The following is a 42,510-nucleotide window of genomic DNA, read 5'->3' on the forward strand; positions in this document are numbered from 1 at the left end:
TGATGTTTGCGGCGCTGGTGCTGATTGCCGTCATGGGCCTGCTGCTGTATCAGGCCTGCCTTGTTCTGGAGCGCTATTTGCTGCGCTCCCATCACTTTTCAACCTCGCAGTCGGGCGACCGGGCCTGACTGCATCTTCAAACCATTTGTCATGCACTCCAGCAACCAGACTTTGTTCATCTCTCGCCGCAGCCTGCTCGGCGCCTGTGCAGGCCTGAGCGGCCTTGCCATGACCGGCACCAGCATGGCGGTTCCTCTGCAGGGCAAGATTCGCCTGGCCGGCTGGAGCAAGCCCATCAGCGAGATCACCAATATTCTGGTCGAGCCCGAAAAAGGATTCTTCAAGGCGAACGGCGTGGAACTGGCCTATCTGCCCGGAGCGGGCGGCGGCGATGCGATTCGCAACATCCTCAGCGGCCAGGCCGACGTGGCGTTTACTGACCCCGGCTCCTTCTTCATGGCTCTGGACAAGGGCGAGAAGCTGGTGGCGATCTACGACATCTATCCGCAGAACGTGTTCAATGTGGTTTCGCTCAAGTCCTCGGGCATTCGCAAGCCCGCAGACCTCAAGGGCAAGAAGATCGGTGTCTACAGCCTTGCCAGCGGCACGCGCCAGAACCTGTTGGTGATGCTGCATCAGGCCGGCCTCAAGGAGTCGGATGTGAGCATTGTCGTGACCGGCCTGTTGAACTTTGCGCCCCTGATGCAAGGGCAGGTTGACGCCACGGCCGCCACGGATACCGGCCTGGCTGTGGGACTGCGCAAGGGCATCGGCGAAGTCAATGTGATGCAGGTCAGCGACCACCTCAATATGTCCAGCGACATGTTTGTGGTGCGCGAGGAGGTGTTCCAGCAGAAGAAGGACTTGCTCAAGGCATTCGTCAAGGGCTACCGCGAAAGCGCTGCCTGGATGATGGCGAATCCCGAGGAGGCCTCGGTGCTGGCCAGCAAATATGCCATCGACGGCACGCGTCGCGATATCAATCTGGATGTGATCCGCCTGCGTAACGCCTCTTCCATGCCGGCAGTCCAGGGCCAGCCGCTGGGCAGCTTCGATATGGCTGCGCTGCAAAAAGGTGCCGATGCCTATCGTGCGCTGGGCATGGTGCAGCGTCAGATCAAGGTGGCGGATGTGGTTGTGCCGCTGTAAATCTCCCCCTGGAGGCGCGTTGCCTGTGCGGCCCCGCGCCTTGGGGGAGGACAGCATTGCAGTGGGGCGGCGAGGCCGCCAAGGCCCTTGCCTGCTGTCTCTTCCCGGGGATCTGCCAGTGTTTGAACGGAAATCGTGAATATGAGTCAGTCTTCTTCAATGGGCTTGCGCGGCAAGGTGGTGCTGGTGACGGGCGCCAGCCGCGGCATCGGTGCGGCGATTGCCCTGGCGTTTGCGCGCGAGGGGGCGGCGGTGGCCGTCAACTACCTGTCCAATGACGAGGCTGCAGCCTGCACCGTGGATGCCTGCCTGGCCGCGGGCAAGGACTCGGGCGGCGATGCCTGGGCGGTCAAGGCCGATGTGGGCTCGCCCGATGCGGTGCAGAGCATGGTGGACGGCATCGTGCGCGAAGCGGGGGGCATTGATATCGTGGTCAACAATGCCTTCAGGCCCTATGCATTCGATCCGGAACGCCGCAGCCGTTTTGACGATCTGCAATGGGCGGACTATCAGGCACAGTTCGACGGGGCCGTCGGTGCAAGCTTCAATGTCTGTCGTGCGGTGCTACCGCTGATGCGCCAGCGCGCGCGCGGCAGCATTGTCAACATCGTCAGCAATCTGGTGGAGCAGCCTGTTGTCGCCTATCACGACTACACGACATCCAAGGGGGCCTTGCTGGCTTTCAGCCGCAATCTGGCCAGCGAGCTCGGGCCTGTGGGCATCCGCGTCAACTGTGTGGCGCCCGGTCTGGTCTATCCCACGCAGGGTACACAGGGCAGCAAGGAGTCTTTTCGTGAATCGCTGATGGCGGCCACGCCGCTGCGCCGACTGGCACGGCCCGAAGATGTGGCTGGGCCGGTGCTGTTCCTGGCGTCGGAGCTCAGCGGTTTCATGACCGGGCAGCTGCTGCTGGTGGACGGCGGTCTGGTGATGCGCTGAGCTGCCGGGCAGCAAGGCAAAGCCTGTCTGCCTTCTTGACCTTACTGCTTGGCAGTTGCCTGGGCGTGGTCCATCGCGTCGATGATGGCCACGCCGGTCTGCTGTACGCCCGGAGCGTTGAAGCCTGGGCCTGGCGTGACGGCAGGGTGGCTGAGCAGCTTCTCGGCCATGCTGGGCGCTGCGGCAGGAGTGCTGGCCTGTACGGGGGAAGGCGGGTTGGCGGCAGGCTTGGCAGTTGCCTGTTCGGTGGAGTCCAGATAGTCGTTATAGCGCTTGTAGGCCTGACGCTCGCTGCGAGTCTGCTCCTGCTGCTGCTGTGAATGCTTGAAGTATCGATAGGCGACCGTACCCAGAATCAGTGCTGCCACCAGAAATACGGCAATAGCGGTGACGACGAGGTTCTCGTCGGAGCGCTGAGGCGATTGACGGACGGCGGTGGGCATGGGACGGGAAGCTGGCATCTGGGAAGGCATGTCCGAGCAACCGAGACTCGGACCTGATCGGTATCTAACTGTTTTCAGCGTATCAAAAATAGCGGGTTCAGGCCTTCAGATCGGCAGTTTTTTCCAGAACTTCAGTCGGAAATGTCCAAAACCTTGGTCGTGAGCAAGTTTGTTGCGCAAAAAAGCCGGTACGCCCTGGGCGGTACCGGCTTTTGCAGCTTTGCCCGCTATCAGGCAGCGACGGCTTGTGCTTGCTCGATCTGAGCCTTGGCTGCTTCCATGGCGGCAGCCTTGGCGTCGGGGCCCATGGCCACGCCTTCGGCACGAACGATGGTCACGTCGGTCACGCCCATGAAGCCGAAGATCACCTTCAGGTAGCTTTCCTGGTGCTCCATGGCCTGGCCCGCTTCGCTGGTGGAGTATGCGCCGCCGCGAGCGGAAGCGACGATGACCTTCTTGTCGCCGGCCAGACCCACGGGACCGGTGGCGGTGTACTTGAACGTACGGCCAGCCTGGGCGATGCGGTCCAGCCAGGCCTTCAGCTGCGAGGGGATGGTGAAGTTGTAGAAGGGGGCACCCACCACGATAACGTCAGCAGCCAGGAATTGGCTGACCAGCGCTTCGGAGACGGCGTTTTCCTGGCGTTCGACTTCGGTGGCAGCGGCCTGGCCGGTGCGAAAGCCCAGAGATTGCGCGCTCAGGTGGCTGGGGGCGCTCACGGCCAGGTCCAGGTAGTCCACCTTGGCTTCGGGGTTGGCCTGCTTGAGGTTGGCAACGATATCGGCTGTCAGGGAGCGGGTGACGGAACTGGAGCCAGTGATGGAAGAGTCGATGTGCAGGATTTGCATATTGGTACCTATACCTCTAAAAATGAGTAAGAGAGCACTTCTTGCCCAGCTCGGATGCTGCGTTGCGGCAAAACAGTGATTCGTTTTGAATTGCAATGGGATAGATTGTAGATTTGTTTAGATTCGGCAATAAGTCTGCAAAAATGCGATAGATCGTTCCAAATATCAATTCAATCGAGTCCAAGGATATATGCATGGTGGATCTCAACGACATGCTGTACTTCGTCGAAGTGGTCGAGCGCGGCGGCTTTGCCGCTGCGGGGCGGGCACTGGGTATTCCCAAGTCGCGCCTCTCGCGCCGTGTTGCTGAACTTGAGGCCCACCTTGGGGTGCGCTTGCTGCAACGCACCACCCGCAAGCTGTCTCTGACACAAGTGGGGGAGACCTTTCTGCGCCACGGCCAGGCCATGCGCGATGCCGCCCTGGCAGCGTCGGATGCCGTGGCCGAAGTCCAGACCGAGCCGCGCGGCACCATTCGTGTGACCTGCCCGGTGACACTGGCGCAGACCGTCCTGGGCGAGCTGATGCCCGAATTCCTCAAGCGCTGCCCGCTGGTGCAGGTGGAGATGCAGGTCACCAACCGCCCAGTCAATCTGGTCGAGGAGGGGGTTGATGTCGCATTGCGCGTGCGTGCCACGCTGGAGGACAGCGGCTCCATGGTCGTCAAGCGACTCGACAGCTCGCGCCAGATTCTGGTGGCCAGCCCCGATCTGCTGCAGCGCCAGGGCACGCCCAGGTCGCTGGAGGACTTGCAGTTGCTGGACAGCATGGCGATGACGGCAGTCGACGGTCATTCCAGCCTGCTGCTCGTCGGGCCCGAAGGCAAGGAGCATCGGCTGCAGCTGCAGCCGCGCTATGTGGTCGATGACTTGCTGACGCTGAAATTTGCGGCCCTGGCCGGCAGCGGCATGTGCTGGCTGCCTGACTATATGTGTCAGGACGAATTGACCCGGGGCACTCTGGTGCAGTTGCTGCCGCAATGGGCACCTCCGCGCGGCATCGTGCATGCGGTGTTCCCCTCGCGGCGTGGGTTGGCACCGGCGGTGCGGCATTTCCTGGACTTCCTTGGGGAGCGCATGCCGGGCAGCAGCATCTCTGCCGTGCAAAAGGCAGCATTGGCCTCGGCGCAGCATTAGCTTCTGCCCATAAGATAACAACAAAACATTCGTTGGGATTTGGGCAGGCCTTGCCCACAATGACTGCCTTGTTATCAGATCAGGAGCACGCCGGGCTTTTTTCCTCTGGCCCGGCTGGCGCTTCGAGATTACAGGAGGCAGCATGACATCCCCATTTCGTATCGTGATCGTGCCTGGCTGGCGCAACTCCGGTCCCGGCCATTGGCAAAGCCTGTGGGCTGAGCAGCTGGAAGGCGCCGTGCGTGTACAGCAGCAGGACTGGCTGGTGCCGCACCGCGATGCCTGGGTGGAGGAGCTGGAGAGAGTCTTGCTCGCCGATGAGCGACCTGCCGTCATCGTGGCTCACAGCCTGGGCTGCATCACGACCGCGCATCTGGGCGAGGCTGCCGCGGCGCGCGTTCATGGCGCCTTGCTCGTGGCTCCTGCCGACCCCGAGCGTCGCGCCCAGTTGGCGGACTTCGCGCCAGTGCCCTATGCGCCGCTGCCCTATCGCAGCGTGCTGGTGGCCAGCAGCAATGATCCGTTCTGCCCCATTCGCCGTGCGGGCGCTTATGCCAGGGCCTGGGGCAGCGAGCTGGTGCGTTTGCAGAACGCCGGACATATCAATATCGAGTCGGGCTTTGGCGCCTGGCCGCTGGGGCTGGCACTGCTGCAATCGCTGACCGAGCAGGGCGGCTGGAATGCTCAGACCTCGGCCCGGCCCTTGCAGGCAACTGCACTTGCAGCCTGAAATCCAGGGGCTGTTCCTCTTTCATGCTTTTCTTTTGATAGCTGTATGCGCTTTCTGATAGAGCGCTTACGGCTATTTTTACCTTGAACTCGCGTGCTGTTTTATTCTTTATATTGAATTTCAGAAAAACAAAGAAAAATATATTCTTTTGAGTTTTAAGGAGTCGTTCGCACAATGTCTACATCTATACACATTGCTCAAGAAAAGGCAGCGAACCATGCATTCCGTGAAGCTCAAGACATTGTTGGCATCCATCGCACTGGCAGCAGCAGGCGCTGCCTCGGCACAGACTCAGCTGCTCAATGTCTCCTATGACGTGGCCCGCGAGTTCTACAAGGATTACAACGCTGCCTTTATCGCCCATTACAAGAAGACCAAGGGCGTGGACATCAAGGTGGATCAGTCCCATGGCGGCTCCAGTGCCCAGGCCCGCGCCGTCAACGACGGCCTGGCTGCCGATGTGGTGACTTTCAACACGACCACCGATGTGGATTTCCTGGCCCAGAACGGCGTGGTTGCCAAGGACTGGAACAAGAAGTTCCCGCATGACGCATCGCCCACTACATCGACCATGCTGTTCCTGGTGCGCAACGGCAATCCCAAGAACATCAAGGACTGGTCCGATCTGGTGCGCCCAGATGTGAAGGTCGTGGTGGTCAACCCCAAGACCGGCGGCAATGGTCGCTACGCCTATCTGGCAGCCTGGGGTTCGGTGCGTGAAAAGGGCGGCACCGATGCGCAAGCGGCCGAATTCGTGCAGAAGCTCTACAAGAACGTGCCCGTGCTGGGCAAGGGCGGTCGCGATGCGACCAGCATCTTCTTGCAGCGCAATATCGGAGATGTGCTGATCACCTTCGAATCCGAAGTCGTGTCCGTGGACCGTGAATTCGGTCAGGGCAAGGTCGACGCGGTCTACCCTTCGGTGAGCATCGTGGCCGAGAACCCCGTGGCCGTGGTCGAGCGCACCGTGGCCAAGAAGGGAACGACCCAGCTGGCCAACGACTATCTGCAGTGGCTGTACTCTGACGAAGCGCAGGAAATCGCTGCCAAGCATGCGATCCGCCCGCGCTCCGAAGCAGTGCTGAAGAAGCACGCCGACCAGTTCAAGCCCATCAAGCAGTTCACCGTGGCCAAGTACTTCGGTTCGCTGACCGAAGCGCAGAAGGTGCACTTCAACGATGGCGGCCAGTTCGACAAGCTCTACACCCCCGGTAAATAAAGACTCCCCCTGAGCGGCTATGCCGCTTCCCCCTCTCTCGCTGCGCGGGAGGGGGCGACGCCCCAAGCGTAAGGGGCGGCCCTTGCTCGGCGTCCCTGTGGGGCGCCTGCCTGTTCATAGGCCCGGCATGTTGGCTGCAATCACTTTTTCTACATCGCCTTTTGAATATGTCCTCTGCTGCTCTAGCCCCCCGCAAGGCGCGTAGTGCCAAGCGAGTGTTGCCCGGTTTCGGGTTGACGCTGGGCTACACCATTTTTTATCTGAGCATCATCGTGCTTATCCCGCTGGTAGCCCTGCTGTTCAAAAGCTTCTCATTGACCTGGGAACAGTTCTGGACTGCGGTATCGGCGCCGGCCGTGGTCGCTTCCTACGAGCTGTCCTTCACCATGTCCTTTATCGCGGCCTGCGTGAACGTGGTGTTCGGCATGCTGATCGCCTGGGTGCTGGTGCGCTACCAGTTCCCCGGCAAGAAGGTGGTGGATGCGCTGGTCGATCTGCCGTTTGCGCTGCCTACGGCCGTGGCCGGTATCTCGCTGTCGGCGCTGTATGCGGGCAATGGCTGGATCGGACAGTACTTCGAGTCGTTGGGCATTCAGATGGCCTACAACCCCAAGGGCATCGCCATTGCACTGATTTTCATCGGTCTGCCTTTTGTGGTGCGTACCGTTCAGCCGGTGCTTGAAGACTTCGAGAAGGAGCTGGAAGAGGCGGCAACCAGCCTGGGCGCATCGCGCTGGCAGATTTTCTACAAGGTCATACTGCCGCATATCGGTCCGGCGCTGCTGACCGGCTTTGCCATGGCTTTTGCGCGCGCCGTGGGTGAATATGGCTCGGTGATCTTCATTGCCGGCAACATTCCCATGGTCTCGGAAATCACTCCGCTGATCATCATGGCCAAGCTGGATCAACACGATGTAGCCGGTGCCACGGCCGTGGCCGTGGTGATGCTGCTGATCTCTTTTGTATTGCTGCTGCTGATCAACGCACTGCAGGCATGGCAGCGCAAGGCGCAGGGAGGCCGCTGATGTCTTCGATTCACGCAGCGATTCAGGCGCTGTTTCCCAATCTGCTGCCCATCTGGGCGCATCTTTTCACCATCGTCGCCATTGCTCTGCTGGTCCTGGTCGTGCTCTACAAGATCACGGCCCCGCCCAAGAGCGCCAAGCTGGAGAAGATGACCACGACCGAGCCGCGCTGGGTGCGCTGGGTTCTGACCACAGTGGCCCTGCTGTTCATGTTGATCTTCCTGATCCTGCCGCTGCTGTCCGTCTTTGGCGAGGCGCTGCGCAAGGGCTGGGATGTCTATGTCACGTCGCTGGGCGAGCCCGATGCGATCTCGTCCATCAAGCTCACGTTGATCACGGCGCTGATTGCCGTGCCCCTGAATCTGGTCTTCGGCGTGGCCGCCGCCTGGTGCATCGCCAAGTACGAGTTCAAGGGCAAGGCCTTTTTGACCACCTTGATCGATCTGCCATTCTCCATCTCGCCCGTGGTTGCCGGTCTGATGTACGTGCTGGTGTTTGGCGCCAACGGCTGGCTGGGCCCCTGGCTGGCCAAGCATGAGATCCAGATCATCTTTGCCGTGCCCGGCATCGTGCTGGCCACCGTGTTCGTGACCTTTCCCTTCATCGCCCGTGAACTGATCCCGCTGATGCAGGCCCAGGGCAGCGACGAAGAGCAGGCCGCCATCGTGCTTGGCGCTTCGGGCTGGCAGACCTTCTGGAATGTCACCCTGCCCAATATTAAATGGGGTCTGGTCTATGGCGTGATTCTGTGCAACGCCCGTGCCATGGGCGAGTTCGGTGCCGTGTCCGTTGTCTCCGGCCATATCCGGGGCCAGACCAACACCATGCCGCTGCATGTGGAAGTGCTGTATGCCGACTATCAGGCGGCAGCCGCCTTTGCCGTGGCATCGCTGCTGGCGCTGCTGGCGCTGGTGACACTGGTGATCAAGTCCCTCGCCGAATGGCGTGCCGAGCAGCAGGCCAGGGCCGCTGCCGAAGCACCGCCCGAGCGCCCAGGCCAGATCAGCCTCGCAACGAACAAAACCGCCAAGGCAGCCTGAGCTGCCCGGATCAGAACAAGAGATTCATCATGAGTATCGAAATTCGTAATGTCAGCAAGCAGTTCGGCGATTTTCAGGCCCTGCGCGATGTGAGTCTGGATATCAAATCGGGCGAACTGATCGCCTTGCTCGGCCCGTCGGGCTGCGGCAAGACCACGCTGCTGCGCATCATCGCGGGTCTGGAGACTGCCGATGTGGGCAGCATCCACTTCAGCGGTGAAGACACCACCGATGTGCATGTGCGAGACCGCAACGTGGGCTTCGTGTTCCAGCACTACGCGCTGTTCCGCCATATGACGGTGTTCGAGAACGTGGCTTTCGGCCTGCGTGTCAAGCCGCGCAAGGAACGCCCCAGCGAGGCAGTGATCAAGGAAAAGGTCATGAAGCTGCTCAAGCTGGTGCAGCTGGACTGGATTGCCGAGCGCTATCCATCGCAACTCTCGGGCGGCCAGCGTCAGCGTATCGCGCTGGCCCGTGCCCTGGCTGTTGAACCCAAGGTGTTGCTGCTTGACGAGCCCTTTGGTGCCCTGGATGCCAAGGTGCGCAAGGAGCTGCGACGCTGGCTGCGCCAGTTGCACGACGAGTTGCATGTGACCTCCATCTTCGTGACCCACGACCAGGAGGAAGCCCTGGAAGTGGCGGATCGCGTGGTGGTCATCAATCAGGGCAAGATCGAACAGGAAGGCACGCCCCAGCAAGTCTGGGATAACCCCGCCACTCCGTTTGTCTATGGCTTCCTGGGCGATGTGAACCTGTTCAAGGGCCGCGCCAGCGATGGCCGGGTCTATCTGGACGAAGGCATGCAGCTGGACAGCAGCGATGCGCGCGGTGCCCAGGACAGCCAGGCTTTTGCCTATGTGCGACCCCATGATCTGGAAGTGGAGCGCTATTCCCCGGGCCAGAACCTCGACGCCCAGGGGCGCCCCACAGGCATCGTGGCTCAGCTTTCGCGCGCCATTGTGGTCGGCCCCATTGCAAGGCTGGAACTTATTCCCTCCGAGACCACACCAAATGCCAGCCATGCCGGGGAAGACGGGTTGATTGAAGCCCAGATTCCCGCACAGCAGTTCAAGGACATGGGTCTGCGCGAAGGTGAAACCCTGGTGGTGACGCCGCGCCGGGCCAAGGTGTTCCTGGATGAGGCTGCCGGGATTTGATACCCCCTGAGGCGCTATGCGCCTTACCCCTGCCTCTCAGGCGGGGGCGCAGAGTCGCCGAGAGGCGGCTCTGGCTTGCAGTCTCCTGCGAAGGAGTCGTGCAGGCATCAGAGGGCGTTATCCTTGGTGCTGGCATGATTCAGAAATTTCGCAGAAAGAATATTGATGCTTCAATGGTTTGAAACCGCGCCGCGGCGCATCCTGGCGCTGATCAGCGTCGCCTGTGTGGCCATGCTGGCGTTTGGCCTTTACCTGCAGCATGTGGTGGGTCTGGAGCCTTGCCCCATGTGCATCGTACAGCGCTATGCACTGATTTTGGTAGCTATCTTCACAGGGCTGGCAAGCTTTAGAGACCAAAAAGGCTGGTGGATGAGCTTTGGCATTCTGGCCCTGTTGGCCAGCGGTTTCGGTGCGTTTGTGGCGGCACGCCAAAGCTGGCTGCAGTGGTATCCACCCGAGTTTGCGACCTGCGGCCGTGACTTCTACGGCATGATCGAGCACTACTCCTTCAGCCGCTCCATTCCCATGATCTTTCAGGGCTCGGGCGACTGTGCGGCCATTGACTGGACTTTGCTGGGCGGCTCCATTGCCAACTGGTCGTTTGTCTGCTTCGTGGCGTTTTTCGTGATTCTGGCCATGCTGTTGATCAAGGGCGTAAAGCGCTGAATTCCGGCGACATCCAAACTATAAAGCCCCGGCAAGCGTAAGCTGCCGGGGCTTTTTCATGGCTTGGAAACACTGGCCGTAGCTGTCACTCCAGCAGCTGCAGCCATGGTTTCACCATTAGAGGCTTTCCACGCTCTCGCCAACAAATGTCGGCCCCTTGCTGCCGGGCAACCAGCCCGGATAGGTTTCCATGACTTCGGCAAACAGGGCCGAGTCAATCCAGCGCTGCAGCCAATGCTGAAGATGAGGCCAGGGCTGCTCGTTCCACTGCGCTTCGTCGATGCGCGCGTACTGGCGCACAAAGGGGCGCAGTGCCATATCGGCCAGACTGGGGTTCAGACCGAACAGATAGCCGGTTTCCTCGAGCTGATCGTTCAGTGCCGACAACCAGGTCAGCGCGTCGGCCTGGGCCTGGTTCACGGCCTCGGCATCGTGGCGCTCGGGGTATTTGCAGCGATCAAGAGCCTGTTTGAAGAAGCCGTCGTTGCGCTCGATCAGAGCCAGCATGTCCTCCAGGCTGCCATGCGTGGGTTGCAGCCAGCCATCGGGGTCGTTGCCGTGCAGCGCATGCAGCATCACCTCCAGGCTCTGATCAATGACTTTTCCGTCCTGCAGCACCAGCACTGGCACCGTGCCCTTGGGCGATGCGTCGAGCAGTGCCTGTGGCTTGTTGCGCAGATTGATTTCACGCAGTTCGCAAGCCAGGCCCGCATGGGCCAGCGCCAGACGGGCTCGAATGGCATAGGGGCAGCGACGGAAGGAGTACAGGACGGGCAGGGTGGCGGCGGCAGTCAAGGCAGGTATCTGATGAGATGAATGAAACCAAAGCGCCATGGCGCTTGCTGGGCGTGTACTGTACCTCTTGCCCTGAAGCCATGCAGACCTGTGCGGCTTAGATGTTTTGGAGTACTCACGGATTGATAGCTTGAAACGATTGGAGTGAAACGGTTTTAGCCATTAAAGAGCGCTGGTTTCAGTCAGTTTGCAACTGGGTCATCAGCCATTGTCTGAAGGTTTGCAAGGCGGCGCTGGCCTGACGCGATTTGAGATAGGTCAGCCAGTAGGCGCCGGTGTCGACCTCATGGGCAAAAGGGCGCACCAGCCGGCCCTGTTGCAGCATGTGCTCGAACATGCGTGCGGGCAGCAGGGCAATGCCTGCGCCCTGAGCGGCGGCCTCGGCCAGCGTTAGCGAAGAGTCGAACATGGCTCCGCGCGCCAGCGGGGCAGCCTGCTCAAGGCCGGCAAACCAGCCTTCCCATTCCTGCGTGCGGTAGGAGCGCAGCAAGGTTTGCCGGGCCAGGTCGGCAGGCTCGCGCAGCTGTTGTGCCAGCATGGGGGTGCACATGGGCGAGAGCGGTGCGCGCAGCAGCATCTGCGCATGCGTGCCATGCCAGGCACCGTCGCCAAAGCGCACGGCGGCGTCCAGCCCTTCGCCGGCCAGATCCACGCGATTGTTATTGGTCAGCAGCCGAAGATCTATGTAGGGATGCAACTGCTGGAACTGGCTCAGCCTGGGGATCAGCCAGCCTATGGCAAAAGTGCCGACCACGCCCACGGTCAGAATTTCGCGTGGTCGTGGTTCTGCCACCTGCTGCAGCGATTGCTCTATGCGCTCAAAGCTCTGTGCCACCACGGGCCACAAGGCCTGGCCTTCGTCGGTCAGGGCCAGGCCGCGCGGCAGGCGGCGAAACAAAGGCTTGCCAAGGCGCTCTTCGAGATTACGGATGTGCTGGCTGACGGCGGCCTGCGTCACATGCAGCTCCTGTGCGGCGCGAGTCAGGCTCTGGTGACGGGCGGCCGCATCAAACATGCGCAAGGCGTTCAGTGGTAGCTGCATATCTCAATCAAGATAAAAGTTTTTCTAATGGATGGTGTCAATTATTACTGCTGGTTCATACGAATCTACCGATTTATGCTTCAAACCATGACAGTTAACCAAAAGAGGATCTTATGCAGCGACGCAGCATGCTGACAACAGGACTGGCCTTGGGGCTGGGGGCCTGGGGACTGAGCGGCTGTGCTTTTATCTCCAAGCAGCAAGCCGCAGCAGCGAGAACATTGAGCGACGAGTTGGCGGCGTTGGAGATTCAGGCCCAGGGCCGATTCGGCCTGTATGTGCTGGATACCGTCAGTGGCGCCGAGGCGGGCTGGCGCGGCGATGAGCGCTTTCCCATGTGCAGCACCTTCAAGACCTTGTTGGCTGCACGCATGCTGTATCTGGCACAGCGAGATGAAATTCGTCTGTGGCGCAAGCTCTATTACTCTCCTTCCGAAGTCGTGGCCTGGTCGCCGATATCCGAAAAGCGCGCGGGTGCCAATGGAGGCATGACGGTGCAGGAACTGTGTGAAGCGATGGTGCTTGTCAGCGACAACACGGCGGCCAATGTGCTGCTGGAGGCCAGCGGCGGGCCGGCGGCGCTGACGCAATGGCTGCGCGAGCTGGGGGACGGCATCACCCGGCTGGACCGCAACGAGCCTTCGCTGAACACTGCGCTGCCCGGCGATGAACGCGACACAACGACGCCACAAGCCATGGTGCAAAGCCTGCAGAAGCTGCTGCTGGGCGATGTGCTGGAGGGCTATGCCCGCGCCTTGTTGCAGCAGTGGCTGGTGGACAGCCGTACCGGTGACAAGCGCGTGCGCGCCGGCATGCCCGGCGACTGGACAGTGGGCGGCAAGACAGGCAGCGGCGAGAGGGGCACGGCTTGCGACACTCTCATCGTCTGGCCTACCGCACAATCTGCGCCGCTGCTGGTGACGGCGTATCTGACCGGCAGCCCGCTCGATGGGGCGGGGCGCGAAGCCGTGTTGGCCAGGGCTGGCGAAGCGATCAAACGCTGGTATTACACGATCTGAACCAGCGGCGGTCATTTCGATCATAGGCAAGGATCTTGCCTGCCTGCAGGCTTGAGGGAAGCGCTGTTACAGAAGCCTGACCGTCCACTCGAATGCAGTCCGCAGGGCGCTCTGTGGGCTCGCCTTTCAGGCTTGAGGTTTGCTGCCAGGCAGGGTAGGGGGGCTGGCCAATCACAAGTCCTGTCCGAGCCTTGAGCTTGAACTTGGGTAGGCCCGGCAGCAGTTGTTGCGCCTGAATGGCTGATCGCAGGAGATGACCCGGGGCGGAGCTCACCCAGCCGCGCTAGCGGTGCAGACGCAAGTTCAAAGTTTGTCGTGACGCCGGCTCTGCATTGATGCGAAGAGGCGTCGAGATCTGTCATTTAATGAGATTGATTCTCATTTTCTGATAGAGTCTGCGCTTTCCCGCTCCGTAGCTGCATGTTTTGCGGCCGATTCCAGAGCCTGGGCGGCATGCCTCGCAAGAGGTCGAGGTGTACCCGTGGTTGCGCACTATTACGCAGAACTCGTCAGTTTCTTTGCTCGCTCGCTCAATAGCCGGGATGCGGCTGCGGATGTCGTGCAGGAAAGCTATGCCCGCGTCTTTGCCATGCAATCGCGAGAGCTTGCGGTACGGGATTTGCGAGCACTGCTGTTTCGTACCGGCAAGAACATTGTGATCGACGATGCGCGCCGCCGCGCTGCAGAAGCACGCATGCTGGAAACCCTGGCGGTGGTGGGGGCCGATGAGGCGCCCTCGGCCGAGCGTCAGGTGCAAGGGCGACAGCAACTGGTCTTGCTGTCACGGCGCCTGCAAGCCATGCCGCGCAAGCGTCGCGAGGTGTTTGTGCTGGTGCGCATCTATGGCTTCAGCCATGCCGAGGCAGCAGCGCATATGAATATCAGCGAAGCCGCCATCGAAAAACATGTGGTGCGTGCCGTCTGCGATTGCATGGGGCTCAAGTCATGAAGGCCGAGATGCCCGAGCGCAAACGGCTGGAATACGCCTTGTTGCTGATTGCTCGCCAGCATGGCGCAAGTACCGAAGCAGCGCAGGTAGCGGCAGAGACGCTGGAACGCTGGCGTGCCAGTGAGCCCGCGAATGAACTGGCGGCCCAGGCTGCCATGGCGGGCTGGGCGCAGACTGATGGCAGTGCTTTGCAAGGCGATATGCCCATGCCCGCCACCCAGTCGGCGCGTGCGCAGCAGACGCGCCGGCGTGCGCTTTCCGTGCTGGGAGTCGCTGGTGTGGGAGGCCTTGCCGGCATGCTTGGCCGCTGGCACTGGCTGCAGCCACTGGAGCAGATCGCGCTGCATACAGGTCATGGCCAGCAACTGAGCCGCCATCTGGCCGATGGCAGCCAGCTCGATCTGGCGCCTGGCACCGATGCCTCGGTGGTGCTCTACCGCCAGCGCCGCGAGATCCATCTGCGCCAGGGCGAAATTCGGCTCGACGTGGCCCATGATGCACAGAGGCCGTTGGAGGTCCACACGGCCCTGGGCCGGGTGCGTGTGCTGGGTACGGTTTTCTCTGTGGCCTTTCGGCCTACCGGCCTGCAGGTCAGCGTCGCCCAGGGCCGTGTGGCCGTGTGGCAGCAAGCCCGCATGACGGATCAGAATCCCGATGCCATGCTGGGTGCCGGCCAAGGCCTGCGCATCTATGCAGGCGGCGAGATCGCGCACTACTCGCTCAATGCTTCGGATGTGGGCGCCTGGCGCGAAGGCTGGCTGGTGTTCGACCGCACGCCACTGACCGAAGTCGTGGCGCGCTGGAATGACTATCTGGCCCAGCCGATGCTGCTGGACGATGGGGCTTCTTTGCAATCCCTGCGATTGACCGGCAGCTTCAAGCTGCGCGAGCCTGCCATCTTCATTGCCAGCCTGTCGCGCTCCCTTCCGGTGCGCGTGGAGCCACTGGCCGATGGCCGCACCGTCATCCGTCGGCGCTGACGGCCGGCAAGGCCGGATGAAAGTTTTTGTCCGGTACAAGCCATTTCATGCGTCCTCACTGTGAAAGCACTTAGACAAGCACTTCACAGGATGCATTTGATGAAAAGAAATCACTCTCATTTTTCTTCTGTTCAAGAGGAGGGGATGGCTGCGGGTTCGCATTGCGGAGGTCTGCGCGCAGTGACTTTGGCCAGTGCCATGGCCTGTCTGTCTTGGTCAGCTCTGGCGGTATTATCGACAGCTCATGCCCAGGTCGCCAGCAGCCAGACGGCCATGTCCACCTCGCGCAGCCTGAGCCTGCCTGCGCAGCCGCTGGGACAAGCATTGAATGCACTGGCCCGCACCTGGGGGGTGTCGGTCTCGGTTGACGCTGCATTGGTGGAAGGCCGCACGGCGCCGGCGCTGCAGGGCGTGCAGACCTTGAACGAGGCGCTGGCCAAGGCGCTTGCGGGGAGCGGACTGGAGGCCTTTCCTGTCGGGGCGGCCATCACCGTGCGTCGCCACAGCAGCCAGACCGGCATGCTGGGCGAGGTGACGGTGACGGCCCTGGCCCAGCGTGAAGCCACGGAAGGCAGCGGCTCGTATGCCGCCTCGCATGTGTCCCTGGGCAAAGGGCAGGACATCCGCGAGACACCACAGTCGATCTCGGTGGTGACGCGCCAGCGCATTGAAGATCAGGCCATGAGCAATGTGGGGGAAGTGATGCAGCAGACCACCGGCGTGACGGTGGACTATGGCGGCGCGGGAGGGTTGGGCGGTGCGGCCACCAAGTTTCTGTCGCGCGGCTTCGAGATCAGCAATGTGCAGATCGACGGTGCCAGTGTGGACGCTTTCAGCCAGCAACTGTTCGACCCCAATCTGGCCATGTATGACAGCGTGCAGGTGGTACGCGGCGCCAACGGCCTGTTCAGCGGCAATGGGGAGCCTGGCGGTGCCATCAATCTGGTGCGCAAGCGTCCCACGGCGCAAAAGCAGATTCTGGGCTCGGTGGGCGTCGGCAGCTGGAGTCGCAAACAGGCCGAGCTGGATGTTGCGGGTCCATTGAATGAAGCAGGGAGCCTGCGTGGTCGTGCTGTGCTCGCGCATTCTGACAAGGACTTCTTCTATCGCGGAGCGGAGTCGCGCAACAGCTTGCTGTACGGTGTTCTGGAGGCCGATGTGACAAGCTCCACCCGTGTGAGTCTGGGAGCCAGCTACGACAAGCTCAGGGCCACTCCCTGGCGCGAAGGCCTGCCGCGTGCCGCCAATGGCGACGATCTGAAGCTGTCTCGCAAAACTGCGCTGATGGCGGGCTGGAGCCACTATGACAAGAGCGCCAAGGAGGTCTTTGCGCAGCTCGACCAGCAGCTGGCGGGAGACTGGAAGCTCAAGGCCCAGCTCAATTATCAGAAGGTGGACAGCGATGCGCGGCTGGCCAGCCTCAGCGGAGCCGTTGACCCTGCAACAGGTCTTGGCGCCAACTGGACCGGCTTTTCCAACGACTTTCGTTCGGAGAAAAAAAGCCTGGATGTGCATGCCAGCGGCCCGTTCTCGCTGTTCGGTCGCAAACACCGCTTGCTGCTCGGCGCGGACTGGAGCAAGGTCCGTGACGATCAGGACACCTATTACTCCGAGATGGATACGCCGCTGTCTCTGACCAATGTCTATGAGTTCGATCCCGGCAGAATTCCCCCTGCGGTACGCGAACGCATGACGCGCAGCTATCCCGGCTACGGCGCCACTCAAAAAGGCTTTTATGGTCGTGCCAACCTGAGCCTGACGGATCAGCTCACCGCCATTGTCGGAGGACGTTATGCCAGCTACTCCTACGACACGCCATACATCAACTACAACGCCGATGGCAGTGTTCGGGCCAGCGGTCGCGAGTACTACAGCGAAAGCGGCATCTTCACCCCCTATGCGGGCCTGGTGTATGACCTGGGCAACCAGTGGACGGCCTATGGCAGCGTGACCGAGATCCACAAGTCGCAGGCCAATATGCTGGCCGGGCCGGCACCGGGGGCTGCGCTGGACCCGATCAAAGGCCGCAGCTTCGAGCTGGGCATGAAGGGGGAACTCGCCGATGGCAAGCTCAATACAGCGCTGGCCCTTTACCGTATCGAGCGCAAGGGGCAGGCGGTGCGTGATCCGCGTTATCCGGAAACGGATGTGGGGAATCTGGGCCTGAGCTGCTGCTATGTCGCGCAGGGCAAGATCATCAGCCAGGGGCTGGACATGGAAGTGACTGGTCAGCTGGCACAGGGCTGGCAGTTGTTTGCCGGCTATACCTACAACCACAATCGCAACAAGACCGACCCGTCGCAACTGGTCTATAGCTCCATCACACCCAAGCACCTGTTCAAGCTGTGGAGCACGTATCAGTTGCAGGGTCAGCTCTCGCCATGGACGGTGGGCGGTGGCGTGACGCTGCAAAGCGCCACCTATGTCAGCGGCACGGCCAACAGTTACAACCCGGCATCGGGCCAATACGATGGCAATGCCGTTCCCTTCCGCTTCACCCAGGCCGGCTACGCCGTCTGGGGCGCCAGCGTGCAATACCGCATCAATCGCAACTGGTCGGCTGCGCTCAATGTGCACAATCTGTTCGACAAGACTTACTACAAGACGGTTGGGACCTCGGGCAGCGGCAACTGGTATGGCGAGCCGCGTAGCGTGCTGTTGACCTTGCGTGGCGCGTTCTGAGCGGGCTGACATGAGCGGCAAGCCAGCATCCCGGCCCGGACTTCGCCAGACCATGTCATGGCTGCACACCTGGTGCGGCCTGGTGTGCGGCTGGCTGCTCTGCGCCATTTTTCTCACGGGCTCGATCAGCGTGTTCCGTGAGTCCATCACGCTATGGATGCAGGGGCTGCCACTGGAGGGCAGCGGCCAGCCGGCGCTTTCTCCGCAAGAGCGTCTGCAGGCCTTGCGGCTGGCCGAGCAGCATCTGAGCAAGACGGCGCCGGATGCCAGTATCTGGCGCATCGGTCTGCCGCTGCACACAGGCGATGGGGTCAAGGTATTCGCGCGTGCCCAGGACGGCGATCTGCAGGCCAGCCTGCATGTGCAGACTGGCGAAGTCCTGCCAGAGCCTGCCATGCGTCAGACCGAAGGCGGCCGGCATTTCATGTCCTTTCACTATTCCTTGCAGGGCGGTATCGCTGGCTTCTGGGTGGTGGGACTGGTGTCCATGTGCATGCTGGTGGCGCTGGTTTCGGGCGTGATTGTGCACCGGCGCATCTTTCAGGACTTCTTTACCTTCCGGCCCGGCAAGGGCCAGCGTTCCTGGCTGGATGCACACAATGCGTCGGCCGTGCTCACGCTGCCGTTTCTGTTCATGATCGTCTACACGGGACTCGCGCATTTCTACACCAGCTATATGCCCTGGCCGCTGCAATCGCTGTATGGGCAGGACCGTTCGGCCTACAGCCGCTACGAGTCCGAGTTGAACGCCAGATCCGAGGCGAATACACCCTCGAATGCACCAGCCATTGCAGTTGTGGACCTTGTCAGCCTTGCGCGGCAGGCCCAGTCCCTGCTGACGGAGCCTGTCGTGGGCGTGGTGGTGCAACGACCTGAGGGTGCGCCGGCCACGATACGCTTCACGGAAGGCAAGCCGGATACGGCAGTGACGCGCCGAATGGTCAACAGCGCCAATTCAGTGACATTCGATGCCGTCGACGGCGAGCTGCTGCAGCTATCCGCCAGTTCGCCGTCCAGTAGTTTTGCAGGCGATACCTATCCCGTCATCAGCGCGCTGCATCTGGTCACCTTTGGTGGCTGGGCGATGAAGTGGCTGTACTTTGTCCTGGGCCTGGTCGGCACGGCAATGATTGCCAGCGGATCGATCTTGTTTGCGGTCAAGCGCCGTGCAAGAAGCGGTTATGAATGGGGCGCGGCGACGCCCTCCATATACCGCTGCATCGATGCGCTCAATGTGGCGGCACTGGCAGGCTCGGCGCTGGCGTCCATTGCCTATCTGTATGGCAATCGTCTGCTGCCTCTGGTGCTGGAGGCGCGTTCCAGCTGGGAAATCTGTGTGTTCTTTGCGGTCTGGGTCCTGAGCCTGCTGCATGCGCTGCTGCGCACGGCGCGCCAGGCCTGGCGCGAACAGCTATGGATGCTAGCCTTGCTGTGTCTGGGCTTGCCGCTGCTCAATGTCATGACTACAGGCCAGCACCTGCTGCTGTACCTGGCGCAGGGCGATGGTCAGCGGGCAGGGCTGGAGCTGACCTGCATGGCGCTGGGCCTGCTGGTCGCCTGGGGTGCATGGCGGCATGAAAAGTCGCAGCGTAGCAAGAACATGGCGCAGTTGCGTGCGGGCCGTGGCGTTGTCTCAGGAGGTCTCACATGAAAGCGGCGACAATGACCAAGGCTCAGACCAGGCACCATCGCTGGGCCGTGTTGCTGCGCGTGCTGATGATCACGCTGGGCGGCTATGCGCTCACGGCGCTGGCCTGCGCCGTGATGGCCCATGCGCTTGTGGCCGTGGGCGCTATGCAGCGTGCACCTGCCGTGCTGCTTTCCACCTTGCTCAGCTTTGTGCTCTACACCGCAGTGACGCTCTGGGCCTTTCATGTGCGCAGCCTGCTGCGCGTGATGGCATGGATGGCGGGCTCGGCAGCCCTGCTGACAGCTGCGCTGCAGGCGCTGAAAGGTGTGGCATGAGTCTGTGGCAGGTGATGGCCTGCGCCCTGGCGCTGTGCTTGGCAGGCATGCTGGTGCTGAGCCAGGCCATGGACAGGCATTGCGATCAGCTTGTATCGCGTGGCGAGCCCGGGCCGGCGCTGCGGGTCGTGCTGCGCCTGGCGGGGGCGGCGCTGATGCTGCTCGCACTGTGGCTGTGCATGGGCTTGTGGGGTGCTGCGGTGGGAACCATCGTCTGGCTGGGCTGCCTCAGTGTGGCCTCGCTGGCACTCACATGGCTGCTCGCCTATGTGCCTGGGCCCGGTGCAATGCTGGTGGCCATGGGAGGTCTGGTCGCCTTGGCCGGGACGCTTTGGGTGGCATTCACGGGATGAGTTATACGGCATGACCGCATGGACATTCCCTCGGGCTTTAGCCGGGCGATTCGCAATAGATGTGCGACTCGGGCGGTCGTTGTAAAAACCTGTGTGGGCAATCGTTGTGGCTATTGCCGATCTGGCAAGCCCTTGGGCGGGCGCAGAATGTGGGTCTTCGCCCATTTTTGCAGCCGCCCCGAAACGATTGCCCGCCCATGCAGCAAGAGCCAGATTTCTTCCACAACCTCAATGAAGAGATGCGCGATGGAAAGCGCTGGCTGGAGCGGACGGTGGTGCTGGCCTATGCCGCGGCAGCGGGGCTGAGCGTGGTGGCTTTCACGCTGCTGGCCGAGGCGGCTTTCGGCTTTTTCGAGAGCATCTACCACGGCGTCCATGGCTGGCTGGTGCTGATCTGGATGCCGGCCATCACGGCGGCAGCGGTCTGGGCCACGCGCAAATGGGCTCCGGGTGCCAGCGGCTCGGGCATCCCGCAGGTGATTGCCACGCTGGAGCCATCGGTCGATGCCAGTCTGCGCAAGCGCTTTGTGTCGCTGTGGCTGTCGTTTGCCAAGATCGTGCTGTCCAGCGCGGGATTTCTCGCTGGGCTGTCGATAGGGCGCGAAGGGCCGTCGGTGCAGGTGGCTGCAGGTGTCATGCATTCGGCGCGGCGCTGGCTGGGCCCCAAGTCCGTTATCAACACCCATGCCTTGCTGGTGGCTGGTGGGGCGGCAGGTATTGCAGCAGCCTTCAACGCCCCGCTGGCGGGCGTGGTGTTTGCCATCGAGGAGCTCTCGCGCAAGCTGGAGTCGCGCTCCAGCGGACTCATCATCGCAGCCATTGTGCTGGCCGGTCTGATGGGGGTCTCGGTCTTCGGCAATCTGAGCTATTTTGGCCGCATCCGCGTGGCCGAACTCGGCTGGCGTGACCTGCTGCCTTGTCTTGCAGTGGCGCTGACCTGCGGCGTGCTGGGCGGCCTGTTCGCCAAGCTCATGACCCACTCGCTGACCTCGTCCACCGAGCGCCTCAACAAGCTCAGGTCACGCTTTCCGATCCGCTTTGCCGCAGTGCTGGCCCTGCTGATTGCCGTCATTGGCGTGGTCACCGGCGGCGCCACCTTTGGTGCGGGCTCCGAAGCCGTCAAGCATATGTTGCAGGGCGAGGCCGATGTGCCCGAGTTCTATGTCACGCTCAAATTCATCGCCACCTGGCTATCGGCCTGGGTGGGCGTACCCGGCGGTATCTTTGCGCCCTCGCTGTCGATTGGTGCAGGCGTGGGGAATAACGTTGCATCGATTGTTGGAACTACGGATATAGCTCCTGCATTGATAGCGATGGGCATGGCTGCCTTTCTGGCGGCGGTCACCCAGGCGCCACTGACGGCTTTCATCATCGTCATGGAGATGGTGGACGGCCATGCACTGGTGCTGAGCCTCATGGCATCGGCCATGATCGCCAGCATGATCTCGCGCATGATTGCGCGGCCGCTGTATGAATCGCTTGCCCTGCACATGCTCCAAGTGGCAAGGGCCTCTTTGCCCAAGGAGCCGGAGCCAGAAGCCGCTGCGGCTCCGGCGGAGTCCACGCAGCCAGTGGCGCTGGATGAGTCATCCGAGACTGACTCACTGCAAAAATCGCGTCAAGTCTAGGCTGTCAGTTGAATCCATGGGCAGCGTCCACGCGGAATTGAACTAGCTTGGGCCAGCGGTGGTGATGCTTGGGTGAAGTCAGGAGTTCAGTTGATCCTGGGCGCGCGGCGCAACCGGTGAGCCGGGCCTACAGGCTCCTTGAGAGAGTCGCGGCGCATGGCGTTTCAGGCCCTAGCCTGAGCGAAGAGTCGCACGCAGTCTATTGACGCTGGATGCCGGACGGCAGTAGGAGTATTTTCGCCAACTCCTATATAAAGGCGTGAGGCGACCCATAGTGCTTCTCTGAGTGGCAAGTGTTATCGGGCAAGGTCTGGGGTTGATGCCATCCACTTTACCTACGTGGGGGTCGAAGCACAAACATACGCCAAGTCGCTCTTTTTATCGCCATGGCCTGGATTGGCTGTGCTCACGCAATACAGCCTGTCGAGGCGGGACTCCAGCCTTTGCTCGATCGCCAGAAGGGCATGCTGCATGAGCAACCACAACTCAATAAGTTGCTTCAAAGCACGATCACCGAGCCGAAAGTCCGAGCGGATGCTTACCGTGAGTACCTGATGGTCGAGCTTGAGAGGCAAGAGCTGGAATGTGATATCCAGGGAGCGAGAAGTTGGGCGAGTTCGCCATTGGTGACGTATGCGAGGCCTATGACTGAGACCACGTGCGGCGCCGGCCTGGCCTATCGTTCCGGCAAATCATCTCTTTCGACTTCCGACGCTAAGCGTTAAGCAAGCGTTCTGGATACGACTGTCGCTCGCCGCCCCGGCTGAAGCATGAGCGTCACAAGTGTCAGGTCCATGGGCTTGGACAGTCCGGACAGCCAGGAGTACGCCTGCTATATCAAGTGCGACCCGGTTTTCAGGTGTTACGCTTGTTTGCGCACCATCACATGCATGGCTCGTTCGCCCTGTCTCACTTCGGCGACCTCATAGCCAAGAGCCCGCATGTCCAAGCCTTGCCAGAGGTTTTCGCCGGCCCCCATCAACAGAGGACGTACAGCGAGGTGAATCTCATCGACCAGTCGCGCCTGCAGGAACTGTCGCACGGTGGCTACGCCGCCGCCTATGCGAATATCGCGATCACCTGCGGCTGCCTTGGCTTGCGCCAGCGCCGATGCAATGCCATCCGTGACGAAGTGAAAATCAGTGCCTCCCTGCATGCGCAGCGAGGGCCGCGCGTGGTGGGTCAGGACAAATGCGGGCACATGATAGGGCGGCTCATCGCCCCACCAGCCCTTCCAGCTTTCGTCGGGCCAATGGCCGCGTATAGGTCCGAACATATTGCGCCCCAGAATCCACGCGCCGATGTTCTCGAAGGAGCGTTCGGCCATCTGATTGTCGACACCTGTTTCGCCGATCTGAGACCCTCCATGCATGCGCTGAAAGACTTGGGTGGGGAAGAACCACTCAAGGATCTCAGGGCCACCGACGCCGAGCGGGTTCTGCAAATCCTGGTTGGGGCCGGCGGAGTAGCCGTCCAGCGAGATGCCGAAGCAGAGGACTTTGACTTTCATGACGGAACACCTTTCAAATTCGGGAGCGATGATCGATGGCCTCGATATCAACGTCTGTACTTAGCGTTTCCACATGCCTCGGTCACCCGTCGCATTGTTGAGCTCAGGGTGTTGGGTCCGAAGCCGCGTCTGACCGCTGCTTCGGGTATCCGCCTGAATGGATGCTGAGGCGGACTCAGTCATCCATCGCACTGCTCAGCTTGATCGCGACTCAAGCTATCCATTTTTCAACCGCATGACCCCACAAAGCCGCAGGCAGTACAGAACTGACAGCCATCTTTTTTGATCATGGCATGTGCTCCGCAGTCGGGACACTTTTGACCGCTGACTGAGGCATTGTTCTCGGGCGGAGATGTCGGCGTGGCCGCCGTGCTTGGTGCCGGCTGGGGCAGGCCGCGATTGGCGATGATGCTTTGAATCGCATAGGCCAGCAGCGCCACTTCGCTGTCATGCCAGAGCGGGATGCGGCTGCCGTCGTCACGCGTCCTGCTGCCGTAGCGCACCGGGCCGCGATCCCAGGCCACTTTGCGCAGATCGGCCAGGGCCTTGTCGAGAAAGCTGCCACGCGCGGCCAGGCTCAGGCTGCGCATGGTGGCCGTGATCCATTGCTGGCTTTCCCCGGTCTGGCCCACGGGCATGAAGAATTCGATGGGACGCTCCACACCGTCGACCACCATGAAGCTGACGACCAGATAAAGACGCCGTATGCCGTCATGCGTGAAATACTCGATCTTGTCCACCACGGCATTGAGCGGACCCTCGGGGCGGCGCTCGATCACGGCCGTCATGCCGCTGCTGCTAACCGAGTTGATAGCAGCCTGCGATTTATCGGTAGGCGCTTGGGAGGGGGCGGGGGCTGAATCGGTAGACAGAACCGCGCCCAGCGTGTCGTTGGGACGGTAGGTGGCACAGCCTTTGAGGCCGACCTCCCAGCACTCCATATAGAGGTGCTTGAAGTCCTCGAAGGGATAGTCTGCCGGGATGTTGACGGTCTTTGAAATCGATGTGTCGATAAAGGGCTGCACGCAGCGCATCATGGCCACATGCTCGCTGGCGCTCAGCTCCAGCGCACTGACAAAGCACTCGGGCAGCGGGGCATCATCGCCGTGCATGGCTTTGTACAGGCGGTAGGCATGTTCCTGTACGGTGTAGAACTGCTCGCCGCCGTCGGCCGTGCGCTTTTTGCGCGTATAGGTCCAGGAAAAAGCGGGCTCGATGCCGTTGGACGCGTTGTCGGCAAAGGCCAGTGACACGGTGCCCGTGGGGGCGATGGACAGCAGATGGCTGTTGCGCAGCCCATGTTTTTTGATGGCAGCGCGCAACTCCTTGGGCAAGCGTTTGGCAAAGCCGCTTTTCAGATACTGCTTGGCGTTGAACAGCGGGAAGACACCTTTTTCCCGTGCCAGCTCCACCGACGCGGCATAAGCCGCATCGCGCATGGCGCGAGCTATTGATGCGGCCTGCTGCAGGCCTGCATCGCTGGCGTAATGCAGGCCCAGCAGAATCAAGGCGTCGCCCAGCCCAGTGAAGCCCACGCCGATGCGGCGCTTTTGCTGTGCCTCGCGCTGCTGCTCGGGCAGGGGCCAGACGGTGGCGTCCAGCACATTGTCCAGCATGCGCACCTGAACCGCGACGGCGGCGCGAAAGGCCTCCATGTCGAAGAAAGCCTGAGGTGTGAACGCCTCGCGCACAAAGCGCGTGAGTATGACCGGGCCCAGATCGCAGCAGCCATAGGGCGGCAGGGGCTGCTCGCCGCAGGGATTGGTGGCGCCAATCTGCTCGGCATACCAGAGGTTGTTGTCGGCGTTGATGTTGTCGAGAAAAAGAATGCCGGGCTCGGCGAAGTCGTAGGCCGAGCGCATGATGGCATCCCACAGCGCGCGCGCGGGCTGGCTTTTATAGACCCAGAGGCCATCGTCACGGCGATGGGCGCCGGCCTGTATCTGTGCCTCGCTGGGACTGGCGACATGCACCAGCTCCCATTGGGCATCGTCCCTGACCGCCTGCATGAAGGCGCTGCTCACGCCCACAGACACATTGAAATTGTTCCAGCGGCCTTTTTGTCGCTTGGCGGTGATGAATTCCAGCACATCGGGGTGGTCAATGCGCAGCACACCCATCTGGGCGCCGCGGCGCGCACCGGCCGACTCCACCGTGGTACAGGATGCATCGAAGACATCGATGAAGGAGCAGGGGCCCGACGCAAAGGAGTTGGTGCCGCGCACCAGCGCACCGCGTGGTCGCAGATTGGAGAAGTCATAACCCACGCCGCCACCGCGGCGCATGGTCTCGGCTGCCTGAGAAAGCGCTGTGTAGATGCCGGGGTTTCCCTGGGTGTCGAAACCATTGGTGGCGTCGGCGACGGGCTGCACAAAGCAGTTGATCAACGTGGCCTTGGTGTCCAGCCCCGCCGCTGCCATGATGCGGCCAGCACCGATGGCACCGCGCTGCAGATTGACCAGAAATTGCTGCTCCCAATGCGTCTGAAGCTCAGGCTGTTCAACAGCTGCCAGGGCTCGTGCCACGCGGGCAAACAGCTCTTGCTCGGATTGCTCGCCGTCGGCCAGATATTTCTCGGCCAGCACATCCTGGCTGATGGCCTGAGGAGGGAGTGTGTTCATGGCATGCCTCATGCTAATCGGATGTCGACTTTGTAGCGCAGACTGCTTGGTGGTGCTGTGACGCAGCGCAACATCGACGATGCACCAAGTGCCCAGAAGCCTCCATCGGCGCAACGGGCCTGCCCCCAAAATTGTGACAGACCCGCTGAAAATAGACGGAAAAGACCGAGTCGGCGTATGAGGGAGGGCACCGCGCAGGCCGAGCTTCAAACGGTATCGGCCGACAAGAGGGAGACGCGACGATCTATCGAAGGCTACGCGCGGGTCTGAATCATGTCCCCCTCAAAGCGCGCAGCGGCATTCACGACCGCCATCACCGATGCGGTGACGATGTTCGCGTGCATGCCTACGCCAAACCGTGAGCCGGGCACGCCAGGCCATGCGGCTTCGATGATGGCAACGGCACAGGCGTCGGCGCCGTTGCCCAGGCTGCGCTCTTCGTAGCTGTCGATGCGCAGCGGCAACTCCAGTGCAGCGACGGTGGCTGCAATAGGGCCGTTGCCGATGCCTTTGCGCAGCCTGGGTTGCCCGTCGGCATCGTGCCAGTGCAGTTCGATACCCTGGCCTTGCGGGCTGTCGAACAGGCGGTGGCTTTCATAACGCAGTGACCGGGACCCGGCTTGGGCATGCAGGTAGGTGGCTTCGAACAGCTCCCAGATCTGTGCGCTGCTAAGCTCGGTTTCGCTGCTGTCGGCCCAGGCCTGGACGATGGCGCTGAACTCGATCTGCATGCGCCGCGGCATGATGATGCCCCTGTCCTTCTGCAGCAGGAAGGCAATACCGCCCTTTCCGGATTGGCTGTTGACGCGCACGATGCTGTCATAGGTACGTCCCAGGTCCTGCGGGTCTATGGGTAAATAGGGTACGCGCCATGGGGCGTCGGGTTGTTGCGCCGTAAAGCCCTTGGCAATCGCATCCTGGTGCGAGCCCGAAAAAGCCGTGAACACTAGATCGCCCACATAGGGGTGGCGCGGATGTATGGGCAGGGCCGTAGAGGCTTCGGCGATGCGAGCCACGGCAGCGATGTCGGAGAAATCTAGGCCCGGAGCAATGCCCTGGGTGTAGAGGTTCAGAGCCAGCGTCACCAGATCCACATTGCCGCTGCGCTCGCCGTTGCCGAACAAACAGCCTTCCACACGCTGGGCGCCGGCCAGCAGGGCCTGCTCGGCACAGGCCACGCCGGTGCCTCTGTCGTTGTGGGGGTGTACCGAAAGCGTGATGTGCTCGCGCCGTGCCAGACGCCGGTCCATCCATTCGATCTGGTCGGCAAACACATTGGCGGTGGAAACCTCCACCGTGGTCGGCAGGTTGATGATCATGGGGCGCTTAGGATCGGCATCCCAGGCTGCAATGGCGACATTGCACACGTCCAGGGAAACGTCCAGCTCGGCCATGCAAAAGGTTTCCGGGGAGTACTGCAGCACCCATTCGGTTTCGGGGTGCTGCCCGGTCAGTTGCCTGAGGTAGCGTACATGGTGCCCCACCATGGCAATGATCTGCGGCACTTCCATGCCAAAGACGATTTCGCGGAAGGCTGGTGCCACGGCGTTGTACAGATGCACGATCACGCGGCGTGCGCCGGCCACGCTGCGCACCGTGGTGGCAATCAGGTCCTCACGCAGTTGGGTGATGACCATGGGTGTGACGTCGTGCGGAATCAGTTGCGCTTCGATGAGGTGGCGCACGATGTCGAAGTCGGTCTGGGAAGCGGAGGGGAAGCCGATTTCAATTTCCTTGAAACCGATGGCGACCAGTTCCTCGAACAGTCGCAGCTTGCGCTCGCGGTTCATGGGTTCGAACAGCGCCTGGTTGCCGTCGCGCAAATCGGTCGAAAGCCATACGGGCGCTTGCGTCAACGTACGGGCAGGCCATTGGCGGGTGGGCAAGTCCACAACGGGAAATGCGCGGTATTTGGTAGAGGGATCAGCCAGCATAGAGACCTTGGAATGGGTTGCAACAATCACCTGGTCTCCCTGCCCGGATGGAGCTGGCTAAGGCCGGGGTCTGGGAAGACCAGGATGGGACCATGCGCGAACGCGTGCATGCAGACCCCGACCAGATGTCAGAGCCAGTAGGCGTAGCGAAAGCGGGTGGCAGTGTTTCACGGCAAAGTGCGGGTTGATGCAGACAGTGGGGCTACTTTATGTCGTCAACGGTATAGACTTCTATCGATAGATATTCATTTGTTGTAGAGATTTGGACATCTCATGGGTTTTGCCTCCCCCGAACATGGCGCGCATGCGCTGGATTTGCAGCATGCCCAGGCCTCTCCACTGCCTGTCACGGGCGTGGAACAGCGCTATCCGCCCGGTCATGTGGTGCCCCTGCACAGCCACGCGCGTGGCCATCTGATCTATGCCTCGGAAGGCGTGTTGCTGGTCGAGTCCCCCAGCGGCCAATGGCTGGTTCCGCCGACGACGGCAGTGTGGCTGCGCCCGGGCATGCTGCACCGGATCACGGCGACCACGGCGGTGCGGGTCTATGGCCTGTTCGTCGACGAGGCCTGGTCCGCACAGTTGCCGGCCCAGGACGGCGTGCTGCATGTCGCGCCGCTGGTGCGCGAGCTGATGACAGCCCTGGTAGCATTGCCCCACGAGGGGCCGCATAGGCCGCGCGATGCCTTGCTGGGCAGTTTGCTGCTGGAGGAACTCAGCGCCCTGGCCCCGCTGCCGTATTACCTGCCCTGGCCCCAGGATGCGCTGATGCGACGTATCTGCGAGAGCATGCTGAGTGCACCGGCGCAGCGCACCACGGTGGAAGCCCTGGCGCGGCAGCACGCGCTCACGCCCAAGACGCTGCATCGCCGCTTTCTGAAAAGCACCGGAATGAACTGGGGCAGGTGGTATCAGCAGATGCGCCTGATGGCCTCCATCCCCCAGTTGCTGCAGGGCATGGCCATCACGACCGTGGCACTGGAAAGCGGCTATGAAAGCCATAGCGCATACTCGGCTGCATTCCGCAAGCAGTTCGGCCGTTCGCCGTCGGAATTCGCAGCTAGGGCGGACAGAGCAACGTTGCGTTAGCCGGTCCTGCAGCGCCCAGCGCCGTGGCTTGCGTAGCCGATGTCTGTCGCAACAGCATCTTTTGCTCCCCAAAAAAATAGCTTTCAACGCTTGTTCGTCAAGCGTTGAAAGCTATTTTTAATAATGAAGGCGGATTAGAGCTTCTTCACCAGCACCTGGCTCTTGCGGCCCCAGTTGTACTTGGCCTTGCGGGCCTCGGGCAGCCATTCGGGCTCGACAGGCTGAAAGCCGCGCTTGATGAACCAGTGCATGGTGCGCGTGGTCAGCACAAACATGGTTTCGCAGCCCAGGGCGCGTGCGCGCTGTTCGATGCGCTTGAGCAGCTTCTCGCCATCGCCCGTACCCTGGCTCTTGGGAGAGACGGTGACGGCGGCCATCTCGGCGGTCTTGGCTTCCAGATAAGGGTGCAGGGCGGCACAGCCGAAGATCACGCCGTCGTGTTCGATGACGGTGTAGCTGGCGATGTCGCGTTCGATCTCGGTGCGGTCGCGCTTGACCAGCGTGCCGTCGCGCTCGAAGGGCTCGATCAGCTGAATGATGCCGCCCACGTCGTCGATCGTGGCCTCGCGCAGTTCTTCGAGCTTTTCGTCAATGACCATGGTGCCGATGCCGTCGTGCACATAGATCTCCAGCAGCAGCGCTCCGTCGGTGGAGAAGGGCAGGATGTGGCTCCGTTCCACGCCATGCTCGCAGGCGCGCACGCAGTGCTGCAGATAAAAGCCCACATCGGTAGGCTGCTGCGCAGGCGGGAGCTGGGCCAGCAGGCGGCGCGCGGCGTCCAGCGGCAGCTCGGTATCGATGGGGTTGTTCTCGTCGGCCGGGCCGTTGGGGTCCATGCGCACGCCGGGCACTTCGGTGAGGAACAGCAGCTTGTCGGCCTTGAGCTCGATCGCCACGCGGGTGGCCACTTCTTCCATGCTGAGATTGAAGGCCTCGCCCGTGGGCGAGAAGCCGAAGGGCGAGACCAGCACCATGGCTTCGGAGCCCAGTGCGCTGCGAATGCCTTCCACGTCGACCTTGCGCACCAGGCCGGAGTGCATGAAGTCCACGCCGTCGACGATGCCCACGGGACGGGCCGTGAGGAAGTTGCCCGAAATCACGCGCACGCGCGCACCGGCCATGGGCGTGTTGGGCAGTCCCTGGCTGAAGGCGGCTTCGATCTCGTAACGCAGCTGGCCGGCCGCTTCCTGGGCACAGTCCAGCGCAATGGAGTCGGTGACTCGCATGCCGTTGTAATAACGCGGCTCCTGGCCCTTGAGGCGCAATTGCTCGTTGACCTGGGGGCGGAAGCCGTGCACCAGCACGATCTTCACGCCCATGGCCTGGATCATGGCGAGATCCTGGACGATGGAGCTGAGCTTGCCCGCATCAATGGCTTCACCGGTCAGGCCCACCACAAAGGTCTGGTGTCGGAACTTGTGGATATAGGGGGCCACAGACCTGAACCAGGGAACAAAGGTGAAATTGAAGACGGTGGACATGGCAGTGCGCGAAAACCTCGAAAGCGGGAAAAAAGGCCTGCGTCGGGTATTACGCAGGCCTGAGGCGCAAAGTGTAGCGGTTACTCGCTTGCCTTCGCCGGTTGCATCAGGGTTTTGTGCGCGCTGATCGCACAGTTTGTGGCTTTTGTGGCGCGATGTTTTCAAAAAATGACGATTTGTATTTGAGCAGAGCTCCTGAGGGCAGTCAGCGCCGAACCCATGCGAGGCAAAGATAGACACTCGGTCAATCGTCCGGTTGTCGTTTGTGCAGATCTATCCCTACGTTTCATTTCACGGCGCATTCTTTGACCACGTCGAGAGGGGGCTCCGGCTCAAGTTGTCAATCCAAGCGTCATGGAGTGAGCACATGCCCTCTGCAGGCCATTGCCGTCCTTGTGCATTAGATCAAAGAGCTTGAGATTGCTTTCTGGATATCTAGTCCGAGAGGCGAATCCGAACCACTGTTGGAGCCCTCACATGTTGCCGGCCATCATGGGCAGGATCATGCGCACCACTCGAATGATGGCAGGACCCAGAACCACCATGATGATGGCCGGGAAGATGCAGGTCACCAGCGGAAACAGCATCTTGGTGGGGATCTTGGCAGCGAGTTCTTCGGCGCGCATTTGCCGTTTGTGGCGTAGATCGTCCGAGAAAACCCGGAGCGATTCGCCTATGCTGGTACCAAATCGGTCTGCCTGCGTCAGCATGGCCGTAAAAGTGTGAATCTCATCTACACCGGTGCGGGCGGCCAGATTTCGCAAGGCTTTTTCTCGAGTGCTGCCGGCACGCATTTCCAGGTTGGTCCAGTGGAGCTCCTCTGCCAGGGCTTCACTTTTGATGCGAATTTCCTCAGTTACCTTGCCCAGCGCGGCATCCAGGCCCATGCCTGCTTCTACGCAGACCAGCATCAAATCGGCGGCATCGGGAAAGTTTTCAAAGATCTCGCGCTTGCGACGCGAGGCCATCCAGTGCAAAGCCAGATTGGGCAGGTAGCAGGCCACAAGCGCTGCAACCGAGGGGTAGAACAATAGCTGGGTGTTGTCTGCCTTGCTGGCTGCTCGCATGAGCGAGTACACCGCCAGTCCCAAAGCAAGAGGCAGCAGCGTTTTGACTCCAAAGTACAGCAGTGGTGCACTCTCGTGGCGGATGCCGGCATTCAGAAAGCGCAGCCGTAATGGCGTTGCATCAATGTCTTTGGTGGGTGACGACAGGTGTGCAAATGGGCCGACCAGTTTGACGACTGTTTCTGTCCACCCCTTGTCCTGAGAGGTTGGTGTCAGTGCCTGTAAACGCCGCGCGGTAACTGTTGGCGTTGCCCAGAAGAACAAGGCTCCAGCAGCCAGCATGACGGCGGTGAAAGTGAGCAGGGCGACGATCAACATGGAGGACTCCTTGCGTTTCAGATGGGCTCATACCCTGATACGGGCGATGCGGCGCAGCAGCAACAGACCTATGACCATCAGTGCGGCCAACCATTTCAGAATGGTGATGCCAATAGGGTCAGTCCAGAGCGGACGCATGAATTCAGGGTTCATTAGATTGAGCAGAGCGGCCAGTCCAAATGGCATCAAACCCAGGATCCAGGCCGACATTCGCCCGTCAGCGGAGAGTACGCGGACCTTGGCATGGAGCTTGAGCCGCTCGCGGATCAGGCGACTCAGGTTGCTGAGCATCTCGGTGAGGTTGCCGCCAGATTCGCGCTGTATCAGTACGGCGACAATGAAGTAGCGCAAATCTGTAATCGGTACCCGCTCACCCAGATTGGTCAAGGCCTGCTGTAGCGATGTGCCATAGTTGATTTCGTCATGCACCAGGCGGAACTCGTCGGCGATAGGCTCGGTCAGTTCCTCTCCAGCCATTTGCAGGCTTGCGGAAAATGCGTGGCCAGCGCGCAATGCTCGCGCTATAAGGTCCAGCGCTTCTGGGAGTTGGTGCTCCATACGTTTCAGGCGCTGCAGTCTTTTGCGTTGCAGAAACAGCCATGGAAGGGACCCCAACACCAAACTTGAAAGCACGCCCAACTCCATGGGCTGGCGAAGCATGATGGTTGTCAGCATACCTAGCGCAAACAGCATCGCACTGCCGAGCAGCAAGCCCGAAACCGTCCAGTCCAGGCCTGATTGAACAATGAAACGGTCTAGTTGGTGTGCGCGCGGAATGGTTTGCAGCACACGCTGCATACGGGGTATATCGCTTAGGACGCGTTCCTTGACAAGTTTGGTCTGTGTACTGTTGTCATCGGCTGCGGACAATGCCCGCAGGCGGCGTTCCAGCCGCTTTGCCTCGGGACTCTTGTACTGCTTCCAGATCGTGTGCAGTGCTTCCAGCAGCAGGAGCACGGCTACAAACACCAGACCGATGATTACCAGGACCGAGTGCGAAGAGAAAAAGGACAGCATGGCAGCTCCTTTTTACCGAGTTCATTGATAGTGACGCTCTGGAGCGAAGATGCTGTCGGGCAGCGCAATGCCGAAGCCTTTGAGCCGATCGGCGAACTTGGGCCTGACACCCGTGGCGTGAAAATACCCCTGGACTTCACCATTGGCGCCGACGCCGGTCTGGGTAAAGGCAAAGATCTCCTGCATGGTCACTACATCGCCCTCCATGCCAGTGATCTCCTGGATGCTGGTGATCTTGCGTTTGCCATCCGTGAGCCGGAGTGCCTGCACGACTACCGTTATGGCCGATGCAATCTGTTGGCGTGCGGCCTGATGCGGCAGATTGAGGCCTGCCATGCCGACCATGTTCTCTAGTCGTGCCAAAGAGTCGCGTGGCGTATTGGCATGGATGGTCGTCAATGAGCCTTCGTGGCCGGTGTTCATGGCCTGCAGCATATCTACCGCTTCGGCGCCCCGGACTTCGCCGATGATGATGCGATCAGGCCGCATGCGCAGTGCGTTACGCACAAGGGATCGCTGCGTGATTTCGCCACGGCCCTCTATATTGGGTGGGCGCGTTTCCATGCGCACCACATGAGGCTGTTGCAGTTGCAGCTCGGCCGCATCCTCGATGGTGACCACGCGTTCCGTTGTAGGAATATAGCTGGAGAGAATGTTGAGCAGCGTTGTCTTGCCGGCCCCGGTTCCGCCAGAGATGATCATGTTCACCTTGGCCTTGGCCAGAGCCTCAAGAACCAGGGCCATGCCAGGTGTCAGGCTTTTGAGATCGTTGATCAAATTCTCCATGCGCAGCGGGATATGGGCGAAGCGCCGGATCGACATCATTGGGCCATCAAGGGCCACGGGCGGAATGACCGCATTCACGCGCGAGCCATCTGGCAGGCGGGCATCGACCATGGGGCTGGATTCGTCGATGCGTCGGCCTATGCGTGAGACGATCTTGTCAATGATGCGCAGCAAATGCTTTTCATCGGTAAAGACAACGGGCGTCAACTCCAAGCGGCCCCGGCGTTCCACATAGATCCGGTCGTAGCGATTGACGAGGATGTCCGATACCGCTGGGTCGGCCATCAACAGCTCGAGTGGACCGAAACCCAGCATCTCGTGCTGGATATCTCGGATCAGCATTTTTCTTTCAAGATCGTTGATGGCCGCGGAGTCCTCGGACAGTAGTCGCTCGGTCATGGTCGCAATTTCTTGCTGCAGTGTCTGCACGGATACTGCATCCAGGGCAGCAAGATCAAACCGCTCCAGCAGCTTGGCATGAATGCGGCTTCTGAGTGCCAGATAGGCCGCAGAGTGACCATAGATGGGGGTGGATGGCGGAGGAGGCTCTGTTGCGGGCATGGCCGACATATCTGCGGACTCAGACACGACCTGCAGCAGAGGCTTGGGCGTGCGTGTCGATGGCGCGGTCAAGAAATCTCGTAGTGACATGACAGTCTCCTTCTGCAATACGGATGCCTACGCCCGGCGAAAGAGCCGGTTCAAAAAATTACCGTTTTCTTCATGAGCCCGAGGTGACAGTGCATCGGCCCAGGCCGTCAGCTCGCGCACCACGCTGCTGCTGCGAGCGGATTCAGCCAGCGGCGCTCCAGCATTGATGGCTGCTTGTACTTCCTGGGCAGAGTCGGGAATGCTGCGCCATTGCTGTTCCAGGCCCAGGGTCTTGCGCACTTCAGACAGCCCGATTTCGCTGCGCCTGTCCACCCTGTTCAGCACCGGATGCAGGCGGCTTTCCGGGTAGCCCAGATCGTGGAACATGCGCAGCAGCTTTTGCGCATTGCGCACGGCGGGTACGTTGGGCAGCAGCACAGGAACAATGCACTGCGCTTTGTCGAGCACGCGTAGAGCCAATGGGTCCAGCACGCGCCCCATGTCCAGCAGCACGAAGTCGTAGTGCGTGGCAGCCAGTTGCACGATGGCCTCAATATGCCCGGGCTCCACCTCCATGGCATGCATGGCATCTTCGGGGGCCGCCAGCACATGCAGACGCGGTGTGATCTTTACCGTGCTGGCCGTGAGAAAAGAGGCGTCAAGGCGGTGAAGGTCGCGTGCCACATCCGCCAATGTCGAGCTTGGTTTGCCTTCATGCAGGTAGGGCAGCGCATCGCCAAACTGCAGATTCAGGTCGATCAACAGCACGGAGTGCTTTTGCGCCAGCGCCCAGCCCAGATTGGTGGCCAGGAAAGTGGCGCCGGCACCGCCCTTGCAGGGCAGAAAGGCCATGACTTGCCCTTGTGCACGGTTGGGGGAGCTGTCCTGCAATTTGCTGGCAAGGCGCTGAACGGCATCGGCCAGTGCCTGCGGCGGCGGCGGTGATGGCAGAACCTCGCGCACGCCCGCCCGCATGGATTGCAGCAGAAACTCAGGTGTTTGCTGGGCGCACAGCAGGACCACGGCCATGCGTGGGTGATGGGTGGTTACCTGCTCCACCGGGGCCAGGTCTGCGGGGTCGCAGCACATACCATCGACGATCATCAGATCCGGCAGCTCCTGCTCGGCAATCGTGGGCATTCGGGTCTTGCCGCCCTCGAAGGTCTGCACCTGATGCGATTGCTCTTGCAGCACATGGGCCATCTCGCTGAGATGGGCGGTGTTGGGGGAGATGATGGTGATTTTCATACGAGTTCTCGCTGGTCAAGGAGTGCATTCCGAGCGGGCGTTGATGTCCTGGTACATGATTTCACGTGGCAAGGTAGTGCTAAATCCCGGCATGTCGATGACCGTCTGCGCCGCCGATCCCACAATGGGCGCGATCCATTGGAACTTCAGGCCGTCTTTGGGGATGCTTACCGTGACGCTCTGGCAGGTGGCAGTCGTGCAGCTGTCGGGTTTCCATATCACGTCCACAGCGGTGATCTGCGGCAGTCGATTTTTCATATAAGCCCGCACGCTATTTTTCTGATTCAGGTCATCGCACACCACCGCATAGCGAGCACCGGCGCGCGTGGCCTCGTTGGCCGCGGTCCAGGTATAGAGCAGGCGGCTGAAATCCACCACCCCCAGCAGGAACATTAGAAAGATCAGCAGCCCCAGGGCAAATTCAATGAGCGTGGCGCCGCGCTGTGCAAGGCGTTTCATGTTGGCATCCTCATTGTGGCGGCGATAGTGCCGAAGGTGATGCCGCCGCCGGTGAACAGCTGCAGGCCAAACACATTGGAAACCATGGACTGGAAGCGATAGCCGTTCACAGTAACGGTCACGGTGGTGCTGTCCAGTGGATAGGTGCCACTGGTCTGCCAGTTGCAGGTGATAGCCGCGCTGGCCAGGCCGGGGGCCAGTGGAGTGCCTTGAGAAAGGCTGCCATAACGAACCAAATTCGTGGCTGCTTGTGGACAGCTTGTGGGCGCGGGCGGCAACTGCACGGTCAGATAGCGCACGGCATCACGTACTGACTTGGTCACCGTGTTGTATTCATACAGAGCACGGCCAAACTCGATGACGATCATGCTAAGCATGATCATTAGGGGAATGGTCAGCGCCAACTCGATCAGCGCTGCTCCCTGTTGTGAACGGTGTTTGCGCATGGTGCTTACCTCACCAGTATGGGTACTACAGGGCCAGTAGTACCGCCTGCGTATCCGCTGCCTTTGCAGGGACTCTTAGGATCGTTGGCCAGACCCAGGTATTCGAACGCTGATGTCATGCTGGATGGCTGCAGGGGGGCCAAAATCAACATACACGCAAGTTCGTTATTGAATTGGTTAGCATTGCCTTTGATTACGGGGACTGTCACGACGCGGCGGTCAGCACCGTTGGCTTTTAGTACAGGCGCTTGCGATACTGTCTGGTAACCACCGTTGCCTACGCCGCAGTCCTCTGGATGGGTCGCACGGCCACAAGGCATGAAGGCCAGCCGTTTGTTCAAAAAATCCTGATAGACGTCGTGTCCCGGAGAATTGGATGTGGTGTAGGTGTAACTGGAGTAGTCGGGCTGGCCTGTGCTGGAGTAGTTCACACTCCCGTTTTTAATATCTGAATTGCTATAGATACCAAAGCGGTAATTCCAAACTGCGGCGATTTTGTTGGCCTGTGTGCCAGGTGTGAAGATGGCTCCGGGTTTGGGCGTAACGCAATAGCCGTTGAGCATATCGGCCTCGGTTGTGCTGGCATTCGTGCTGCCATTCAAGTTGCCCCAGGTCATGTTCTTGTCTTTGGACTTGCTGCCTGGGTCAAAAGGAATCCATTCGCCCACACTGGGCAGGCCAATATCCCAGCGAATTGCCACTGGAATGATGCAGGCAGACTGCGAAGAGACACGCGTCGCCACAGCCCGCACGCCCACGGCGCCGGTATTGGGCCAGGTGGTGCTATCGCCGGTAAATGCGCCCATGGCCTGCAACAGCCAAAGCTTGATGCTGCTCATGGTGTATTTGCATTCGGCATAGTGCGCTTTTTGGGCATCGGTGGTTCTTAGATATTCTTTGTCGCGAAAAATATCGATATCGCTGGCAGTGATCTTGCCTGCACCGTTCCAGCTTGTGGATTGCAGATTGGCGTTATTGGCATTGCCGGCAGCCATGCCTGCGCTCTGGGCGCGTGTAATGGCATCGGCCTGGCCATTGAGCTCGCGCGCCGCGGCCAGTGCGCAGCTGTCCACGGCGGTCTGCAGTTCGGTCTTGACGACAAATAGCCGGCCAAAATCCAGCGCGATGCCCATAAAGCCCAATAGAAACAGCATGAACAGGGCAAAGGTAATCAAAAAGGCACCATGCTGCCGCCGCAACGCGGCGGCAGAACCACGCAGGGGTCGGGCTGTGGGCCAGAAATGTGGGTGGTTTTTCATGGCGGATAGCGTGTTGATGGGTTTTATATGGAGAGCCACGGCAGCCCAGGCGGCCGCCATGGCTTCTTAAAAATTATGGAGCGGGAGCCGCACACGCCCCTGCGCCGTTCAAACACTGGGTGATCCGGGTGAGCCATTGGCTAAAGAAGGTGTCGGCGATAGATGACCTGATTAGGGTAATGAGGGCAATTGAAACTACTGCGACAACCAGCGCGTATTCAATGACCTGAGCGCCTTCTTCGTCGCGGACAAAGGACTGCAGGGATTGGGCAAATTGTTGAGCGATCTTGTTCATGGTGATATCTCCAAAGTAAGTAGGGAACCGAAAACGAACGGAAAACATCTACACGGATTGGATGCCGGTTTGCAGGGCCGGCGGTGATTGGCGTGCAAGGCCGCTATGCGATCTGCTCTCCTTTCAAATTCAATGGGGTGGAGCTGGTGAATCGGTCTCTGGAAATTACTAGGGCTAGGGTGTGCCGCCACCCCCGCCACCGCTGGAATTGCTGCTTAGCGCGCCACCAATATTGATGACATTGACTGCGCGCGGCGGGGTCTTGTAGCTCTGCTCGTAGCGGTCCATGGTGTGCGCCGTTGCGCGACCATCCATGCCGGTGGCGCTATCCACACCGACGCCAGGAGTCTTGCCGGCTTCAGGGTTGAGGGTCATCTGCATGCGTGCGGTGCGCACAGCCTCGCCAAAACGAGCGTCATAGTGGGGGGTTGTGCTGCCGCAGCCCGCCAGCAGGGCGGCGAGGGCCACGGGAAATAGAATGCTGCGTTCGATCATGGCTTGCCTCCGGTTCAGGTGGGCGGATTCAGGGGAGCGGGACGGTCGACAGAAGGTTCGACCGGTGCTTGGGGTTGCAGCTCTTGTGGCGTTGCAGCCGGAACAGGTGCTTGCACTGGTGTCGCGGTGGTGGCTGGCATGGTTGCAGCGGGTGCTGTTTTCGCGGCAGGTGCGGGCTCGGAACTCTCCAGTGCACCGTTCAAGTAGCGCTCGGCGCGTGAGGGCGGGACATGGTTGTCGGTGGGCACTCTGGGCACTTCTGCCAGAGCCTGTACCAGGCGCGGAGTGATGATGAACATCAACTCGGTCTGATCGGTCTGGAACTCGGTGCTGCGGGCCAGTGCGCCGAGAACCGGTATTTCCCCCAGCCCCGGAAAGCGTTTGACGGCCTCGGTGATGTTGTTTTTGATAAGACCGGCAATGACCAGACTTTGCCCGTCATTGAGCTGCACCGTGGTATCTGCGCGTCGCACCGAAAGCGAGGGAATGACGGAGGTGACGCCATTGATGGCGGTGAAGGGCGAGCCTGTCTGAGACAGGTCGGACACTTCTGAGACCAGCTTGAGATTGACGCGCGAGCTACCCAGTACGGTGGGCGTGAACTTGACGCCGATGCCGAACTCTTTTTCCTCCAGTGTCATCACTGGCACGCCGTTGGTATTGCTCTGCGACACGGGAATAAAGATCTTGCCGCCCGAGAGAAAGCTGGCCTGCTGGCCGCTGATGGCCATGATGTTGGGTTCGGCCAGGATGCGGACCAGGCCGTCGTCCTTCTGGCCGTCGATGTTGAGCGAGGCCTTGCCGATGCGCAGGGCACTCAACAGCGCGCTGCCGCCACTGAGGAAGTTGGAGGCAATGGTGTAGGTGTTCTGACCATTGATGGTCTGTTTGGCGAAGCTGGCGCCGAGCTTGTCGAGCAAGGTCTTGCTGACCTCGGCAATCTTGACTTCCAGCATCACCTGATGCGGTGAGGTGGTGCGCAGCAGGTTGACGATCTTCTTGCTGTCGCTGTAGGCGCCGGCGAGCGTCACCACATCGTCCAGGCGCAGCGGATTGCTGATTTCTCCGCTGAGCACCAGGGCATTGTCGGCGCCCTGGACGCGGATGCTGCGTTCCTCTGGCATGAGCTCGCTGAGCTTGGCCTGCAGCGGTCCTGGGTCCATGGTAACGATCACGTCCTTGATAAAGCAGGCACCCTGGGCGTTTTGCAGGATGACGTTCATGGAGCCGGACTTGCGGCCGCGAAAGAACAGGTCTCGCGGGCTGAGCAATTGCACCTCGATATCACCCATGCCGTTCTGCATTTGCGGCTGGCTATTCGCGGCCATGGGTGCTGCTGCCTGGCCCGCTCCGGGCGTCTGGCCGCTGACCAGGATGCGCGCCATGGGCGAGCTCAGCGGAATGACCACGGACTTTCCCAGCGTGACGGTGGTCGGATCCTCCGTGCGGATGGCCGTGCAATTCCTGGCGGGCAGGGTGTTGCGGGGCGCTGCGGGAGCAGCCGTAGCTACAGGGCCGGGGGGCTGGGCAGGTGTGCCCGCAGATTGGGCCAGCACAGGCGTGGAGCTGGCGAGCAGCATGCTGGCTGCTATATATAAGTGATGATGTTGCACGGCCGACCTCTCTTAGTTGTTGCGAGTAGAAGATCAGAAGCAGTTGAGAGTGCGAGCACCGCCCTGGATGACCTCGACACAGGTGGCCGTCGAGGGCTGAGGTGCAGGCCTGGCTCGCTGCATTGCGGGTTTGGCAGTCGCTGCGACCTTGACGGGTGCAGGGGTTGGCTCGGGTGTTCCAAACAGCTGGTGCTTGGTGATGCCCGCAGTGCTGGTGGGATCTTTGTCAATCTGGTTGCGCAGCACCAGTGAGAGATTGCCCACGCTGCGTGCAAGATCGAGTTTTAATCTCGAACCTTTTCAAAAACGTAAACAGTGCTGGCCGACGAAGGGTTCAAGCTCCACTCTCTCCTCTGGAGCGCTGCTTTTTGAGATGCCTAGGCCTTGTTTACTTTTTTTTTGTGAGAAGCTACGGAGAGAAATTTATCGTCCAAGCTTTGAAAAGAGTAAACAGATTGAGCACTTATCAACTTCGCACTTTGGAGATGGAGTCAGGCGAGCGTTTGCGGCTGCTTTTTTCTGCTACATCATCCGAGCCTCTGTACGACGCACTGATGTTCAATTTATTCATGCTGCGAGCGAGAGGCCTTGCTCACAGAACGGTGGATCAGGCACTTAGGAGCGTGATGCTCTTGCTGACCGTTTTCGACAAGTGTGAGGTCGACTTGGAGCGCTGTCTTAGAGAGCGTGTGTCGCTGAAGGACTATGAGCTGGAAGCTGTATTTGATGCCTGTTCCTATGAACTATCAGAGATTCAAAAGTGGCAATCTTTGAAATTAGTTGCTGGTGCAAAAAGCATAGTCAGAATAAGCGAGCATGCGCGTATGCGGTCAGGAATCAAGCCGTTGAAGCAAGTTCAAGAGCAGACGAGAACAATTCGACTTCTGTACATACGTAAGTATCTCGAGTGGTTGGTAGAAACAAAGCAATTTGAATTCCCAATTGATAGCGTTGAGTACCACCATCTACTTACTCAGAAAAATGTAATCAAGAAGTTTTTCAGCGAAAGGACTCCCTCCACCAGGAGCCGTAACACCTTAGACCAGCGCAGTGGCCTCGAGCCCAGCGTCAGGGCTCGTTTGTTGGAGGTCATTGAAATTGACCATCCTGAGAACCCGTGGGGTCGCTGTGTTCGTGAACGCAACAGGCTTATTGTGCTTTGGTTCTACCACACTGGCGTACGCAGAGCTGAGCTTCTGGGCGTGAAGGTTGCGGACATCAATTTTCAGCAGGCTGAGGTCCTGATAGCCAGGCGCCCAATTGACGTTGAAGACTCTCGACGCGATAAGCCTGATGCCAAGACTAGGGATCGTGTATTGCCGATTGCGAGAACGCTAGCGAAGGATACGCACGACTACGTTGTGAAGGCTCGGCGCCGAACGGGCCGAGCTCGCAGTCATCCATTCCTGCTTGTCGCAACCGGCTCAGGGAGTCCGTTGACGCTCTCAGCAGTGAATGCGGTTTTCGCAGCCCTGAGACGAAAGGTACCGGGAATCCCCGATGACTTCTGCCCACATGTACTTCGGCACACCTGGAACGACCGATTCTCTGAACTTTCGGACAAGGAGCGTTTTGAACCTGCTGAGGAGAAAAAAATACGCTCGAATTTGATGGGGTGGTCAGAGACCTCAAGCACTGCCGAAACCTACACACGCCGTCACGTGAGGCGCAAGGCACGCAAGGCTAGCTTGGCAATGCAAGATGGTGCTTTTGGTGATATCGAGATTTGAGCTAACGCTCCCATTCAGCTTAGTTTGAATTCGTGCCGTAGTCCCATGTCAGTTACACCATGACTGCACGGGTGGAGCATATGACAAGCGGTTATCACATCCAGGCTTTGGCTCTCCGCAGGCTCTATGGAGCTTTGATTGGGGTTCAAGCTTGATGATCTGCGTATTGACCATCTGTGCAGGTTGCGGCTGATGAAGCTGCTGGTCGTGACCGGCTGAGTTCGGCCAGAAGCAGCTGTGCACCGTGCGATCACGAACGGATGGTACAGGCTGGGCACGGGCGTTCGCCGTTCTAAAGCGAATGTCAGCAGCAGCTGGAACCGGTCTTTGACCTTTCTCGTGCGAAGTGATTCCTCTCGTCACCGACAACTCTCAGTCGGAATCTGTAGCCGGCCCGGTCGGCTAAAGAGGGAATGACCTTGGTCTTCGTGCAAAACTCCGTCACCAATCGTCCTTCATCATAACGCCACGCGCCAGTCCGACTGACGAGGAGTTTTCATTAGAGCTTGTGCCCCTTGAGCAGGGGGCATTGCGGCCAAAGCGGATCGAGGATGAGCGTGTGGACTTTTGCTCGCGTGATGCCGACGCGAAGCACACGTCGGCTTTTGGGATACGGAGCCGCGTCGCCTCGCCAAACGAAAGATGACTCGACGGCGGGGCCGGTCCGACGAGCTTCGCGGACGAGGATTACTCCGTCGAACTGCTTGCCTGTTGATTTCCACCCAGAAGTGACCCACTAGCCCCCGGTTTTTCCATCTCAATCTGACCCACGCATTAACCCTAGCC

General features: G+C 60.4%; 39 protein-coding genes (1 of these 39 only partly in view). 20 read left to right on the plus strand and 19 right to left on the minus strand.

The annotated features are described in order from the left end of the window. The 3 genes from ACWGXF_RS10935 to ACWGXF_RS10945 all read left to right on the plus strand — a co-directional run. Window positions 1-128 carry the 3' portion of an ABC transporter permease gene (locus ACWGXF_RS10935; protein WP_256630325.1) on the plus strand. The gene continues 661 nt to the left of window position 1, outside the view, so only the last 128 of its 789 coding nucleotides appear in the window; its start codon lies off the left edge, out of view; it ends in the stop codon at window positions 126-128. A 22-nt stretch (window positions 129-150) separates the two neighbouring features. Further along, entirely contained in the window at window positions 151-1,149 is a 999-nt protein-coding gene (locus tag ACWGXF_RS10940; RefSeq protein WP_452101902.1) for an ABC transporter substrate-binding protein, read from the plus strand. Window positions 1,150-1,308: 159 nt separating this feature from the next. After that, window positions 1,309-2,088, plus strand: coding sequence for an SDR family oxidoreductase (locus tag ACWGXF_RS10945; RefSeq protein ID WP_440588477.1), 780 nt, complete (start codon window positions 1,309-1,311; stop codon window positions 2,086-2,088). Between the two features lie 41 nt (window positions 2,089-2,129). On the opposite strand, the gene ACWGXF_RS10950 is transcribed toward ACWGXF_RS10945, so the two are convergent. After that, window positions 2,130-2,531, minus strand: coding sequence for a hypothetical protein (locus ACWGXF_RS10950; protein WP_054075271.1), 402 nt, complete (start codon window positions 2,529-2,531; stop codon window positions 2,130-2,132). Window positions 2,532-2,761: 230 nt separating this feature from the next. Then, entirely contained in the window at window positions 2,762-3,379 is a 618-nt protein-coding gene (locus ACWGXF_RS10955; RefSeq protein WP_003067966.1) for an FMN-dependent NADH-azoreductase, read from the minus strand. 194 nt (window positions 3,380-3,573) lie between these two features. Here ACWGXF_RS10955 and ACWGXF_RS10960 point away from each other — a divergent pair, with 194 nt between their 5' ends. From ACWGXF_RS10960 to ACWGXF_RS10990, 7 genes are all read left to right on the plus strand, one after another. Further along, a complete protein-coding gene (locus tag ACWGXF_RS10960) occupies window positions 3,574-4,515 on the plus strand; it encodes a LysR family transcriptional regulator (protein ID WP_012838156.1) in 942 nt (313 codons plus the stop codon). Between the two features lie 142 nt (window positions 4,516-4,657). Continuing rightward, window positions 4,658-5,245 (plus strand): RBBP9/YdeN family alpha/beta hydrolase, encoded by a 588-nt coding sequence (locus ACWGXF_RS10965; protein WP_012838157.1) that lies wholly within the window; start codon window positions 4,658-4,660, stop codon window positions 5,243-5,245. A gap of 217 nt (window positions 5,246-5,462) precedes the next feature. Continuing rightward, window positions 5,463-6,464, plus strand: coding sequence for a sulfate ABC transporter substrate-binding protein (locus ACWGXF_RS10970; protein ID WP_003067963.1), 1,002 nt, complete (start codon window positions 5,463-5,465; stop codon window positions 6,462-6,464). A 167-nt stretch (window positions 6,465-6,631) separates the two neighbouring features. After that, complete coding sequence (gene cysT / locus ACWGXF_RS10975) at window positions 6,632-7,489, plus strand: sulfate ABC transporter permease subunit CysT (protein ID WP_034352054.1); 858 nt, start codon at window positions 6,632-6,634, stop codon at window positions 7,487-7,489. After that, the gene (gene cysW, locus ACWGXF_RS10980) at window positions 7,489-8,529 is read left to right on the plus strand and encodes a sulfate ABC transporter permease subunit CysW (RefSeq protein WP_034352057.1); all 1,041 of its coding nucleotides are present in this window, start codon (window positions 7,489-7,491) and stop codon (window positions 8,527-8,529) included. Before cysT ends, cysW begins: the two co-directional genes overlap by 1 nt. A 29-nt stretch (window positions 8,530-8,558) precedes the next feature. Next, window positions 8,559-9,686, plus strand: a complete 1,128-nt coding sequence (locus tag ACWGXF_RS10985; RefSeq protein WP_003055644.1) for a sulfate/molybdate ABC transporter ATP-binding protein — start codon at window positions 8,559-8,561, stop codon at window positions 9,684-9,686. Window positions 9,687-9,851: 165 nt separating this feature from the next. After that, on the plus strand, window positions 9,852-10,352 hold the full coding sequence (locus tag ACWGXF_RS10990) for a disulfide bond formation protein B (RefSeq protein WP_039048628.1): 501 nt from the start codon (window positions 9,852-9,854) through the stop codon (window positions 10,350-10,352). Between the two features lie 117 nt (window positions 10,353-10,469). Here ACWGXF_RS10990 and ACWGXF_RS10995 read toward each other — a convergent pair whose 3' ends face one another. Both ACWGXF_RS10995 and ACWGXF_RS11000 read right to left on the minus strand, forming a co-directional pair. Next, window positions 10,470-11,186 carry a glutathione S-transferase gene (locus ACWGXF_RS10995; protein ID WP_012838161.1) on the minus strand — a complete coding sequence of 239 codons (717 nt, stop codon included), beginning with the start codon at window positions 11,184-11,186 and terminating at the stop codon, window positions 10,470-10,472. Between the two features lie 139 nt (window positions 11,187-11,325). After that, window positions 11,326-12,189 carry a LysR family transcriptional regulator gene (locus tag ACWGXF_RS11000; protein WP_256630327.1) on the minus strand — a complete coding sequence of 288 codons (864 nt, stop codon included), beginning with the start codon at window positions 12,187-12,189 and terminating at the stop codon, window positions 11,326-11,328. A 113-nt stretch (window positions 12,190-12,302) separates the two neighbouring features. Between ACWGXF_RS11000 and bla the strand changes: the two genes are divergently transcribed. The 8 genes from bla (at window position 12,303) to ACWGXF_RS11040 (ending at window position 21,765) form a co-directional block, all read left to right on the plus strand. After that, the gene (gene bla, locus ACWGXF_RS11005; RefSeq protein ID WP_003067956.1) at window positions 12,303-13,208 is read left to right on the plus strand and encodes a class A beta-lactamase; all 906 of its coding nucleotides are present in this window, start codon (window positions 12,303-12,305) and stop codon (window positions 13,206-13,208) included. A 481-nt stretch (window positions 13,209-13,689) separates the two neighbouring features. Continuing rightward, window positions 13,690-14,157, plus strand: coding sequence for a sigma-70 family RNA polymerase sigma factor (locus ACWGXF_RS11010; protein WP_039048631.1), 468 nt, complete (start codon window positions 13,690-13,692; stop codon window positions 14,155-14,157). Next, window positions 14,154-15,137, plus strand: a complete 984-nt coding sequence (locus ACWGXF_RS11015) for a FecR family protein (protein WP_452101903.1) — start codon at window positions 14,154-14,156, stop codon at window positions 15,135-15,137. Before ACWGXF_RS11010 ends, ACWGXF_RS11015 begins: the two co-directional genes overlap by 4 nt. A 144-nt stretch (window positions 15,138-15,281) precedes the next feature. Next, on the plus strand, window positions 15,282-17,819 hold the full coding sequence (locus ACWGXF_RS11020) for a TonB-dependent siderophore receptor (RefSeq protein WP_452101904.1): 2,538 nt from the start codon (window positions 15,282-15,284) through the stop codon (window positions 17,817-17,819). Window positions 17,820-17,829: 10 nt separating this feature from the next. Beyond that, window positions 17,830-19,470 (plus strand): PepSY-associated TM helix domain-containing protein, encoded by a 1,641-nt coding sequence (locus ACWGXF_RS11025; protein WP_452101905.1) that lies wholly within the window; start codon window positions 17,830-17,832, stop codon window positions 19,468-19,470. Then, window positions 19,467-19,784, plus strand: coding sequence for a hypothetical protein (locus tag ACWGXF_RS11030; RefSeq protein WP_242607011.1), 318 nt, complete (start codon window positions 19,467-19,469; stop codon window positions 19,782-19,784). Before ACWGXF_RS11025 ends, ACWGXF_RS11030 begins: the two co-directional genes overlap by 4 nt. Beyond that, complete coding sequence (locus ACWGXF_RS11035; RefSeq protein WP_452101906.1) at window positions 19,781-20,137, plus strand: DUF3325 domain-containing protein; 357 nt, start codon at window positions 19,781-19,783, stop codon at window positions 20,135-20,137. Before ACWGXF_RS11030 ends, ACWGXF_RS11035 begins: the two co-directional genes overlap by 4 nt. 197 nt (window positions 20,138-20,334) lie before the next feature. Beyond that, complete coding sequence (locus ACWGXF_RS11040; protein WP_034379590.1) at window positions 20,335-21,765, plus strand: chloride channel protein; 1,431 nt, start codon at window positions 20,335-20,337, stop codon at window positions 21,763-21,765. Between the two features lie 862 nt (window positions 21,766-22,627). On the opposite strand, the gene ACWGXF_RS11045 is transcribed toward ACWGXF_RS11040, so the two are convergent. The 3 genes from ACWGXF_RS11045 to ACWGXF_RS11055 form a co-directional block, all read right to left on the minus strand. Beyond that, a complete protein-coding gene (locus ACWGXF_RS11045; RefSeq protein WP_452101907.1) occupies window positions 22,628-23,275 on the minus strand; it encodes a dihydrofolate reductase family protein in 648 nt (215 codons plus the stop codon). Between the two features lie 227 nt (window positions 23,276-23,502). Further along, a complete protein-coding gene (locus tag ACWGXF_RS11050) occupies window positions 23,503-25,896 on the minus strand; it encodes an adenosylcobalamin-dependent ribonucleoside-diphosphate reductase (protein WP_452101908.1) in 2,394 nt (797 codons plus the stop codon). A 254-nt stretch (window positions 25,897-26,150) separates the two neighbouring features. Next, the gene (locus ACWGXF_RS11055) at window positions 26,151-27,830 is read right to left on the minus strand and encodes a 2-isopropylmalate synthase (protein ID WP_452101922.1); all 1,680 of its coding nucleotides are present in this window, start codon (window positions 27,828-27,830) and stop codon (window positions 26,151-26,153) included. A 273-nt stretch (window positions 27,831-28,103) separates the two neighbouring features. Here ACWGXF_RS11055 and ACWGXF_RS11060 point away from each other — a divergent pair, with 273 nt between their 5' ends. Continuing rightward, the gene (locus ACWGXF_RS11060) at window positions 28,104-28,919 is read left to right on the plus strand and encodes a helix-turn-helix domain-containing protein (protein WP_452101909.1); all 816 of its coding nucleotides are present in this window, start codon (window positions 28,104-28,106) and stop codon (window positions 28,917-28,919) included. A 134-nt stretch (window positions 28,920-29,053) separates the two neighbouring features. Here ACWGXF_RS11060 and argA read toward each other — a convergent pair whose 3' ends face one another. The 12 genes from argA to ACWGXF_RS11120 all read right to left on the minus strand — a co-directional run bounded on the left by argA (window position 29,054) and on the right by ACWGXF_RS11120 (window position 40,258). Then, entirely contained in the window at window positions 29,054-30,400 is a 1,347-nt protein-coding gene (argA, locus tag ACWGXF_RS11065) for an amino-acid N-acetyltransferase (RefSeq protein WP_012838175.1), read from the minus strand. A gap of 473 nt (window positions 30,401-30,873) precedes the next feature. Next, window positions 30,874-31,785 (minus strand): type II secretion system F family protein, encoded by a 912-nt coding sequence (locus ACWGXF_RS11070; protein ID WP_452101910.1) that lies wholly within the window; start codon window positions 31,783-31,785, stop codon window positions 30,874-30,876. A 27-nt stretch (window positions 31,786-31,812) separates the two neighbouring features. After that, window positions 31,813-32,802 (minus strand): type II secretion system F family protein, encoded by a 990-nt coding sequence (locus tag ACWGXF_RS11075; protein WP_452101911.1) that lies wholly within the window; start codon window positions 32,800-32,802, stop codon window positions 31,813-31,815. Between the two features lie 21 nt (window positions 32,803-32,823). Further along, complete coding sequence (locus tag ACWGXF_RS11080) at window positions 32,824-34,239, minus strand: CpaF family protein (RefSeq protein ID WP_452101912.1); 1,416 nt, start codon at window positions 34,237-34,239, stop codon at window positions 32,824-32,826. A 27-nt stretch (window positions 34,240-34,266) separates the two neighbouring features. Next, the gene (locus ACWGXF_RS11085; protein WP_452101913.1) at window positions 34,267-35,427 is read right to left on the minus strand and encodes an AAA family ATPase; all 1,161 of its coding nucleotides are present in this window, start codon (window positions 35,425-35,427) and stop codon (window positions 34,267-34,269) included. A gap of 15 nt (window positions 35,428-35,442) precedes the next feature. Beyond that, window positions 35,443-35,886, minus strand: coding sequence for a TadE family protein (locus ACWGXF_RS11090; RefSeq protein WP_452101914.1), 444 nt, complete (start codon window positions 35,884-35,886; stop codon window positions 35,443-35,445). Then, window positions 35,883-36,332, minus strand: a complete 450-nt coding sequence (locus tag ACWGXF_RS11095; protein WP_452101915.1) for a TadE/TadG family type IV pilus assembly protein — start codon at window positions 36,330-36,332, stop codon at window positions 35,883-35,885. The genes ACWGXF_RS11090 and ACWGXF_RS11095 overlap by 4 nt, the downstream gene beginning before the upstream one ends. A 5-nt stretch (window positions 36,333-36,337) precedes the next feature. Further along, window positions 36,338-37,651, minus strand: a complete 1,314-nt coding sequence (locus ACWGXF_RS11100) for a pilus assembly protein TadG-related protein (RefSeq protein ID WP_452101916.1) — start codon at window positions 37,649-37,651, stop codon at window positions 36,338-36,340. Between the two features lie 13 nt (window positions 37,652-37,664). Then, on the minus strand, window positions 37,665-37,886 hold the full coding sequence (locus ACWGXF_RS11105) for a Flp family type IVb pilin (RefSeq protein ID WP_452101917.1): 222 nt from the start codon (window positions 37,884-37,886) through the stop codon (window positions 37,665-37,667). A 174-nt stretch (window positions 37,887-38,060) separates the two neighbouring features. Beyond that, complete coding sequence (locus tag ACWGXF_RS11110) at window positions 38,061-38,381, minus strand: hypothetical protein (RefSeq protein ID WP_452101918.1); 321 nt, start codon at window positions 38,379-38,381, stop codon at window positions 38,061-38,063. 14 nt (window positions 38,382-38,395) lie between these two features. Then, a complete protein-coding gene (locus tag ACWGXF_RS11115; protein WP_452101919.1) occupies window positions 38,396-39,961 on the minus strand; it encodes a type II and III secretion system protein family protein in 1,566 nt (521 codons plus the stop codon). Window positions 39,962-40,027: 66 nt separating this feature from the next. Next, window positions 40,028-40,258 (minus strand): hypothetical protein, encoded by a 231-nt coding sequence (locus ACWGXF_RS11120; RefSeq protein WP_452101920.1) that lies wholly within the window; start codon window positions 40,256-40,258, stop codon window positions 40,028-40,030. Window positions 40,259-40,449: 191 nt separating this feature from the next. Here ACWGXF_RS11120 and ACWGXF_RS11125 point away from each other — a divergent pair, with 191 nt between their 5' ends. Then, on the plus strand, window positions 40,450-41,724 hold the full coding sequence (locus ACWGXF_RS11125; RefSeq protein ID WP_182286817.1) for a tyrosine-type recombinase/integrase: 1,275 nt from the start codon (window positions 40,450-40,452) through the stop codon (window positions 41,722-41,724). Window positions 41,725-42,510: the final 786 nt, after the last annotated feature.

This window comes from Comamonas sp. HJ-2 (assembly GCF_053615495.1).

Bases quoted from the DNA above. Each gene is read 5' to 3' on its own strand.
- ACWGXF_RS11085 (WP_452101913.1), bottom strand. From the start codon at position 35,427: ATGAAAATCACCATCATCTCCCCCAACACCGCCCATCTCAGCGAGATG.
- ACWGXF_RS11040 (WP_034379590.1), top strand. From the start codon at position 20,335: ATGCAGCAAGAGCCAGATTTCTTCCACAACCTCAATGAAGAGATGCGC.
- cysW (WP_034352057.1), top strand. From the start codon at position 7,489: ATGTCTTCGATTCACGCAGCGATTCAGGCGCTGTTTCCCAATCTGCTG.
- ACWGXF_RS11110 (WP_452101918.1), bottom strand. From the start codon at position 38,381: ATGATCGAACGCAGCATTCTATTTCCCGTGGCCCTCGCCGCCCTGCTG.
- ACWGXF_RS11105 (WP_452101917.1), bottom strand. From the start codon at position 37,886: ATGAACAAGATCGCTCAACAATTTGCCCAATCCCTGCAGTCCTTTGTC.
- ACWGXF_RS11095 (WP_452101915.1), bottom strand. From the start codon at position 36,332: ATGCGCAAACACCGTTCACAACAGGGAGCAGCGCTGATCGAGTTGGCG.
- ACWGXF_RS10945 (WP_440588477.1), top strand. From the start codon at position 1,309: ATGGGCTTGCGCGGCAAGGTGGTGCTGGTGACGGGCGCCAGCCGCGGC.
- ACWGXF_RS10995 (WP_012838161.1), bottom strand. From the start codon at position 11,186: ATGGCGCTTTGGTTTCATTCATCTCATCAGATACCTGCCTTGACTGCC.
- ACWGXF_RS11020 (WP_452101904.1), top strand. From the start codon at position 15,282: ATGGCTGCGGGTTCGCATTGCGGAGGTCTGCGCGCAGTGACTTTGGCC.
- ACWGXF_RS11090 (WP_452101914.1), bottom strand. From the start codon at position 35,886: ATGAAACGCCTTGCACAGCGCGGCGCCACGCTCATTGAATTTGCCCTG.
- ACWGXF_RS11080 (WP_452101912.1), bottom strand. From the start codon at position 34,239: ATGTCACTACGAGATTTCTTGACCGCGCCATCGACACGCACGCCCAAG.
- ACWGXF_RS10985 (WP_003055644.1), top strand. From the start codon at position 8,559: ATGAGTATCGAAATTCGTAATGTCAGCAAGCAGTTCGGCGATTTTCAG.
- argA (WP_012838175.1), bottom strand. From the start codon at position 30,400: ATGTCCACCGTCTTCAATTTCACCTTTGTTCCCTGGTTCAGGTCTGTG.
- ACWGXF_RS11055 (WP_452101922.1), bottom strand. From the start codon at position 27,830: ATGCTGGCTGATCCCTCTACCAAATACCGCGCATTTCCCGTTGTGGAC.
- ACWGXF_RS11045 (WP_452101907.1), bottom strand. From the start codon at position 23,275: ATGAAAGTCAAAGTCCTCTGCTTCGGCATCTCGCTGGACGGCTACTCC.
- bla (WP_003067956.1), top strand. From the start codon at position 12,303: ATGCAGCGACGCAGCATGCTGACAACAGGACTGGCCTTGGGGCTGGGG.
- ACWGXF_RS11060 (WP_452101909.1), top strand. From the start codon at position 28,104: ATGGGTTTTGCCTCCCCCGAACATGGCGCGCATGCGCTGGATTTGCAG.
- ACWGXF_RS11035 (WP_452101906.1), top strand. From the start codon at position 19,781: ATGAGTCTGTGGCAGGTGATGGCCTGCGCCCTGGCGCTGTGCTTGGCA.
- ACWGXF_RS11115 (WP_452101919.1), bottom strand. From the start codon at position 39,961: ATGCTGCTCGCCAGCTCCACGCCTGTGCTGGCCCAATCTGCGGGCACA.
- ACWGXF_RS11025 (WP_452101905.1), top strand. From the start codon at position 17,830: ATGAGCGGCAAGCCAGCATCCCGGCCCGGACTTCGCCAGACCATGTCA.
- ACWGXF_RS11100 (WP_452101916.1), bottom strand. From the start codon at position 37,651: ATGGCGGCCGCCTGGGCTGCCGTGGCTCTCCATATAAAACCCATCAAC.
- ACWGXF_RS10970 (WP_003067963.1), top strand. From the start codon at position 5,463: ATGCATTCCGTGAAGCTCAAGACATTGTTGGCATCCATCGCACTGGCA.
- ACWGXF_RS11075 (WP_452101911.1), bottom strand. From the start codon at position 32,802: ATGCTGTCCTTTTTCTCTTCGCACTCGGTCCTGGTAATCATCGGTCTG.
- ACWGXF_RS10965 (WP_012838157.1), top strand. From the start codon at position 4,658: ATGACATCCCCATTTCGTATCGTGATCGTGCCTGGCTGGCGCAACTCC.
- ACWGXF_RS11030 (WP_242607011.1), top strand. From the start codon at position 19,467: ATGAAAGCGGCGACAATGACCAAGGCTCAGACCAGGCACCATCGCTGG.
- ACWGXF_RS11050 (WP_452101908.1), bottom strand. From the start codon at position 25,896: ATGAACACACTCCCTCCTCAGGCCATCAGCCAGGATGTGCTGGCCGAG.
- ACWGXF_RS10950 (WP_054075271.1), bottom strand. From the start codon at position 2,531: ATGCCCACCGCCGTCCGTCAATCGCCTCAGCGCTCCGACGAGAACCTC.
- ACWGXF_RS10960 (WP_012838156.1), top strand. From the start codon at position 3,574: ATGGTGGATCTCAACGACATGCTGTACTTCGTCGAAGTGGTCGAGCGC.
- ACWGXF_RS10955 (WP_003067966.1), bottom strand. From the start codon at position 3,379: ATGCAAATCCTGCACATCGACTCTTCCATCACTGGCTCCAGTTCCGTC.
- ACWGXF_RS10990 (WP_039048628.1), top strand. From the start codon at position 9,852: ATGCTTCAATGGTTTGAAACCGCGCCGCGGCGCATCCTGGCGCTGATC.
- ACWGXF_RS11070 (WP_452101910.1), bottom strand. From the start codon at position 31,785: ATGTTGATCGTCGCCCTGCTCACTTTCACCGCCGTCATGCTGGCTGCT.
- ACWGXF_RS10940 (WP_452101902.1), top strand. From the start codon at position 151: ATGCACTCCAGCAACCAGACTTTGTTCATCTCTCGCCGCAGCCTGCTC.
- ACWGXF_RS11015 (WP_452101903.1), top strand. From the start codon at position 14,154: ATGAAGGCCGAGATGCCCGAGCGCAAACGGCTGGAATACGCCTTGTTG.
- ACWGXF_RS11000 (WP_256630327.1), bottom strand. From the start codon at position 12,189: ATGCAGCTACCACTGAACGCCTTGCGCATGTTTGATGCGGCCGCCCGT.
- cysT (WP_034352054.1), top strand. From the start codon at position 6,632: ATGTCCTCTGCTGCTCTAGCCCCCCGCAAGGCGCGTAGTGCCAAGCGA.